This is a genomic window from Streptomyces sp. BK239 (assembly GCF_004217285.1).
Lineage (GTDB): Bacteria > Actinomycetota > Actinomycetes > Streptomycetales > Streptomycetaceae > Streptomyces.
The window spans coordinates 625,035-682,705 of the sequence record NZ_SHKS01000002.1; the positions used below are offsets into that span (position 1 = coordinate 625,035).

The 57,671-nt window shown below is 71.7% G+C and carries 44 protein-coding genes (2 of these 44 cut by a window edge); 22 read left to right on the top strand and 22 right to left on the bottom strand.

Features of this window, described 5'->3' with window-relative positions; translation table 11 throughout:
• From EV567_RS08665 to EV567_RS08680, 4 genes are all read left to right on the top strand, one after another.
• Positions 1 to 212, top strand: partial view of a DUF692 domain-containing protein gene (locus EV567_RS08665; protein ID WP_130438066.1) — the final stretch only. 1,102 nt of this gene lie to the left of the window's left edge; only the last 212 of its 1,314 coding nucleotides appear in the window; its start codon lies off the left edge, out of view; it ends in the stop codon at positions 210 to 212.
• Between the two features lie 580 nt (positions 213 to 792).
• On the top strand, positions 793 to 1,605 hold the full coding sequence (locus EV567_RS08670; RefSeq protein ID WP_130438067.1) for a DUF4142 domain-containing protein: 813 nt from the start codon (positions 793 to 795) through the stop codon (positions 1,603 to 1,605).
• Between the two features lie 114 nt (positions 1,606 to 1,719).
• A complete protein-coding gene (locus tag EV567_RS08675) occupies positions 1,720 to 2,511 on the top strand; it encodes a TIGR04222 domain-containing membrane protein (RefSeq protein ID WP_130438068.1) in 792 nt (263 codons plus the stop codon).
• A 149-nt stretch (positions 2,512 to 2,660) separates the two neighbouring features.
• A complete protein-coding gene (locus tag EV567_RS08680) occupies positions 2,661 to 4,253 on the top strand; it encodes an alpha/beta hydrolase (RefSeq protein WP_130438069.1) in 1,593 nt (530 codons plus the stop codon).
• A 74-nt stretch (positions 4,254 to 4,327) separates the two neighbouring features.
• Here EV567_RS08680 and hemQ read toward each other — a convergent pair whose 3' ends face one another.
• Together hemQ and hemG are read right to left on the bottom strand one after the other, a co-directional pair.
• Complete coding sequence (gene hemQ / locus EV567_RS08685) at positions 4,328 to 5,059, bottom strand: hydrogen peroxide-dependent heme synthase (RefSeq protein ID WP_130438070.1); 732 nt, start codon at positions 5,057 to 5,059, stop codon at positions 4,328 to 4,330.
• A 5-nt stretch (positions 5,060 to 5,064) separates the two neighbouring features.
• On the bottom strand, positions 5,065 to 6,555 hold the full coding sequence (gene hemG, locus EV567_RS08690) for a protoporphyrinogen oxidase (RefSeq protein WP_130438071.1): 1,491 nt from the start codon (positions 6,553 to 6,555) through the stop codon (positions 5,065 to 5,067).
• Between the two features lie 159 nt (positions 6,556 to 6,714).
• On the opposite strand from hemG, the gene EV567_RS08695 reads away from it, so the two are divergent.
• Positions 6,715 to 7,653, top strand: a complete 939-nt coding sequence (locus EV567_RS08695; protein ID WP_130438072.1) for a DUF4349 domain-containing protein — start codon at positions 6,715 to 6,717, stop codon at positions 7,651 to 7,653.
• Between the two features lie 98 nt (positions 7,654 to 7,751).
• Positions 7,752 to 9,158 carry an FAD-dependent oxidoreductase gene (locus EV567_RS08700; protein ID WP_130438073.1) on the top strand — a complete coding sequence of 469 codons (1,407 nt, stop codon included), beginning with the start codon at positions 7,752 to 7,754 and terminating at the stop codon, positions 9,156 to 9,158.
• A gap of 196 nt (positions 9,159 to 9,354) precedes the next feature.
• Here the strand turns inward: EV567_RS08700 and EV567_RS08705 are convergent, their stop codons facing one another.
• The gene (locus tag EV567_RS08705; protein WP_130438074.1) at positions 9,355 to 9,630 is read right to left on the bottom strand and encodes a hypothetical protein; all 276 of its coding nucleotides are present in this window, start codon (positions 9,628 to 9,630) and stop codon (positions 9,355 to 9,357) included.
• 124 nt (positions 9,631 to 9,754) lie between these two features.
• Here EV567_RS08705 and EV567_RS08710 point away from each other — a divergent pair, with 124 nt between their 5' ends.
• Positions 9,755 to 10,567, top strand: coding sequence for a rhomboid family intramembrane serine protease (locus EV567_RS08710; RefSeq protein ID WP_130438075.1), 813 nt, complete (start codon positions 9,755 to 9,757; stop codon positions 10,565 to 10,567).
• A 16-nt stretch (positions 10,568 to 10,583) separates the two neighbouring features.
• Here EV567_RS08710 and hemE read toward each other — a convergent pair whose 3' ends face one another.
• Positions 10,584 to 11,651, bottom strand: coding sequence for a uroporphyrinogen decarboxylase (gene hemE / locus EV567_RS08715; protein ID WP_130438076.1), 1,068 nt, complete (start codon positions 11,649 to 11,651; stop codon positions 10,584 to 10,586).
• A 176-nt stretch (positions 11,652 to 11,827) separates the two neighbouring features.
• On the opposite strand from hemE, the gene EV567_RS08720 reads away from it, so the two are divergent.
• The 5 genes from EV567_RS08720 to EV567_RS08740 all read left to right on the top strand — a co-directional run bounded on the left by EV567_RS08720 (position 11,828) and on the right by EV567_RS08740 (position 18,559).
• Positions 11,828 to 12,496 (top strand): DUF3000 domain-containing protein, encoded by a 669-nt coding sequence (locus EV567_RS08720; RefSeq protein ID WP_130438077.1) that lies wholly within the window; start codon positions 11,828 to 11,830, stop codon positions 12,494 to 12,496.
• Positions 12,497 to 12,864: 368 nt separating this feature from the next.
• On the top strand, positions 12,865 to 13,527 hold the full coding sequence (locus EV567_RS08725) for a response regulator transcription factor (protein ID WP_003972894.1): 663 nt from the start codon (positions 12,865 to 12,867) through the stop codon (positions 13,525 to 13,527).
• A gap of 211 nt (positions 13,528 to 13,738) precedes the next feature.
• Positions 13,739 to 15,028 carry a ribonuclease D gene (locus EV567_RS08730; protein WP_130438078.1) on the top strand — a complete coding sequence of 430 codons (1,290 nt, stop codon included), beginning with the start codon at positions 13,739 to 13,741 and terminating at the stop codon, positions 15,026 to 15,028.
• Positions 15,029 to 15,215: 187 nt separating this feature from the next.
• The gene (locus EV567_RS08735; RefSeq protein WP_130438079.1) at positions 15,216 to 16,433 is read left to right on the top strand and encodes an acetyl-CoA C-acyltransferase; all 1,218 of its coding nucleotides are present in this window, start codon (positions 15,216 to 15,218) and stop codon (positions 16,431 to 16,433) included.
• Complete coding sequence (locus tag EV567_RS08740) at positions 16,430 to 18,559, top strand: 3-hydroxyacyl-CoA dehydrogenase NAD-binding domain-containing protein (RefSeq protein WP_130438080.1); 2,130 nt, start codon at positions 16,430 to 16,432, stop codon at positions 18,557 to 18,559. Before EV567_RS08735 ends, EV567_RS08740 begins: the two co-directional genes overlap by 4 nt.
• Before the next feature lie 84 nt (positions 18,560 to 18,643).
• Here EV567_RS08740 and EV567_RS08745 read toward each other — a convergent pair whose 3' ends face one another.
• Positions 18,644 to 19,678, bottom strand: a complete 1,035-nt coding sequence (locus EV567_RS08745) for a hypothetical protein (RefSeq protein WP_130438081.1) — start codon at positions 19,676 to 19,678, stop codon at positions 18,644 to 18,646.
• 59 nt (positions 19,679 to 19,737) lie between these two features.
• On the opposite strand from EV567_RS08745, the gene EV567_RS08750 reads away from it, so the two are divergent.
• Positions 19,738 to 20,112, top strand: coding sequence for an NTP pyrophosphohydrolase (locus EV567_RS08750; protein WP_130438082.1), 375 nt, complete (start codon positions 19,738 to 19,740; stop codon positions 20,110 to 20,112).
• 91 nt (positions 20,113 to 20,203) lie between these two features.
• On the opposite strand, the gene EV567_RS08755 is transcribed toward EV567_RS08750, so the two are convergent.
• From EV567_RS08755 to EV567_RS08780, 6 genes are all read right to left on the bottom strand, one after another.
• Positions 20,204 to 21,724, bottom strand: a complete 1,521-nt coding sequence (locus EV567_RS08755) for an amino acid permease (protein ID WP_130438083.1) — start codon at positions 21,722 to 21,724, stop codon at positions 20,204 to 20,206.
• A gap of 147 nt (positions 21,725 to 21,871) precedes the next feature.
• Positions 21,872 to 23,800, bottom strand: a complete 1,929-nt coding sequence (gene dxs / locus EV567_RS08760; protein ID WP_130438084.1) for a 1-deoxy-D-xylulose-5-phosphate synthase — start codon at positions 23,798 to 23,800, stop codon at positions 21,872 to 21,874.
• A gap of 230 nt (positions 23,801 to 24,030) precedes the next feature.
• Positions 24,031 to 25,374 carry a sugar ABC transporter permease gene (locus EV567_RS08765; protein ID WP_130438085.1) on the bottom strand — a complete coding sequence of 448 codons (1,344 nt, stop codon included), beginning with the start codon at positions 25,372 to 25,374 and terminating at the stop codon, positions 24,031 to 24,033.
• Entirely contained in the window at positions 25,371 to 26,162 is a 792-nt protein-coding gene (locus EV567_RS08770; RefSeq protein ID WP_130438086.1) for an ATP-binding cassette domain-containing protein, read from the bottom strand. The genes EV567_RS08765 and EV567_RS08770 overlap by 4 nt, the downstream gene beginning before the upstream one ends.
• 363 nt (positions 26,163 to 26,525) lie before the next feature.
• Positions 26,526 to 27,620 (bottom strand): sugar ABC transporter substrate-binding protein, encoded by a 1,095-nt coding sequence (locus tag EV567_RS08775; RefSeq protein ID WP_407071570.1) that lies wholly within the window; start codon positions 27,618 to 27,620, stop codon positions 26,526 to 26,528.
• A gap of 123 nt (positions 27,621 to 27,743) precedes the next feature.
• The gene (locus tag EV567_RS08780) at positions 27,744 to 28,943 is read right to left on the bottom strand and encodes an ROK family transcriptional regulator (protein WP_130438330.1); all 1,200 of its coding nucleotides are present in this window, start codon (positions 28,941 to 28,943) and stop codon (positions 27,744 to 27,746) included.
• A 500-nt stretch (positions 28,944 to 29,443) separates the two neighbouring features.
• On the opposite strand from EV567_RS08780, the gene EV567_RS08785 reads away from it, so the two are divergent.
• Entirely contained in the window at positions 29,444 to 31,414 is a 1,971-nt protein-coding gene (locus tag EV567_RS08785) for an alpha-glucuronidase (RefSeq protein ID WP_130438087.1), read from the top strand.
• Positions 31,415 to 31,430: 16 nt separating this feature from the next.
• Here EV567_RS08785 and EV567_RS08790 read toward each other — a convergent pair whose 3' ends face one another.
• From EV567_RS08790 to EV567_RS08815, 6 genes are read right to left on the bottom strand one after another with little or no spacing between them, the layout of a single operon-like run.
• Entirely contained in the window at positions 31,431 to 33,476 is a 2,046-nt protein-coding gene (locus EV567_RS08790; protein ID WP_130438088.1) for a beta-galactosidase, read from the bottom strand.
• On the bottom strand, positions 33,473 to 34,153 hold the full coding sequence (locus EV567_RS08795; RefSeq protein WP_130438089.1) for a hypothetical protein: 681 nt from the start codon (positions 34,151 to 34,153) through the stop codon (positions 33,473 to 33,475). Before EV567_RS08795 ends, EV567_RS08790 begins: the two co-directional genes overlap by 4 nt.
• Positions 34,150 to 35,658, bottom strand: a complete 1,509-nt coding sequence (locus EV567_RS08800) for a GH39 family glycosyl hydrolase (protein ID WP_130438090.1) — start codon at positions 35,656 to 35,658, stop codon at positions 34,150 to 34,152. Before EV567_RS08800 ends, EV567_RS08795 begins: the two co-directional genes overlap by 4 nt.
• Positions 35,655 to 37,307 carry an extracellular solute-binding protein gene (locus EV567_RS08805; RefSeq protein WP_130438091.1) on the bottom strand — a complete coding sequence of 551 codons (1,653 nt, stop codon included), beginning with the start codon at positions 37,305 to 37,307 and terminating at the stop codon, positions 35,655 to 35,657. The genes EV567_RS08800 and EV567_RS08805 overlap by 4 nt, the downstream gene beginning before the upstream one ends.
• Positions 37,308 to 37,352: 45 nt before the next feature.
• Complete coding sequence (locus tag EV567_RS08810; protein ID WP_130438092.1) at positions 37,353 to 38,234, bottom strand: carbohydrate ABC transporter permease; 882 nt, start codon at positions 38,232 to 38,234, stop codon at positions 37,353 to 37,355.
• Positions 38,228 to 39,217, bottom strand: coding sequence for a sugar ABC transporter permease (locus EV567_RS08815; RefSeq protein ID WP_130438093.1), 990 nt, complete (start codon positions 39,215 to 39,217; stop codon positions 38,228 to 38,230). Before EV567_RS08815 ends, EV567_RS08810 begins: the two co-directional genes overlap by 7 nt.
• Before the next feature lie 281 nt (positions 39,218 to 39,498).
• Here EV567_RS08815 and EV567_RS08820 point away from each other — a divergent pair, with 281 nt between their 5' ends.
• Entirely contained in the window at positions 39,499 to 40,503 is a 1,005-nt protein-coding gene (locus EV567_RS08820; protein ID WP_130438094.1) for an acetylxylan esterase, read from the top strand.
• Positions 40,504 to 40,640: 137 nt separating this feature from the next.
• Here EV567_RS08820 and EV567_RS08825 read toward each other — a convergent pair whose 3' ends face one another.
• From EV567_RS08825 to EV567_RS08835, 3 genes are all read right to left on the bottom strand, one after another.
• Positions 40,641 to 41,717, bottom strand: coding sequence for a lytic polysaccharide monooxygenase (locus EV567_RS08825; protein WP_242620721.1), 1,077 nt, complete (start codon positions 41,715 to 41,717; stop codon positions 40,641 to 40,643).
• A 243-nt stretch (positions 41,718 to 41,960) separates the two neighbouring features.
• The gene (locus tag EV567_RS08830; protein ID WP_242620722.1) at positions 41,961 to 44,234 is read right to left on the bottom strand and encodes an FtsX-like permease family protein; all 2,274 of its coding nucleotides are present in this window, start codon (positions 44,232 to 44,234) and stop codon (positions 41,961 to 41,963) included.
• Between the two features lie 29 nt (positions 44,235 to 44,263).
• Positions 44,264 to 44,974 (bottom strand): ABC transporter ATP-binding protein, encoded by a 711-nt coding sequence (locus EV567_RS08835; protein WP_130438096.1) that lies wholly within the window; start codon positions 44,972 to 44,974, stop codon positions 44,264 to 44,266.
• 139 nt (positions 44,975 to 45,113) lie between these two features.
• Between EV567_RS08835 and EV567_RS08840 the strand changes: the two genes are divergently transcribed.
• Positions 45,114 to 45,950 carry a sensor histidine kinase gene (locus EV567_RS08840; RefSeq protein WP_242620723.1) on the top strand — a complete coding sequence of 279 codons (837 nt, stop codon included), beginning with the start codon at positions 45,114 to 45,116 and terminating at the stop codon, positions 45,948 to 45,950.
• 29 nt (positions 45,951 to 45,979) lie between these two features.
• Entirely contained in the window at positions 45,980 to 46,726 is a 747-nt protein-coding gene (locus tag EV567_RS08845) for a response regulator transcription factor (protein WP_278044742.1), read from the top strand.
• Between the two features lie 51 nt (positions 46,727 to 46,777).
• On the opposite strand, the gene EV567_RS08850 is transcribed toward EV567_RS08845, so the two are convergent.
• Entirely contained in the window at positions 46,778 to 49,591 is a 2,814-nt protein-coding gene (locus EV567_RS08850) for an aconitate hydratase (RefSeq protein ID WP_207228712.1), read from the bottom strand.
• 437 nt (positions 49,592 to 50,028) lie between these two features.
• On the opposite strand from EV567_RS08850, the gene EV567_RS08855 reads away from it, so the two are divergent.
• The 5 genes from EV567_RS08855 to EV567_RS08875 all read left to right on the top strand — a co-directional run bounded on the left by EV567_RS08855 (position 50,029) and on the right by EV567_RS08875 (position 57,546).
• On the top strand, positions 50,029 to 51,006 hold the full coding sequence (locus tag EV567_RS08855; protein WP_130438333.1) for a GNAT family N-acetyltransferase: 978 nt from the start codon (positions 50,029 to 50,031) through the stop codon (positions 51,004 to 51,006).
• A gap of 68 nt (positions 51,007 to 51,074) precedes the next feature.
• A complete protein-coding gene (locus tag EV567_RS08860) occupies positions 51,075 to 51,275 on the top strand; it encodes a DUF4236 domain-containing protein (RefSeq protein WP_130438099.1) in 201 nt (66 codons plus the stop codon).
• Positions 51,276 to 51,340: 65 nt separating this feature from the next.
• A complete protein-coding gene (locus EV567_RS08865; protein ID WP_130438100.1) occupies positions 51,341 to 52,870 on the top strand; it encodes a UDP-N-acetylglucosamine 1-carboxyvinyltransferase in 1,530 nt (509 codons plus the stop codon).
• Between the two features lie 380 nt (positions 52,871 to 53,250).
• Positions 53,251 to 53,634: an effector-associated constant component EACC1 gene (locus EV567_RS08870; protein WP_130438101.1), complete on the top strand. Its 384-nt coding sequence runs from the start codon at positions 53,251 to 53,253 to the stop codon at positions 53,632 to 53,634.
• A gap of 6 nt (positions 53,635 to 53,640) precedes the next feature.
• Positions 53,641 to 57,546 carry a caspase, EACC1-associated type gene (locus tag EV567_RS08875; protein ID WP_130438102.1) on the top strand — a complete coding sequence of 1,302 codons (3,906 nt, stop codon included), beginning with the start codon at positions 53,641 to 53,643 and terminating at the stop codon, positions 57,544 to 57,546.
• Between the two features lie 48 nt (positions 57,547 to 57,594).
• Here the strand turns inward: EV567_RS08875 and EV567_RS08880 are convergent, their stop codons facing one another.
• Positions 57,595 to 57,671: the 3' end of a beta family protein gene (locus EV567_RS08880; protein ID WP_130438103.1), read on the bottom strand. It continues 979 nt past the right edge of the window; only the last 77 of its 1,056 coding nucleotides appear in the window; its start codon lies off the right edge, out of view; the stop codon is at positions 57,595 to 57,597.

Here is a 57,671-nt window from a genome sequence, read left to right on the forward strand (position 1 = left end):
TCGGTTACGCCCAGCGCCACCCGATGCGCGGCGGTTACCGCCAGGACGCCCTGGACTTCGCGGAGTCGCTGCTGCTGGGCGAGAAGCTGACGGAGGGCCGCGCCCGGCGGGAGCTGCGCCGGTGGTGGCTGGACCGGTCGGGGCCCGCCCCGCGGCCGCTGTCGCGACTGGCCCGGGTGGGGCAGGTCGGCCGGTCGTTGATCGGACGCTGAGGCGGCGCCGGGACCGGCCCTGGCCCACGGCCCGACGCCTGGTCCGGCGACCGACCCGACACCTGCCCGCGGCCCGGCCCGACACCCGGTCCGATGGCCGGCCCAGCGCCCGGCCCGACACCCGGTCCGGTGGCCGACCCGACGCCTGGTCCGATGGCCAGCCCGACAGCCGGTCCGGTGGCCGACCCGGCGCCTGACCCGGTGGCCGGCCCAGCGCCCGGTCCGATGGCCGAGCCGACACCCAGTCCGGCGGCCGACCCGACGCCTGACCCGGTGGCCGGCCCGACACCTGCCCGCGGCCCGGCCCGACACCCGGTCCGGCGGCCGGCCCAGCGCCCGGCCCGACACCCGGCCCGGCGGCCGACCCGACGCCTGCCCCGGCGGCCGGCCCAGCGCCCGGTCCGATGGCCGAGCCGACACCCAGTCCGGTGGCCGGCCCAGCGCCCGGTCCGACACCCGGTCCGGTGGCCGACCCGGCGCCTGGCCCGGTGGCGGCCCGGCGCCCGGTCCGGGGCAGTAATATGCCTTTCCCGCACGCACCCGAAGCGCACTGGCGTGCGGTGCGTGTGCAGGAGGCTCCATGCGACCGCGACCCCCGATCAGGGGCAGAGGCATGTTCACCGGCACCGGGCTCATCATCACGGGCCTGGTGGCGACGCTGGCGGCGTTGATCCTCCCGCTCTGGTCCTACGAGGGCCGGCCCTCTCCGGGGACGAGCGTCGACACGCTGAACGCCGACACCGTGCCGACCCTGTACGGGCCGCTGACCGCTCTCGACCGGGACTTCCTCGTCAAGGTCCGGCTGGCCGGGCTCTGGGAGCTGCCGGCGGGGCGGCAGGCACAGCAGAAGGGCGTCGGCGAGGCCGTACGGACGGCGGGGCGGCATCTCGTCGAGGGGCACACCCTCCTCGACGAGCGGGTGCGCACCGTCGCGGCACAGCTGAACATCGCGCTGCCCGACCAGCCGAACGACCAGCAGAAGGCCTGGCTGTCCCAGCTGGACTCGGCTCAAGGCACGGACTACGACCGTGAGTTCGCCAACATCCTGCGGCTGGCGCACGGCCGGGTCTTCCCGCTCGTCGCCCAGGTGCGGGCGAGCACCCAGAACGCGCTGGTGCGCGGCCTCGCCGACGACGCCAACACCACCGTCCTCGACCACATCACGGTCCTGGAGGCGACCGGTTACGTCGACTTCGCGGCTCTGGCCCGCGAGTTGGCGGCCACCGGCGCATCGCCGACCGCCCCCGCCACGACGCCCGGCGCCCCCTCCGCACCCGCCGACCCCACCATCCCCGTCGATCCCGCCGCCCCCGCCGTGTCCGCCCCTGCCGCCCGGTCCGTGCCGGTGGATCCCGGCACCGGGCCCGGGCAGGTCGTCCCGGTCGCGCCGTGACGCCGTGACGCCGTGACGCCGACATAAACGGAACATCACGTGCCAGCAACGCTCTGGGTCCGAACAGTGAACGAGGCATGGTGTTCCCGTGTGCGTCCGGCATAGAAACACGGCATGTTCTGGCTTCTTCTCCTGCTCCTGGCCTGGGCCGGCGCCGGTGTGGCGTGCACCCGGCTGTGCCTGGCCGCCGTCCGGGCGGCGGCTGTCGACCCGGACGCCGGAGGAAAACATGAGCTGACCCTGTACGAGGCCGCGTTCCTGTCCGGCGGACCCACCCGGGTCGCCGACCTCACGCTGGTGGCCATGGCCCGGCAGCGGCGGCTCCTGCTCGCCCACACCGGCTGGGCGACCGTCGTCGACCCGGATGGGCGGGACGAGATGGAGCGGTCGGTCATCGGAGCCATCGGACCGGCCGGGCAGTCCCGCACAGCCCCGGTGCGCGCCGCCGCGGCCGCCGCCGACGCCGTGCGCGGACTGGCGGACCGGCTGGTCGACGCGGGCCTGGCCGTACCCGACGGCGCCCGGACGACGGTCGCCGCCGGAGTGCGGCAGGTGCGGGCGGCCGCCGTGGCCGTCGTCGCGCTGGGCGCCGTCGCGCTGCTGCTGCCGGTCGCCCCGGACGTGCCGCGCGCCCATGTGGCCCTGTGGTTCGCGCTGCCCCTGGCGCTCACCCTGAGCTGCCTTGCGATCGCCCGGTTCGAGGCGCACCCGTACACCCGCTGGGCTTCCCCGGCCGGTATGCGCCTGGTGAACGCACTGACCGTGCCCTCGGCCGGCGAGGGCGGCGAGGGCGGCGAGGGCGGCGAGGGCGGCGAGGGCGCCTACCTGGCCTCGATCGCCGTCCACGGCGTCCACGCCGTCGGCGAGCCCGGGCTGCGCGCCGCGCTGGCCCACCGTCACCACTGAGCGGAGCGCTCTGATCCCTCGGGGGCGCGCCGACATCGAAGGGGGCGCACCGGGGGCATCGGGTGCGACACCCGGGCGCGGTGCTTGCCTTCGCCCCACGGCCGAACCAACCATCCCTTCTGTCGCCGCCGTGCACCGAAGGGACACCGATGAGAGCCGCCGCCCTCTACCCGGCCGCCGGAGCCCTGCTCCTGTCGACCCTGACCGCCGCGCCGGCCGGCGGCGCCCCGCACACCGCAGGCGTCTCCGGCGTCGCGCTCGCCGCCGCCCGGGCCGCCGCCACGGGCGTCGCGTTCGGCAAGTGCTCCGACGCGCAGGACCTGCCGGGCGACCTGCAGTGCGGCAAGGTCTCCGTCCCGCTGGACTACGCCCGGCCTGACGGCAGGCAGATCGAGCTGACGGTCAGCCGGGTGCGGGCCACCCATCGCGACCCGCACAACAGCAAGCGCCGGGTGCCCCGGCAGGGCGCGCTCGTCTTCAACCCGGGCGGGCCCGGCGCCTCCGGGCTGTACTTCCCGCTGGTCGGGCTGATGCCCGAGTGGAAGCGCATCGGGGCCGCCTACGACCTCGTCGGCTACGACCCGCGCGGCGTCGGCCGCTCCGCGCCGCTGTCCTGCCAGAAGCCCGAGGACTTCTTCAAGGGCCCCTCGCCCGCCCCGGCCCACCCCTCGGAGGCGTACAAGCGGGAACGCGTCGCGCGGGCCAAGAAGCTGGCGCGCGGCTGCGCCGAGCGGACGGGCAGTGCCCTGCGGCACTACAACTCGCTCAACAACGCCCGCGACCTGGACGTGCTGCGCGCCGCGCTCGGCGAGGAGCGGCTGACGTTCATGGGGGCGTCGTACGGCACCTACTTCGGCGCGCTGTACGCGACGATGTTCCCCTCGCACGTGCGGCGGATGGTGTTCGACGCGGCCGTGAACCCCGACCCGGCGAAGGTCTGGTACCGCAACAATCTCGACCAGTCGGTGGCGTTCGAGAGCCGCTGGACCGACCTGCGCGAGTGGATCGCCGCCAACGACGAGGTGTACGGGCTGGGCGGGACCGCCGAGGCGGTGCGGCTGAGCTACGAGCGGGCGCTGGCCCGGCTGGCCGAGAAGCCGGCCGGCGGCGCCGTGGGCCCCGGCCAGTTGCAGGGCGCGTTCCTCCAGGCCGGCTACTACGACGACCTCTGGCCGTCGCGGGCCGAGGCGCTGTCGGCGTATCTGAAGGGCGATCCGGAGCCGCTGGTCGCGCTGGCCTCGCCGGTCCGGGAGGCCGCCGCCGAGGCGGAGAACGCGAGCGCCGTCTACACGGCCGTGGAGTGCAACGACGCGCCCTGGCCGACCGACTTCCGGGTGTGGGACCGCGACAACACGCGGCTCGCGCGGGTGGCGCCGTTCGAGACCTGGGACAACGTGTGGGCGAACCTGCCGTGCGCGTACTGGACCGCGCCCCGGCAGCGGCCGCTGGATGTGCGGACGGGGCCGGGCGAGCTGCCGCCGACGCTGATCCTGGCCGCCGAGCGGGACGCCGCCGCGCCGTACGACGGGGCGCTGGAGTTGCACCGGCGGCTGTCGGACTCGGTGCTGGTGACCGAGCGGGACGCCGGCACGCACGGCATCGCGGGCGGGCCCAACCGGTGCGTCAACGGCCACCTCGACGCCTACCTGCTGGAGGGCCGGCTGCCCTCGCGGCGGGCCGCCTGCGTGGGACACGCGGCGCCTGCGGCCACGGCCCCGGGGGCGAAAGCGGCGGCGAAGTGAGAGCGTGAGCGGCCTCCGGCGCGCTCACGCGCGCGGAGCCGCACCGTGATGCGGCTCCGCGCGTGCGGGGCGTTCTAGGCGAGGCCCGCGATCAGGTCGGCGACCGACTTGCGGCGGCCCGTGTAGAACGGGACCTCCTCGCGGACGTGCATACGGGCCTCGGAGGCGCGCAGGTGGCGCATGAGGTCGACGATGCGGTACAGCTCGTCGGCCTCGAAGGCCAGGATCCACTCGTAGTCGCCCAGCGAGAACGAGGCGACCGTGTTGGCGCGCACGTCCGGGTAGCCGCGGGCCATCTTGCCGTGGTCGGCGAGCATGCGGCGGCGGTCCTCGTCGGGCAGCAGGTACCAGTCGTAGGAGCGCACGAAGGGGTAGACGCTGACGTAGTCGCGGGGCGTCTCGTCGGCGAGGAACGCCGGGATGTGCGAGCGGTTGAACTCGGCGGGGCGGTGCAGCGCCATGTTCGACCACACCGGCTCCAGCGCGCGGCCGAGCTTCGTGCGGCGGAAGAGGTTGTACGCCTCCTGGAGCTGGTCGGCGGTCTCGGCGTGCCACCAGATCATGACGTCGGCGTCGGCGCGCAGCCCGGAGACGTCGTACGTGCCGCGGATCGTGACGTCCTTGGCGGCGAGCTGGTCGAACAGCTCCTGGACCTCGTCGGCGTAGCCGGTGCGGTCCTCGGGCAGCACGTCCTTCAGCCGGAAGACGGACCACAGGGTGTAGCGGATGACCTCGTTGAGGTCCTTGGCCAGCTTGCCCTTGTTGGGGATCCTGCCGGGCTCGGTGGTGGAGGCGTCGTCACTCATGCTCCTCATTCTCCCGCTCCGCCGTGCAGGCTCTGCACCGGGTGGGCGGTGAGCTCCTGCACAGCGCGCAGGTCTCCGTGGATCTGGTCGACCGCCGCATGGGCGCTCGCGACGCAGGCGGGGATGCCGACGCCGTCGTACTGCGCGCCGCACACGGCGAGGCCGGGCAGCTTGGCGACGTGGTCGCGGACGCGGGCCACGCGCGCGCGGTGGCCGACCGGGTACTGGGGAAGGCCGTCCGTCCAGCGGGTGACGCGGGTCTCCACCGGGGCGGCGGCGAGACCGGTGGCGGCCTCCAGGTCGCCGCGGGAGACGGCCACCAGGTCGGCGTCGGAGCGGTCCAGGACCGCCGTCTCGCCGTGGCGCCCCACGGAGGTGCGCAGCACGACGACGTCCGGGTCCTGGTCGGCGATCCAGCCCCACTTCTGCGAGGCGAACGTCGACGCCTTGATGGTGCGTCCGTCGACGGGCGGCACGAGGAAGCCGCTGCCGTCGGGCAGCGCGGCGGCCTCGGAGCGGCGGTAGGCGAGGGTGATCAGGGCCATCGAGGCGTACTCGACGGCGCGCAGTTCGGCGGCGGCCCCGGGCGACTCGGCGGCCAGCAGCGCGGCGGCGGCGGGCGCGGGGACGGCGACGATCACGGCGTCGGCGTGCAGCACCCGGTCGCCGGCGACGACCCGCCAGCGCGCCGCGCACGCGTCGCCGTCCGCGCCCCCGATCGGCGCGGACGTCCTGCGCAGCTCGGTGACCGGCGCGCCGGTGACGATCTCGCCGCCCCGCGCGCGGACCGACTCGGCGACCGCGAGCGGCAAGGAGCCGACACCGCCCTCGATGCCCATGAACACGGGCCCGGTCTGCCGAGCGGCGGCGGCCTTGGCCTGGATCTCGCGGACGGCCTCGGTGAGCGAGGTGTGCGTGCGCGCCGCCTCGAACAGCTGGGGGACGGCCGAGCGCATCGAGAGGCGGTAGGCGTCACCGGCGTAGACGCCGCCCAGCAGCGGCTCCACGAGACGGTCGACGACCTCACGGCCGAGGCGGGCCGCCACGTACTCCCCGACCGCCACGTCCTCGCCGACCTCCGTGCGGGGCAGGTCGGCGTCGCACTCGACACGCGCGAGGCCCTCGTCGGAGAGGACGCCGGCGAGGGCGGAGGCGGTGCCGGGGACGCCCATGACGTGCCCCTTGGGCATGGGGCGCAGCGCGCCGCGGGTCCACAGGGACGCGGTGGCGGTGGCCGGCGGCCGGAGCCGGTCGGCGAGGCCCGCCTCGCGCGCGAGGGCGACCGCCTCGGGCCGGCGCGCCAACATCGACTCCGCGCCGAGGTCGACGCGGACGCCCGCGATCTCGCCGGGCAGCAGCTTGCCGCCGACCCGGTCCGACGCCTCCAGCACGGTCACGCGCGCGCCGCGCTCCAGCAGCCGGTGGGCCGCGGCCAGGCCCGCGACACCGGCTCCCACGACGACGACATGCCCGCTGCTCGTGCCCGTTGCGCTCATGCCCCCACTCTCTCAGAACCCACTGACACTCCCGCCGCGCCCGGTGTCCCGGCCGCGTCCCGACCGTGACCTGTTCGGAACCGTCGGCCGCCAACGTTCCGGTCCGCCCCGGCGTCGAAGGATCGTCAGCCGTTCCACGACTCCCGGGGGTACGCCCGCATGCGCACACGACGATCCGTACGAACCGTACGACCGGCCCGGGCCCTGGCCGGACTCCTGCTCGCCGCCGCCGTCGCGCTCACCGGCTGCGGCGCCGGGGGCGACTCGGGCGACGCGCCTTCCCAGATGAAGGACGCGGCCGCCGCGCCGGGCGAGGCCGACGGCGCGACAGCGGACGCCAAGGAGGGCGCGGGCCCGGCGGCGAGCGGGGCGCGGCCCGGCGCAGCGTCGAGCGCCGGGCCGAAGCTCCCGGTGGACCACGTCATCCGCACCGCCACCCTGACCGTGCAGGTCAAGGAGGTCTCCAAGGCCCTCGGCACGGCCCGCACGGCCACCGAGAACGCCGGCGGCTACATCGGCGACGAGACCACCACCCGCGATGTGGACAGCGCCGAGCAGACGCGGGTCGTGCTGCGGGTGCCGGTCGAGAAGTACGACGACGTCCTCACCGCCCTTCAGGGCACGGGCACGCTCCTGGAGCGCACGGCGAAGGCCCAGGACGTCGGCGACCAGGTCGTCGACGTGGACAGCCGCGTCGCCTCGCAGCGGGCCAGTGTCGCCCGGGTCCGGGCGCTGATGGACCGGGCCGCCAAGCTGACCGACGTGGTCGCCCTGGAGGGCGAGCTGAGCCGCCGCGAGGCGGACCTGGAGGCGCTGCTCGCCCGGCAGGCGTCCCTGAAGGACCGCACGAGCATGGCCACCGTGACGCTGACGCTGACGGAGACGCCGGTGAAGGAGGCCGCCGAGGACGAGGACCCCGGTTTCCTGGACGCACTGGCCGGCGGCTGGCACGCACTGCTGACGACACTGCGCTGGATCGCCGTCGCGGTCGGCGCGGTCCTGCCGTTCGCCGTCCCGGCCCTGGCGATCCTCCTGGCATGGCGGCGCCTGCGCCGAGCCCGGCGCGAGACCCGGCCGGGTGAGCCCGCCGAGGACTGACCCACCCCCACCCCTCGGGCCGGCGCCACCCCCGGCGGAGCCGGCCCGAACGCGGGCCCGGGCGGGAGTGGAACCGCGGGCGGCCGTAGCGTGTCGGCATGAGCTTGAGTGAGAGCGTGCGGGGTGGGGGCAGCGGGCGGGAGCGTCTGGTCGTGGTCGGTGGGGACGCCGCGGGGATGTCCGCGGCGTCCCGGGCCCGTCGGCTGAAGGGGCCCGGGGAGCTGGAGATCGTGGCCTTCGAGCGCGGGCACTTCACGTCCTACTCGGCGTGCGGCATCCCGTACTGGGTGGGCGGTGACGTGCCCGACCGGGATGACCTCGTCGCCCGCACGCCCGAGGAGCACCGCGCCCGCGGGATCGACCTGCGGCTGCGCACGGAGGTCACCGAGATCGACGTGCCCGGACAGCGGGTACGCGCGCGTGACGTCGACTCCGGCGCCGAGTCCTGGACGTCGTACGACAAGCTCGTCATCGCGACCGGGGCCCGCCCGATCCGGCCGGACATGCCGGGCGCGGACGCCGACGGGGTGCACGGCGTGCAGACCCTGGACGACGGCCAGGAGCTGATCGACACGCTCACGCGTGCGCGTGGCCGGCGCGCGGTGGTGGTCGGCGCGGGCTACATCGGCGTGGAGATGGCCGAGGCGCTCATCAACCGCGGGTATGAGGTGACGGTCGTCAACCGGGGCAGCGAGCCGATGTCCACGCTGGACGCGGACATGGGCCGGCTGGTGCACGAGGCCATGGAGGGCCTCGGCATCACCATGGTGAACGACGCCGAGGTCACCAAGCTGCTCACCGGCGACGACGGCCGGGTGCGGGCCGTCGTCACGGACGACGCCGAGTACCCGGCGGACGTGGTGGTCCTCGGTCTCGGCGTCCGTCCGGAGACGAGCCTGGCGGAGGCCGCCGGCCTGCCCCTGGGCGCCCACCGCGGTCTGCTCACCGACCTGGCGATGCGGGTGCGCGGCCACGAGAACATCTGGGCCGGCGGCGACTGCGTGGAGGTCCTGGACCTGGTGTCGGGCCGGGAGCGCCACATCGCCCTGGGCACGCACGCCAACAAGCACGGCCAGGTCATCGGCACCAACGTCGGCGGCGGTTACGCCACCTTCCCCGGCGTCGTCGGCACCGCCGTCAGCAAGGTGTGCGACCTGGAGATCGCCCGCACGGGCCTGCGGGAGAAGGACGCGCGCCGGGCCGGACTCCGGTTCGAGACGGTCACCGTGGAGTCCACCAGCCGCGCCGGCTACTACCCCGGCGCCTCCCCCATGACGGTCAAGATGCTCGCCGAGCGGCGGACGGGCCGCCTGCTCGGCGTGCAGATCGTCGGCAGGGAGGGCGCGGCCAAGCGCGTCGACATCGCCGCGGTGGCCCTGACGGCCGGTATGACGGTGGAGCAGATGACCGCCCTGGACCTGGGCTACGCCCCGCCGTTCAGCCCGGTGTGGGACCCCGTGCTGGTGGCGGCCCGCAAGGCGGCGGCGAAGGTACGGGGCGACTAGGTGTGCTGTCCCGGCACGCCTAGGGCGTGTTTCGAAAGTAGCGTCGTCCGCCCGAAGGGCGTGCCCGGCGGCGTATGGTGCGTGCGATCGCAAGGCGGAGGGTCACCCCGATACTGGATGTATCAGGGTGATCCCGACAACGCGGCGAGCGTGCGTGCCAGACGCCGCCGGGCAGGCGGGACTTTCGAAACGCGCCCTAGGCCGTCCCGGACAGCCTCGGCAGCGTGGAGACCGGTGAGCCGGACGTGGGCGGCTGCTCCGCCGGCTTGGCGTGCGCGGCGGCCGCGGGCCGGGAGCGCAGCCGGTGGCTCACCGCCTCGTCCAGCGTGACCGGCCGCTGCGACTGGGAGGCGAGTCGCGCCGCCTCCTGGCCGAGCCTGGCCACGTCCTCCCAGGGGAGTCTGATCACGAGCGCGATCTCCGCCTCGCCGTCGGGCAGGGCGTGCATCGGGGGAGTAACCCGGTCGTTCATCGCCTGTTCCTCACGTCGTCCCCGCGGCCCGCATCCCCGTGCCGCGGACGGTTGACGCTTCATACGCGGTCACGGGAGGGCGCGTTCACCGATTCACCGAACGGATCGGGGGCAGTACTTCCTTGTGGTCATCCCCGTCCATGACGTGAACCCCGTGCGCCGTACTCCGGTGGTGACGTACGCGCTGATCGGCGTGAACGTCTTCGTGTTCTTCTTCATGCCCGGCCTGTCGGGCTCCGTGGCCGGCGACAGCACCCTGGTGCAGACGTGCAACCTGCACGCGTTCCTGGAGCAGTACGCGGCCGTGCCGACCGAGTTGATCCACCATCAGCTGCCGCAGCTCGTCCCCACGGGCGACGCGCGCGACGGCGGCTGCGTGCTGGGCCCGCCCGGCTACGACAAGTCCCCGGCGCTGAGCGTCCTCACCGCGATGTTCCTGCACGGCGGATGGCTGCATCTGCTGGGCAACATGCTGTTCCTGCTGATCTTCGGCAACAACATCGAGGACCGCATGGGCCACCTGCGCTTCGCGCTGTTCTACGTGGCCTGCGGTTACGCGGCGTCGTACGGCTTCGCGCTGCTGAACGCCGACTCCACCGATCCGCTGATCGGCGCGTCGGGGGCGATCGCGGGAGTGCTGGGCGCCTATCTGGTGCTGTATCCGAAGGCCAGGGTGTGGGTGCTGGTGCCCTTCCTGATCTTCCTGCCGCTGCGGCTGCCGGCCTGGCTGGTGCTCGGCTTCTGGTTCGTGCTGCAGGCGGTGTACTCCTCCGGCGAGGGCGTCTCCGAGGCGGGCACCGTGGCGTACGCGGCGCACATCGTCGGCTTCCTCGCCGGCATGCTGCTCGCCTGGCCCCTCAAGCCGGGCACGCCCCCGCCGCCGGAGCCGGGCGGCCTGCTCTTCGGCAGGCGGGCCCGGCCCCGGCCGACGTGGTGAGCGACTCGCCCGCCGGCTAGCCGGCGGTCCGGGTGTGAACGTAGTCCACGAGGCGGGTGAGGGCGTCCGGGTCGGTGGACGGCATGACGCCGTGGCCGAGGTTGAAGATGTGACCCTCCAGACCGGCGGCCGCGTCGAGGACCTCGCGGGTCTTGGTCTCGACGGCCTCACGGGTGGCGAAGAGGACGGTCGGGTCCAGGTTGCCCTGGAGCGCCTTGCCCGGGCCGACGCGCCGGGCGGCCTCGTCCAGCGGGACACGCCAGTCGACGCCGACGACGTCCGCGCCGGCCTCGCCCATGAGCGTCAGCAGCTCGCCGGTGCCGACGCCGAAGTGGATGCGCGGGACGCCGTACCCGGCGACGGCGTCGAAGACCTTCGCGGAGGCCGGCAGCACCGACCGGCGGTAGTCGGACGGGGCGAGGGCGCCGGCCCAGGAGTCGAACAGCTGGACGGCGGAGGCGCCCGCCTCGATCTGCACCTTCAGGAACGTGGCCGTGATGCCGGCGAGGCGGTCGAGCAGGTCGGCCCAGAGCTCGGGGTCGCCGTACATCATCGCCTTGGCGTTCTCGTAGGTGCGCGAGGGGCCTCCCTCGACGAGGTAGCTCGCGAGGGTGAAGGGCGCGCCGGCGAAGCCGATGAGGGGGGTGGCGCCGAGCTCCCGGGTGAGCAGGCCGATCGCCTCGGTGACGTAGGAGACGTCCTCGGGGGTGAGTTCGCGCAGCCGGGCGAGGTCGGCGCGGGTGCGGACCGGCTGTTCGACGACCGGGCCGACGCCGGGCTTGATGTCGAGGTCGATGCCGATGGCCTTGAGCGGGACGACGATGTCGCTGAAGTAGATCGCCGCGTCCACGTTGTGCCGGCGGACCGGCTGGAGGGTGATCTCGGTGACCAGTTCGGGCCGCATGCAGGACTCGAGCATCGGGATGCCCTCGCGGACCTTGCGGTACTCCGGCAGGGAACGCCCGGCCTGCCGCATGAACCACACGGGCGTGTGCGGCACGGGTTCACGCCTGCACGCCTTCAGGAAGGGGCTGTCGTACGTCGCTGTCGGCTGCCGGCCCGCGGGGCCCTCGTTCACGCTCACGACGGCAAGTCTCGCACGGCGCCGGAACCGGTGCGGCCGCCCTCTTCCGGGCCCCTCCCCCGCGCTCCCCGGGGCCCATCGCCCGCGCGCGTGTTCGCCCAGCGCGCATCCGCCCGCGGCCCGCGCGCGGGTGTCTTGCCCTGCGCGAAGGCCCCGTTCCCTTTAATCTTCCCCGCATGGCTGCGGCTCAGGGACGACTGTCGGACGGCACGGACGGAATGGACGACGGGAACGAGGAGGACCGGAATGGGACCAGTTCGGCTCCGCCGCCCTTCCGGGCCGCCGTCGACGCGCTGCGGGCCGCCCGGCTGCGGCCACAGATCGAGGTCGAGCCGACGCCCGCCCCGCAGCGGCTCGCGCCGCACGCGTACGCGTTGGAGGCGACCGTCGTGGACGGCGACCTGGACCTGGCCGACGGCCGGCTGGTGCTGCTGCACGACCCCGCCGGGCATGAAGCGTGGCGCGGCACGTTCCGGCTGGTGACGCTGATCCGGGCCGAGCTGGAGCAGGAGATGGCCGTCGATCCGCTGCTGCCGGAGGTGTGCTGGTCCTGGCTGACGGGCGCGCTCCAGGCCCGCGGGCTGACCTACGGCGAGCCGAGCGGGACCGTGACGCGCGCGAGTTCGCATTACTTCGGCGGGCTGTCGGAGCGTCCGGCGGCATCGCAGATCGAGATCCGGGCCTCGTGGACGCCCCGGGAGGGGCTCGGCGGAGTGCCGGACACGGGGGCGCATCTTGCGTCCTGGTGCGATCTGCTGGCCCAGGTGGCGGGGCTGCCGCCGGCCGGGCCCGGGGACGCCTCGGTGGTGACGCTCCCCCAGCGGCGGGACCCCCAGGCCCGCTGACCCCCGGCGGGACCCCCGGGGGCGCCCCCCGACGAGACCTCAGGCGCGCTGCCTCGCGGCAGCGCGCCTTCGTCGTTCCGTACCCCAGTCCGGGGAACCCCTGTGCTGCCGGAAACCTCGTGCCGCCCTCATTGACCCTCTCTTTGTCGATACGACCACTTTCGATCTCGTACGACACGCACTCAAACCGACTCGATCTTCGGATGATCGATCGCGTGTCCGAATTGCACAGATTGTTACTCACTAGATCGTGATCATCCCCTAAAGGACACCGGGCCCGGTGCCGAAGACGACTGTGACCTTGAAAGCACGGTTCGCCCCGGCTCCACTCCCCACGAGCCGGCCCGTCCCGCAACCCAGGAGGCCTGGTGTCCGTTCTCCTCGAGCAGCCCGCAAGCCTGGTCGCCTACCGCCCGAACAAGCCCACCGCCATGGTGGTCGTGGCCGACCCGCGCGTCCGCTCCACCGTCACCCGCCATCTGTGGGCGCTCGGTGTGCGCGATGTCATCGAGGCCTCGTCCGTCGCGGAGGCTCGTCCCCGCATCGGCAACCCCCGCGACATCTGCGTCGCCGACGTCCACCTTCCCGACGGCTCCGGCCTGACCCTGCTGTCGGAGACCCGTGCCGCCGGCTGGCCCAACGGGCTCGCCCTGTCCGCCGCCGACGACATCGGAGCCGTGCGCAACGCCCTCGCGGGCGGCGTCAAGGGCTACGTCGTCACCGGCACCCGTACCAACGTCGGGCTCCCCACCCGGCCCGGCGCCGCCCCCATCGGCGCGGCCGCCGCCCGCCTCCACCGCCGCCCCCCGGGCGCCCCGAGCCACCCGGGCGGCTACCGCGAGCTGTCAGGCCGTGAGGTGGAGGTGCTCAGACTGGTCGCCGAAGGCCAGTCCAACAAGGCCATCGGCGTCTCCATGGGCCTGTCCGCGCTGACCGTCAAGAGCCACCTCGCCCGCATCGCCCGCAAGCTCGGCACGGGCGACCGCGCCGGCATGGTCGCGGTCGCCCTGCGGACCGGCATCATCCACTGACCCCCACCCCCCACCCTGACCTCACCCCTCACCCCTCGCCTCTCACCGACCGCTCGGCCTTGCGACCATTGCCCTGAACCGACCGACCGCCGTCCCGACCCTTACGGGACCGCCCGATCGATCACCGATCTGACCGGTTTACGACCCCGCGAAGCCCGCCGACGGAACGTTCCGTCGGCGGGCGACGCCCCCACACGGATACCCTTGACAGGTGACCGACGCCCAAGAAACCGCAGCAGCCAGCTCACTGCGAACCACCGGAGGCGCCCCTCCGGACGACGGCGGATCGACTGCTTCCGGGGCGCCGACACCTCTCCTCGAACCGCGCGAGGGCATCCCCGAGGTGATCGCCGACGAGGCCTCGCTCGCCGAGGTGATCGCCGCGTTCGCCGCCGGCTCCGGCCCCGTCGCCGTCGACGCCGAGCGCGCCTCCGGCTACCGCTACGGACAGCGCGCCTATCTGGTGCAGCTGCGCCGCCAGGGCGCCGGCACCGCGCTGATCGACCCCGTCGCCTGCCCCGACCTCTCCGCGCTGGGCGAGGCGCTCTCCGGCGTCGAGTGGGTGCTGCACGCCGCCACCCAGGACCTGCCCTGCCTGCGCGAGATAGGCATGGTGCCGACGCGGCTGTTCGACACCGAGCTGGCCGGACGGCTGGCCGGGTTCCCGCGGGTCGGCCTCGGCGCGATGGTCGAGGGTGTCCTCGGCTTCGTACTGGAGAAGGGGCATTCCGCCGTCGACTGGTCGACCCGCCCGTTGCCCGAGCCGTGGCTGCGCTACGCCGCTCTGGACGTCGAGCTGCTCGTCGACCTGCGCGACGCGCTGGAGAAGGAGCTCGACCGGCAGGGCAAGCTGGAATGGGCCCGCCAGGAGTTCGACGCGATCGCCTCCGCGCCCCCGCCCGAGCCCCGCAAGGACCCATGGCGCCGTACGTCCGGCATGCACAAGGTGCGCCGCCGCCGGCAGCTCGGCGTGGTGCGGGAGCTGTGGCAGACCCGCGACCGGATCGCGCAGCGGCGCGACGTCTCGCCGGGCAAGGTGCTGTCGGACGCGGCCATCGTGGAGGCGGCGCTCGCCCTTCCCACCACCGTGCAGGCGCTCGCGGCGCTGAACGGCTTCGGGCACCGGATGGGGCGGCGCCAGCTGGAGCAGTGGCAGGCCGCCGTCGACCGGGTGAGGTCGCTGACGGAGGCGCAGCTGCCCCTGCCGGGGCAGTCGGTCGCCGGGCCGCCCCCGCCCCGGGCGTGGGCCGACAAGGATCCGGCGGCCGCCGCGCGGCTGTCCGCCGCGCGGGCCGCGGTGTCGGCGCTCGCCGAGGAGCTGAACATGCCCCAGGAGAACCTGATCGCGCCGGACAGTGTGCGCCGGGTCTGCTGGGAGCCGCCCGCACAGGCCGACGAGAGCGCGGTCGCGGCCGCCCTCGCGGGCCTCGGCGCGCGTCCATGGCAGGTGGAGCAGGTGACACCCGCCCTGACCGCCGCCCTGACCGCCAAGCCGGCCTAGTGCCGTGAGCGAACGGGCGGCGGGCGGTAGCGGAACAGGGACGGCGAGATCACGCCAAGATCTGCGGCGGTCGCACCAGCCGGTGTGACCTTCGCCGCTCGCCACGCGAGGACTGGGCAGCTACGTTACTCAGAAGTAGCATGGTCTGAGCAAGCGCTCAGCGTCCCGCACCTGGAGGAGAGCCATCGTGCCTCGTACCGTCAGGGACGTCGTCTTCGTCGACGGCGTCCGTACCCCGTTCGGCAAGGCGGGCCCGAAGGGCATCTACCACGAGACCCGCGCCGACGACCTCGTCGTGAAGGCGATCCGGGAGCTGCTGCGCCGCAACCCCGGGCTCGACCCCGCGAAGATCGACGAGGTCGCCATCGCCGCGACCACGCAGATCGGCGACCAGGGCCTCACCATCGGCCGCACCGCCGGGATCCTGGCCGGTCTCCCCCAGTCGGTCCCCGGCTACTCCATCGACCGCATGTGCGCCGGCGCCCTGACCGCCGTCACCTCGGTCGCCGGCTCCGTCGCCTTCGGCGCGTACGACATCGCCGTCGCCGGCGGTGTCGAGCACATGGGCCGCCACCCGATGGGTGAGGGCGTCGACCCCAACCCGCGCTTCGTCAGCGAGAAGCTGGTCGACGAGTCCGCGCTGTTCATGGGCATGACCGCGGAGAACCTGCACGACCGCTACCCGCAGATCACCAAGCAGCGCGCCGACGAGTACGCCGTGCGCTCCCAGGAGAAGGCCGCCAAGGCGTACGCCAACGGCAAGATCCAGGCCGACCTGGTACCGATCTCGGTGCGCCGCACCAACCCGGAGGCCGGTGAGACGGGCTGGGGCCTGGTCACCGCCGACGAGCCGATGCGCCCGGGCACGACTCTGGAGAACCTCCAGGGCCTGAAGACCCCGTTCCGCGTCCACGGCCGGGTCACCGCCGGCAACGCGGCCGGCCTGAACGACGGCGCCACCGCGTCGCTCATCGCGTCCGAGGACTTCGCCCGCGCCAACGACCTGCCGGTCAAGATGCGCCTGGTGTCCTACTCCTTCGCCGGCGTCGAGCCCGAGGTCATGGGCTACGGCCCGATCCCGGCCACGGAGAAGGCGCTGGCCCAGGCGGGCCTGTCCATCTCCGACATCGGCCTGTTCGAGATCAACGAGGCCTTCGCCGTCCAGGTCCTGGCCTTCCTGGACCACTACGGCATCGCCGACGACGACGAGCGCGTCAACCAGTACGGCGGCGCCATCGCCTTCGGCCACCCGCTCGCCTCCTCCGGCGTCCGTCTGATGACGCAGCTGGCCCGCCAGTTCGAGGAGCAGCCGCAGGTCCGTTACGGCCTGACCACCATGTGCGTCGGCTTCGGCATGGGCGCGACGGTCATCTGGGAGAACCCGCACTTCGAGGGGGACAAGTGAGCACCACCGCTGAGCTGTTGAAGGGTGCGGCCGAGCTGTTCCCGGACGAGGTCGTCACCCAGGCGCACGTACGCCACCTGGACCTGCCGTTCGGCGCCGGGCGCTTCGCCCTGATCACGCTGGACAACGGTTTCGACCACACCAAGCCGACCACCTTCGGCCCCGCGTCGCTGGCGAACCTGAACCTCGCCATCGACCAGGTCGAGAAGGAGGCCGCGGCCGGCGACATCGTCGGTGTCGGCATCACGGGCAAGCCGTTCATCTTCGCCGTCGGCGCGGACCTCAAGGGCGTCGAGCTCCTGAAGGAGCACAAGGACGCGCTCGCCATCGGCAAGGGCGGCCACGAGGTCTTCAAGCGCCTCGCGGGCCTCGGCGTGCCGACCTTCGCGTACTACAACGGCGCGGCCATGGGCGGCGGCGTCGAGGTCGGCCTGCACTGCACCTACCGCACGGTGTCCGCGGCGCTGCCCGCGTTCTCGCTCCCCGAGGTCTTCCTCGGCCTGGTCCCCGGCTGGGGCGGCTGCACGCTGCTGCCGAACCTGATCGGCGCCGACAAGGCCGTCTCGGTGATCATCGAGAACTCGCTCAACCAGAACAAGCAGCTCAAGGGCGCCCAGGTCTACGAACTGGGCATCGCCGACGCGCTGTTCGAGGGCGCGGACTTCCTGGAGCAGTCGCTGCTGTGGACGGCGTCCGTCCTCAAGGGCGAGATCGTCGTCGACCGCCCGGTGATCGACCGCGGCGAGGCCTGGGACCAGGCCGTCGCCAAGGGCCGCTTCATCGCGGACTCCAAGGTGCACGGCGCGGCCCCGGCCGCCTACCGCGCCCTCGACATCATCGCCGCCGCCAAGAACGGTGACCTGCAGCAGGGCTACGACGCCGAGGACAAGGCGCTCGCCGACCTGATCATGGGCGGTGAACTGCGCGCCGGCATCTACGCGTTCAACCTGGTGCAGAAGCGCGGCAAGCGTCCCGCGGGCGCCCCGGACAAGAACCTCGCCCGTCCGGTCACCAAGGTCGGCGTCGTGGGCGCGGGCCTCATGGCCTCCCAGCTCGCGCTGCTGTTCCTGCGCCGCCTCGAGGTGCCGGTCGTGCTGACCGACATCGACCAGGAGCGCGTCGACAAGGGTGTGGGCTACGTCCACGCCGAGATCGAGAAGCTGCTCGGCAAGGGCCGTATCAACCAGGACAAGGCCAACCGCCTCAAGGCGCTGGTGTCCGGCGTCCTGGACAAGGCCGAGGGCTTCTCCGACGCGGACTTCGTGATCGAGGCCGTGTTCGAGGAGATCGGCGTCAAGCAGCAGGTGTTCGCGGAGGTCGAGGCGGTCGCCCCGGCGCACGCGATCTTCGCCACCAACACCTCCTCGCTGTCGGTCTCCGAGATGGCGTCGAAGCTGAAGCACCCCGAGCGGGTCGTCGGCTTCCACTTCTTCAACCCGGTCGCCGTCCTGCCGCTGCTCGAGATCGTCCGCGGCGAGCAGACCGACGACGCCTCGCTGGCCACGGCGTTCGCCGTCGCCAAGAAGCTGAAGAAGACCGCGGTGCTGACGAAGGACGCCCCGGCGTTCGTCGTGAACCGCATCCTGACCCGCTTCATGGGCGAGATCCAGAACGTCATCGACGAGGGCACGCCGGTCGAGGTCGCCGAGAAGGCGGTCGAGCCGCTGGGCCTGCCGATGTCGCCGCTGGTGCTGCTGGAGCTCGTCGGCCCGGCCATCGGTCTGCACGTCTCGGAGACCCTCAACCGCGCCTTCCCGGAGCGTTTCACGGTGTCCCCGAACCTGGCCGCCGTCGTCAAGGCGGGCAAGCGCGGCTTCTACGTCTACGACTCCGGCAAGCCGGAGCTGGACCCCGAGGTCGCCGCGCTCCTCAAGCAGGGCGATGTCGTCCTCACCGAGGAGCAGGTCCGTGACCGCGTTCTGGACGCCGTCGCCCAGGAGATCGGGCTCATGCTCGACGAGGGCGTCGTCGCCGAGGCCCAGGACATCGACCTGTGCCTGATCACCGGCGCGGGCTGGCCCTTCCACCTGGGCGGCATCACGCCGTACCTGGACCGTGAGGGCGTGTCGGAGCGGGTGAACGGCAAGCGTTTCCTGGCTCCGGGCGTGGCGTCCGTCCCGGCGTAAGCGCCGTACGGCACACGGGAGTACGACCGTGAAGAGGGCCTCCGCCGGTTCGGCGGGGGCCCTCCGCCGTACTCGTCCGCCCCCTCAGACCTCCTGCCAGGCCGCCGACGCGGGGGCCGACTCGCCGGCGTGGAGACGGGCGACGAGGAGGCGGCCGGTCGACGGGGACAGGGCCGCCGCGACCACCCGGCCCTCGTCGTCCTTCGCGAGGGCCACCTCGGTGTCGTCGGGCAGTGCCGGCCCGGACTCGGTCCAGCCGTCGGCCGCTTCGCCCCCGGCGCGGTACGAGGTGAAGGCGACGCGGCCCTCCGTCGAGCGCTGGGCGAGCAACGTGACGTCCCGGCCGTCGAGTTCGCACCGCGCGGCGGCCACCGGGCCCGGGCCCGCCACCGGCGCCACCGTGACCGGCTCGCTGCCCGGACGCCAGGCGCGCAGGTCGCCGGAGTCGTCGGCGTAGAAGAGCGTCGTCTCCTCGGAGGAGGTGGCGAGGGCCCGGAGGGTGCCGGGCCGGACCGGCGTGCGAAGGAACTCGGCCGCCGCCACCCGCTTGGCCGGCGCGTCCTGCCGTCGGCGCAGGATCCCACCGCCGACCACGGTGTACACCTCCACGCACCCCGACTCCCCGACCATGGCGGCCGGCGGCCCCTGTGTCTGGGCCCCCTCCGTCTCCGGCAGGTCCTCCAGCACGCGCCAGGGCCCCCAGCCGCCCTTCTCCTTCTGGGCGATCATGCGCAGCCCGCCGTCGCCGCAGCGCACGAAGACGTGCGCCCGTCCCTGGTGGTCCACGGCCACCGCGGGCGGGCCCGTGCGGTCGCCCTTGGTGTCCGGGTGGCCGAGAGGGGTCCAGTCCATCGGGGAGAGCAGCGGACGGAAGTGGGTCGAGTGCACCACGCCCGCCTCGCCCTTCCCCAGGGGCCGCCAGGAGACCAGGTGCGCGTAGCCGTCGACGCCTCGGCCGACGGCGAGGACCGGGTGCACCTTCTGGTCGCCGCCGACTTTGCGGGGTGCCTGCCACGAGCCGCCCGGGGCCTGCTCGGCCCGGCACAGGACGCCGTCGTCCGACGTGAGGTAGACACAGAGCCGCCCGTCACGGCCACGTATGAGCCAATCGCCGTTCATCGGCTCACTCTAAGCCGCGGGCATCCGTCGCCGTGCGCCGCCCGTGCGACCCTGGGCGCATGGACGACGACAATGACCCTGCGCTGGTGATCGTGGACGCCGCGAACGTGGTCGGGTCGGTGCCCGACGGCTGGTGGCGGGACCGGCGCGGCGCGGCCGAACGGCTGCGGGACCGGCTGGCGGCGGACGGGCTGCCGGGCCACCCTGGGCCCGTGGAGATCGTCCTCGTCGTGGAGGGCGCGGCCCGCGGGGTCTCGACCGTGCCCGGCGTACGGGTGGAATCCGCCCCAGGCAGCGGCGACGACCACATCGTCGCCCTGGTGTCCGATGCGACCGACCGCCGACGCCTGGTGGTGACGGCCGACCGCGAACTGCGCCGCCGCGTGACGGAACTGGGCGCAGAGGTGACGGGCCCACGCACGGTACGCGGCTGAACCCCCGCACGGGAGCCCACCGGCCCCGCATCCGCCCCGGAGGGCGCAGCCCACTCGACGAGCCTCCGGGTGCCCCTGGGGCGCGGAGCCGTCAGTGGGCTTGCGGGTTCGCCGGGGGCGTCCCCTGGGTCGTTGTGGTCTCGCCGCGGCCCAGGCGGCTGTGGGAGCGGCCGTACAGGAAGTAGACGGCGATGCCGATGACCATCCAGAAGGCGAAGCGGAGCCAGGTCTCGGCGGGCAGGTTGAGCATGAGCCACAGGGAGGCGGCCACCGACAGGATCGGGATGACCGGCACCCACGGGGTGCGGAAGGCCCGGTGCAGGTCGGGGCGGGTCCGGCGGAGGATGATCACGCCGATGGCGACGACGACGAAGGCGAACAGGGTGCCGATGTTGACCAGTTCGGCCAGCTCGCTCAGCGGCGTGAAGCCGGCCAGGACCGCGATGAGCACACCGAGCAGGATGGTCGGCCGGTGCGGGGTCTTGAAGCGCGGGTGGACCTGGGAGAAGAAGCGGGGCAGCAGTCCGTCGCGGCTCATCGCGAAGAAGACCCGGGTCTGTCCGAGCAGCAGGATCATGCAGACCGTGGTGAGGCCGACGGCGGCGCCGAAGCTGATGAACCCGGCGAACCAGGGGTGCCCGGTGGCCTTGAAGGCGTCGGCGAGCGGCGCGGTGATGGACAGCCGGCTGTAGTGCTGCATGCCGGTCACGACGATCGACACCAGCACGTACAGCGTGGTGCAGATGACGAGCGAGCCGAGGATGCCGCGGGGCATGTCCCGCTGCGGGTTCCTCGTCTCCTCGGCGGCCGTGGCGACGACGTCGAAGCCGATGAAGGCGAAGAAGACGACCGAGGCGGCCGTGAAAATGCCCAGCACGCCGAAGTTGGAGGGCGCCCAGCCGAACATCAGCTGGATCAGCGGGGACTGGAGGCTGTCGCCCGGCGGCACCGGCTGCGACTTCGGGATGAACGGCTTGTAGTTGTCACCGTTGATCAGGAAGGCCCCCGCGACGATCACGGTGAGCACGACGGTCACCTTGATGGCGACGACGACGGAGGTCACGCGCGCGGAGAGCTTGGTGCCGACCACCAGGATGGCGGTGAGCACCAGCACCAGCAACGCGGCGAGGAGGTCGAAGCCGAAGCCCGTGGCGCCGTCCCGCACGCCGAGCGCGGCCGGCAGGTGCACGCCCACGTTGTCCAGCAGCGAGTGGATGTACCCGGACCAGCCGACGGCGACCACCGCCGTGCCGAGCGCGAACTCCAGGACGAGGTCCCAGCCGATGATCCAGGCGGGCAGTTCCCCCAGGGAGGCGTACGAGAACGTGTACGCGGAGCCCGCCACCGGGACGGTGGAGGCGAACTCGGCGTAGCAGAGCGCGGCGAGCGCGCAGACGACGCCGGACACCACGAAGGCCAGGGCGACGGCGGGACCGGCGTTGTTCTTGGCCACGGTGCCGGTGAGGACGAAGATGCCGGTGCCGATGATGACGCCGACGCCGAAGACGGTCAGGTCCAGCGCGGACAAAGACTTCTTGAGCGCGTGCTCTGGCTCCTCGGTATCGAGGATGGACTGCTCGACCTTCTTCGTCCGGAAGAGGGTGCTGCTCACGGGGTACCTCCCACGCTGTGTCGTCCTCGACATGATCGAGAGGGGGCGTATTGCGTATGCCCCGGCGCGGGCGCGTTAACGCGAATGGGCCGGTGCGACCACTCCTTACAGTGGTCGCACCGGCCCATCCGGGCGTGTCGGGTGGCGTCAGTCGCGCGCGGACTCCACCGCGTCGGCAGCCGCCGTCGTCCCGCCGTACCGGCCGTCGAGCCGGGAGACCAGGCCGGTGACCTGGCGGGCGATGTCGGGGGCGGTCAGGCCGATCTCGGCCATGACCTCGGCGCGGGAGGCGTGGTCGAGGAAGCGCGGCGGGATGCCGAAGTCGCGCAGCGGGACGTCGACGCCGGCGTCGCGCAGGGCCTGGGAGATCGCGGAGCCGACGCCGCCGACGCGGGAGTTGTCCTCGACGGTGACGACGACGCGGTGGCGGTCGGCGAGCGGGGCCATCGCCTCGTCGACGGGCTTGACCCAGCGGGGGTCCACGACGGTGGTGGTGATGCCCTGCCGGTCGAGCAGCGCGGCGATCTCCAGGCACATCGGGGCGAGGGCGCCCACGGAGACGAGCAGCACGTCGGGCCGGTCGGTGCCGGGCTCGCGCAGCACGTCCATGCCGCCCACGCGGCCCACGGCGGGCACGGCGGGGCCGACGGCGCCCTTGGAGAAGCGGACGACGGTCGGGGCGTCGTCGACGGCGACGGCCTCGCGCAGCTGGGCGCGCACCTGGTCGGCGTCACGCGGCGCGGCCAGCCGCAGGCCGGGGACGACCTGGAGGATCGACATGTCCCACATGCCGTTGTGGGAGGCGCCGTCGGTGCCGGTGACGCCGGCCCGGTCCAGGACGAAGGTGACGCCGCACTTGTGCAGGGCGACGTCCATCAGCACCTGGTCGAAGGCGCGGTTGAGGAAGGTGGCGTAGACGGCGAAGACGGGGTGCACGCCCGCGTGCGCGAGGCCCGCGGCGGAGACGGCGCCGTGCTGCTCGGCGATGCCGACGTCGTAGACGCGCTCGGGGAAGGCCTTGGCGAACTTGTCGAGGCCGACGGGCTGGAGCATCGCGGCGGTGATGGCGACGATGTCGTCGCGCTCCTTGCCGAGCTCGACCATCTCGTCGCCGAAGACGGAGGTCCAGTCGGCGCCGGAGGTGGAGATCGGCAGGCCGGTGTCCGGGTGGATCTTGCCGACGGCGTGGAAGCGGTCGGCCTCGTCCTGGAGGGCGGGCTGGTAGCCGCGGCCCTTCTCGGTGAGGCAGTGCACGATGACGGGGCCGCCGAACCGCTTGGCGCGGGCCAGCGCCGACTCCAGGGCCTCGAGGTCGTGGCCGTCGATGGGGCCGACGTACTTCAGGCCGAGGTCCTCGAACATGCCCTGGGGGGCGACCAGGTCCTTCAGGCCCTTCTTGGCGCCGTGCAGGGTCTCGTAAAGGGGCCGTCCGACGACCGGCGTGCGGTCGAGGATCTCCTTGGTGCGGGTGAGGAAGCGCTCGTAGCCGTCGGTCGTGCGCAGCGTGGCGAGGTGGTTGGCGAGGCCGCCGATGGTGGGCGCGTAGGAGCGCTCGTTGTCGTTGACGACGATGACGAGCGGGCGGTCCTTGGCCTCGGCGATGTTGTTGAGCGCCTCCCAGGCCATGCCGCCGGTCAGGGCGCCGTCGCCGATGACGGCCACGACGTGGCTGTCCCGTTCCAGCAGCTGGTTGGCCTTGGCGATGCCGTCGGCCCAGCCGAGCACCGTGGAGGCGTGGCTGTTCTCGATGACGTCGTGCTCGGACTCGGCCTGCGAGGGGTAGCCGGACAGGCCGCCCTTCATCTTCAGCCGGGAGAAGTCCTGCCGCCCGGTGAGCAGCTTGTGCACGTAGGACTGGTGGCCGGTGTCCCAGAGCACCTTGTCCTTGGGGGACTCGAAGACGCGGTGCAGGGCGATGGTGAGCTCGACCACGCCGAGGTTGGGGCCGAGGTGGCCGCCGGTCTTGGAGACGGCGTCGACGAGGAAGCTCCGGATCTCCCCGGCCAGCAGGGTCAGCTCCTCCGGGCTGAGCCGGTCCAGATCGCGCGGTCCCCTGATGCGGGTCAGCAGCGGCACCCGTGCCTCCTTGCAGTAGAGCTGATCGAGCTGTTTCCGGGCGCATCGAGTCTAATGTTCCGCCCGGGCGGACGACGCCCACCCCGTGCGTAGTACGTCACGCCGGGTCAGTACCCGTGACGGCGGGGCCCGTCACACGGGTCGTGCCCGGGCCGCCCGCACACGACCGTGCCCGGCACCGAGGACGGTGCCGGGCAGGGGTGCGGGGCTTCGTCGTGCCTCGTGAACCGCTATCCGCGGCCCGCGGCCTTCTGGCTGCGGCGGGAGACGGAGTCGATGACGACCGCGCCGAGCAGGACACCACCGGTGATCATGTACTGGATCGAGGTGTTCATGTTCAGCAGGTTCAGGCCGGTCGTGATCGACTGGATGACGAGCATGCCCAGCAGCGCGGACCACACGGAGCCACGGCCGCCGAAGAGGCTCGTGCCGCCGATGACCGCCGCGGCGATGGCCAGCATCAGGGTGTTGCCGCCGCCCGCGTTCAGCGTCGCGGACGCGGTCTGGCCGGCGAAGAACATGCCGCCGATCGCGGCGAAGCCGCCGGAGATGGCGAACACCGTGATGCGGATCATCGGCACGTTGATGCCGGCGCGGCGTGCGGCCTCGATGCCGCCGCCGACCGCGAACACCTTGCGGCCGTACGTGGTGCGGCGCAGCACGAAGTCCACGATCACCAGCGCCGCGAGGAAGACCACCAGCGCGTTGGAGACACCCTGGGCGTTGTTCAGCACGGCGGCGGCGACGAAGGAGGCGACGGCCAGCAGGCCGACCCGGACGAGGATCTCGCCGGTGGGCCGGAAGGGCACGCCGGCGGCCTTGCGGCGGCGCTGCTCGCCGAAGTTGCCGACGAGGGAGAGCACGACGCCGAGGCCCGCCAGCAGGTAGGCGCCGACGATGGCCTGGTCCATGAAGAAGGAGCTCTGGCCGAGGATGTGGACGGGGCCGTCGTCGGAGGGGATGTTGATGGTGCCGGTCGAGCCGAGCAGCCACAGCATCAGGCCGTTCCAGCCGAGGAAGCCGGCGAGGGTCACCACGAACGCCGGTACGCCGATCTTGGCGAAGAACCAGCCGTGCAGCGCGCCGATGCCGAGGCCCGTGACGATGGCGAGGATCAGCGCCAGCCAGCCGTTCATGCCGTGCTCCACGACGAACACGGCGAAGAGCGTGGAGGCCAGACCGCTGACGGAGCCGACGGACAGGTCGATCTCGCCGAGCAGCAGGACGAACACCAGGCCGATGGCGAGCATGCCGGTGGCCGACATGAAGTAGCTGACGTCGGAGAGGTTGTCGGCGCTCAGGAAGCGGTCGTTCTTCGACTGGAAGATGACCCAGATGATGATCAGGCCGAGGACGACCGGGAGCGAGCCGAGCTCGCCGCCCTTGATCTTGCGCTTGAACTCGGTGACGTATCCCTTGAGGCCCTCTTCGCGGACCAGCAGGCGCGGGTCGACGACGGCGACCGGGGCGGCCGTCGGGTCGTCGGCGGGCGCGACCGTGGTCTGGTCCTCCACGACGCCGTCGGTCTTGACGTCCCCGGCGGCGCTCTTGACGGTCTTGGACGTGTCGCTCACTTGGCCGCCTCCGTGGTGCGACGTCCGGCACGACGGGTGACGGCGTTGTCCGTGGCACCCGTGATGGCGGCGATGATCTCTTCGTGGCTGGTGTCCTTCACGGGGAAGGAACCGTTGTTCTTGCCCAGGCGCAGGACGGCGACGGTGTCCGCGACCGCCTTCACGTCGGCCATGTTGTGGCTGATGAGGATGACGCCGAGGTCGCGCTCGCGCAGCCGCTCGACCAGGTCGAGGACCTGCGCGGTCTGCTCGACGCCGAGGGCGGCGGTGGGCTCGTCCAGGATGACGACCTTGGGGTCGCCGATCAGGGCGCGGGCGATGGCGACGACCTGGCGCTGGCCTCCGGAGAGGCTGGCGATCGGGATGCGCACGCTCGGGATGCGGATGGAGAGCGTGGACAGCAGCTCGCGGGCGTTCTTCTCCATCATCACCTCGTCGATGACGCCGCGGTGCAGCAGCTCGCGCCCGAGGTAGAGGTTGCCGACCACGTCGAGGTTGTCGCACAGGGCGAGGTCCTGGTAGACCGTCGCGACGCCGAGTCCCTGGGCGTCGTGCGGCTTGTTGATGCTGACCGGCTTGCCCTCCCACTCGATGACGCCCTCATCGATGGGGTGGACACCCGCGATCGTCTTGACCAGGGTGGACTTTCCTGCGCCGTTGTCGCCGACGAGCGCGACGACCTCTCCGGCGTGGACCTCCAGTTCGACGTCGGTGAGGGCCTGGACCGCACCGAATCGCTTGGAGACTCCGCGCAACGCCAGCACGGGCGTAGCGGACACGTGAACCATCTCCTTCGCCGCCTGACCGGCGGGGATGCCGCGCTGTAGGACAGGCGCGGAGGGATGTGCGGGGCGGTCGCGGGTGGGCGGCGCCGGCGCACGAGGTTTACAGAGTGAACATGCGCGAGACCGTCTGCGTTGGCAACGGTTCCGTTCGGTCGTCGTCGGCGACGGTTTTCGCGTCGTCGTCGGCGGCGGTTCCGTCCGACGCCCGCCCCGCAGCGGGGTGTTGGGCGGGGCGAGCGCCGGCGGGGTCTCGCGGGGCCGTGCGGCGTGAGGCCGTCGGCGTGGGCCGTGCGGCGTGGGGCCGCGCGGCGGCCGGGGGCCCGGGTCCCCGCTGAGGGGCCCGGGCCGCCGGCACGGTGCGGGCGCCTACTGCAGGCCGGCGGCCTTGCAGGCGGCGGCGTACTCGGCGGTGCAGATCTCGCCGACGGTGTACACCTTGTCCTTGAGGACGGTGTCCTTGATGTTGGCCTTGGTGACCGACACCGGGGTCAGCAGCTGGGAGGGCACCTTGTCGCCGGAGCCGCTGGTCAGCTCCTGCGAGGCGAGGGACTTGATGTCCTTGCCCTGGAGCAGGTTGACGGCCATCTGCGCGGCGGCGTCGGCCTCCGGCTTGAAGGCCTTGTAGACCGTGGCGGACTGGGTACCGGCCACGATCCGCTGGATGGCGGCGAGTTCGGCGTCCTGACCGGTCAGCGGGATGGTGCCGATGCCGGCGCCCTTGAGGGTGTTGGCGATACCACCGGCCATGCCGTCGTTGGCGGCGTAGACGCCGGCTATGTTCTTCGCGCCGATCTGGGTGATCGCGGCGGACATCTTCTCGGCGGCGACCGTGTCCTTCCACAGACCGGACTGCTCGTAGGCGATGGCCACCTTGCCGTCGAGGGCCTTGTGGGCGCCTTCCTTGAACTGCGCGGCGTTCGGGTCCTGGTCGTCACCGTTGATCATGACGACCTTGGCGGCCGGGGTGGCCTTGGCGCCCAGGGCGTCGAGCAGGGCCTGGCCCTGGAGCTCGCCGACCTTGACGTTGTCGAAGGAGACGTAGGCGGAGACGGGGCCCTGCGCGAGGCGGTCGTACGCGACGACCTTGACGCCCTTGGCCACCGCGGCCTTGATGGAGGACTTGATCGCGGCGGAGTCCTGGGCGGAGATCACGATGACCTTGACGCCCTTGGTCACCATGCTGCTGACCTGCTGGGCCTGCTTGGCGGTGTCGGCGGCGGCGTTGGCGTACTCGACGTCGCAGTCGGAGCAGAGTTCCTTGACCTTGGCCGTGAACAGCGGCTTGTCGAACTTCTCGTAGCGCGCGGTGACGCTGTCGGGGAGCAGCAGGCCGATCGACTTGCTGTCGGAGTTGCTGCTGCCGGAGTCCTTGTCGTCGCCCGCCTTGCCACACGCGGCAATCGACAGGGCCATGGAGACGGCGGTGGCGCCGATCACGACTCTACGCATCGTTGCGTTCATTTGGGGTGTGCCTCCCTGACAGGGCCGCAACGCTGCGGCCGAGGTGGCTCGAAGTCAACTCGGCCGCAAGTTCGACGTCAAGAAGTAAATACTTAACGAGATGGCAACGGCGTCATGCGTTCTCTAAGTGAAGGCGGGTGCCGCGACGGCGAGGGTGCCGTCCAAAAGGGTCGAATCACCCATCTCACTGAGGGCCAGCGCGAGCGCCCCGAGCACCTCCGCACGGCCCCCAAGTGCCCCGGGGAGCACGGAGAGCTGCCGCGCCGCACTGGGGATCGCGTAGCGGCCCACGGACTCCCTTATCGGCCCGAGCACCAGCTCGCCGGCCTCGGCGAGATCGCCGCCGAGGACGACCCGACTCGGGTTCAACAGGTTGCAGAGGTTGGCGACTCCGCTGCCGACATGACGGCCGACGTCGGCGATCACCCGGCGGCAGCCCGGGTCCCCGTCCCTGGCCAGCCGCACGACGCCCTCCATGGTGAGGTCGGTGCCGTGGCTCCCCTGGAGCAGTGGCAGGACGTACCGCGCGGCCGCGAAGGTCTCCAGGCAGCCGCGGTTGCCGCAGCGGCAGACGGGGCCGGACTCGTCGAGGGTGATGTGCCCGATCTCGCCGGCGGTTCCGCCGGGACCGCGGTAGATCTTGCCGTCTATGACCAGACCCGCGCCGACGCCGCTGGCGACCTTGATGTAGGCAAGATCACGTACGCCCCGGCCGCTGCCCCAGACCATCTCGCCGAGCGCGCCGAGGTTGGCGTCGTTGTCCACGTGCACGGGCACGCCGAGGCGGCCTCTCAGTTCCTCGGCGGGACGGGTTCCGATCCAGCCGGGCAGGATGGCGGAGGAGCCGAGCGTGCCGGACTCCAGCTCGATCGGGCCGGGGACGCCGAGGCCCACTCCGGCGATCTTCGACCGGTCCACGCCGGTGGCCTCGATCAAGCGGCTGACCAGCTGTTCCGCCCGGTCGAAGCCCTGTTGTGCGGAGGCGTCCACGTCCAGCGGCTCGGACTCCTCGGCAAGGACCTGGTGGGCCAGGTTGCCCACCGCGACCCGCAGATGGGTGTGACCGAAATCGACTCCGATGACGATGCCGGCGTCCCCGCTCAGCGACACGCTGCGAGCCCTTCGGCCGCCCGCGGAGGTGGGCGTGACCTCGACGGTTCCGCCGTCCTTCAGCTCCCGCACGATGTTGGACACGGTCGCCGCCGACAGCCCGGTCGTCCGGGCGATCTCCGCCTGGGTGAGTGACCCGGCCAGACGCACGGCCCGTACGACTCGCTCCAGGTTTGCTCGGTGCAGCGACGACTGCGACCCCGGAGTCTCCACGACGACCTCCTGCGCGCGGGGCCGCTTCGATGAGACCCCGTCCATGTCCAACTAGTGAACTCTAAGCTGAGCTGTTCGGGTCGCCTCCCGTCAAGAGGTTGAACGGTTTCCGCGTGGTCGAACACTTGGGCGCGGAGCGACCCGATCGGTGGTCGCGGGGTGTACGGGGGCAGGTGCGCGGTGTCGCCGGAAGGACCCTGCGCGGGGAGTTCATACCGGGACGGATACGGGCACAGGCGGACGATATGCGGCGCGTGCGCGACCCTGGGAGCGAGGGGTGCGCGTACGCCGCCTGAAGGCACGGGGTGCGTTTCCGCGCTCCCGCCGTCGACCTCCACGAAAGAGCCGGGGAAAGCGCGCCGGAAAAGCACAAGCCAGTGGCGTGAGAGGCGTTCTTGACACCCTCCGTCGCCGGGCCGCTACTGAAGTCTGCGTGTCCTGCGGGACAACGTTGTCCGGCACCGTGAGCGTGCGCGGTTTCCCGAAGGGGAGTTGTCGTCTTGAGTCGACCGGATGCGGCGGGCGTCGACCCCGCCTGGCTGCCGCCCGAGGCGTTTCGCGCCCTGGGGTTGCGGCGGACTCTGATCCGTGGGGCGGGGCCGCTGGTGGACACCGTGCGCGGCGAGGTGGCGAACGCGTGCGGACGGTTCGGCGGGCGGCTGGTCGAGGACGGCGGTTCGCCCGACCTGCTGCTCGAAGTGGCCGACTCGCAACGCGGGACGGGATCCGAGGGCTTCGTGTTCGCACGGGACGGCGGCACGACGACGGTCACGGCCTCCGACGCACGCGGGCTGCTGTACGGCCTCTTCCACGTCGTACGGCTCGGCGAGGCGGCGTTCGACGGCGAGTCCCCGCGCGAGACGCACCGGCCTGCGACGGCGCTGCGGATGCTGGACCACTGGGACAACGTCGACGTGCACCCCGTCATGGGCCAGGTCGAACGCGGCTACGCGGGCGGCTCCCTGTTCTGGCGGGACGGACGGGCGCGGGGCGAGCGGGAGCGGATACGGGCGTACGCGCGGCTCCTCGCGGCCTGCGGGATCAACGCCGTCTGCGTCAACAACGTCAACGTGCACGACGCGGAGGCGCGTCTGCTGACCGACCGGATCGGCGAAGTCGCCGAGATCGCCGAGGAGTTGCGGTCGTACGGGATCCGGACGCATCTGTCGGTCACCTTCGCCGCGCCGATCGTGCTCGGCGGGCTGCCCACGGCCGACCCCGTGGACGCGGCCGTGCGCGCCTGGTGGGAGCGGGCCGTGCGCGAGGTGTACGCGGCGATCGGGGACTTCGGCGGTTTCGTGGTGAAGGCGGACTCGGAGGGCCGCCCCGGGCCGTTCGCCTACGGCCGCTCACACGCGGACGGCGCGAACATGCTCGCCGCCGCGCTCGCCCCGTACGGGGGCACCGTGCACTGGCGGGCGTTCGTCTACGACCACCGCCAGGACTGGCGGGACCGCACCACGGACCGGGCGAGGGCGGCGTACGACCACTTCGCACCGCTGGACGGGGAGTTCGCCGGCAACGCGGTGCTCCAGGTGAAGCACGGGCCGATGGACTTCCAGGTGCGCGAGCCCGTCTCACCGGTGCTGGGCGCGATGCCGCGGACCAGGCTGGCGCTGGAGGTGCAGGCCACGCAGGAGTACACCGGCCAGCAGCGGCACGTGTGCTGGCTGGGCCCGATGTGGAGCGAGGTGCTGCGGTTCCGGCTTCAGGAGGAGGCCTGTGTCGGGGAGACGGTCCGGGGCGGGATCGTGGCGGTGTCCAACGTGGGCGACGACCCGTTCTGGACCGGGCATCCGCTGGCGCAGGCGAACCTCTACACCTTCGGGCGGCTCGCCTGGCGGCCGGACGCGGACCCGCTCCGGATCCTGGACGAGTGGATCGCGCTGACCTTCCCGGCCGCCCCCGAACGCCTGGCGGCCGGCCTGCACCGGGTGCTGGGCGGCTCCTGGGCGACGTACGAGAAGTACACGGCGCCGCTGGGCGTCGGCTTCATGGTGCAGCCGGGGCACCACTACGGGCCGAGCGTCGACGGCTACGAGTACAGCCCCTGGGGCACCTACCACTTCGCCGACCGCGACGGCGTGGGCGTGGACCGCAGCGCCGCCACCGGGACCGGTTTCGCCGCCCAGTACGCCAAGCCGTGGTCCGAGATCTACGAGACGCCCGGCACGTGCCCGGACGAGCTGCTGCTGTTCTTCCACCACGTCCCCTACGGGCATGTGCTGCACAGCGGGAAGACGGTGATCCAGCACATCTACGACACCCACTTCGAGGGCGTCGAGGAGGTCGCGGAGGCCCTGTGGGTGTGGGAGGGCCTCGCGGACCTGGTGGCGCCGGCCCGGCACGCGCGCGTGGCCGAGCGGTTCGAGGAGCAGTTGCGCTGTGCGCGGGAGTGGCGGGACCAGGTGAACAGCTACTTCCTGCGCAAGTCGGGGATCGGGGACGAGCGGGGCCGGGCCGTCTACTGAGGTCTGAGGGAACCGTCTACCGAGGTCTGAGGACCGCCACGCCCAGCGGGTCGAGGGCGAGGGGTTCGCCGCGCGCGTACCGCTTGCCGGTGAGCAGGTCGGTGGCGGCGGTGCGGGCGGTCAGGTGCGCCGGTGCGGGGGCGTGGTTGAGGAGGAAGAGGAGGTGCTCACCGGCGGGGGTGACACGGCCGGCGGTCTCGACGGCGGGCAGGTGGGCGTAGGGGCCGACGAGGCCGTGGCGGTCCAGGACGCGCCGGACGACGTCGTCGACGCCGCTCGGGTCCAGGGCGGTGGCCACGTACCAGGCCTCACCGTCGCCGAACCGGTTGCGGGTCACGGCGGGCGTGCCGGCGTAGAAGTCCGCACCGTACGTGGCGACCGGTTCGGCGCCGCGCGGTTGCACGATCTCGAAGACGAGACGGGCGTCGTGGCGCGCCTCCCCCATGCGCACGGGCTGTACGACGTCCTGCGGGCGGGCGTCCCACTCGTCCACGCGAATGCCCAGGAGGCCGGCGAGCGGGCCGGGCACGTCGGTGGGGAACGCCCGGTCGTGCTCGTCACAGCGCGCGGTGAGGAAGGTCGCGAGGAAGGTGCCGCCGCGCCGGGTCAGCTCCTCCAGGCGGGTGGGCAGGTCGCCCCGCATCAGATGCAGGACGGGGGCGAGGACCACGTCGTAGCGGGTCAGGTCGGCGGTCACGGGGACGACGTCCACGTCGGCGCCGGCTTCCCGGGCGGCCCGGTAGTAGGTGTGGACGACGTCCGGGTAGCGGACCAGTCGGGAGGGGCCGTCGGAGATCTCCAGGGCCCACCAGCTGTCCCAGTCGAAGAGGAGCGCGGTGCGGGCCGGGGTGCGGGCCCCCAGGGTGAGGTCCCCGAGCTGTGCCAGCTCCTCGCCGAGGGCGGCGACCTCGCGGAACACCCGGGTGTCGGCGCGGCCGGCGTGTCCGATGACCGCGCCGTGGTACTTCTCGCAGGCGCCGAGCGAGGCCCGCAGCTGGAAGTAGAGGGCGGCGTCGGCGCCGTGGGCGACGGCCTGCCAGGTGGCGAGGCGGAGTTCGCCGGGACGTCTGAGGGGGTTCACGTCGCGGCAGGCTGTCGTGGACGGGGTCTGCTCCATCAGCCAGAAGGGCGCGCCGTCCTTCAGGCCGCGGATCAGGTCGTGGGCGAGGGCCGGCCGGGTGGGCGGCGCGTCGAGGGGCGGGTAGTTGTCCCAGGAGGCGAAGTCCAGGTGGGGCGCCCAGCGGTGGTAGTCGAGCGGACGGTAGGCGCCCATGAGGTTGGTGGTGACGGGGGTGTCCCGGTCGTGGACGCGGATCGCCTCCTTCTCGGCCGTGAAGCAGCCGAGCAGGGCGTCGGTCATGAAACGCTGGTAGTCGAGGGTGGCGCCCTGGAAGGCGGTGTGGTCGGGGCCGCGCCAGTGCTCGGTGAGCGCGCTCGGGGGCTCGATCTGGTCCCAGTCGGTGTAGCGGTGCGACCAGAAGGCGGTCCACCAGGCGTCGTTGAGCGCGTCGAGCGTGCCGTACCGCTCGCGCAGCCAGCCGCGGAAGGCCTCGGCGCACAGGTCGCAGTGACAGGCGCCGCCGTACTCGTTGTTGATGTGCCAGGCGAGCAACGCCTCGTGTCCGGCGTAGCGTTCGGCGAGCCGGCCGGCCATCGCGGTGGCGAGCCGGCGGTAGGCCGGCGCGGTGGGGCAGAAGTTGTGGCGCTGGCCGTAGCGGTGCCGGCGGCCCTCGAAGTCGGTGCGGTTGACCTCGGGGTACCGCTTGGCGAGCCAGGGCGGGACGGCGGCGGTGCCGGTGGCCAGGACGATGTGCCGGCCGGCCCGCGCGACGCGGGCGAGGACGCGGTCCAGGAGGCCGAAGTCGTAGGAGTCTTCAGCGGGTTGGGTGAGAGACCAGGAGAAGACGCCGACGGTGAGGGTGTCGACGCCGGCCCGGGAGAACAGGCGGTGGTCGTCGTCCCAGACGCGCTCCGGCCACTGTTCGGGGTTGTAGTCGCCGCCGTAGGGGATCTTTCCGGTGCGCGGGAGGCGGCCGTCGTTTCCGGTGCCGGGGGCGGTCATACGGTGAAGTCCTCCTGGGTCTCGGCGATCACCGTGCGGCTCGTGTGCAGCAGGGAGAGCAGCAGCGGCGCGGCGAGCAGGGCGGGCAGGGCCTCGGTGAGCAGGGCGGTGAGCGCGCCGGTCAGCACGAGCAGGGAGGCGGCGGCGAGCGTGGCGCGGCCGTGCCGGAGCAGGAAGTACGCGGCGAGGCGGGCGGTGTCTCGGGCGCGGAACGCGAACAGCGAGGTGAGGACGAGGGCGTGGGCGCCCCACAGCAGCAGCGTCACGCCGGTCGCGCCGAGAAGCGCCGCCCACCAGCCGGGCAGTCCGGTGGCGGCGAATTGGGTGAGGGTGAAGGCGATCACGGTCAGCCAGGCCAGCAGGGGCGTGAAGAGCTTCAGCGCGGGCAGGGCGTTGAGGCGCAGGCCGCGCAGGTAGGCGCGGGCCGGGTGGAGGTCGGTGAGGTCGCGGCCGCGGTGGTGCAGGGCGTAGACGGCGGCGGACAGGGCGGGGCCGAGGGGCAGCAGGCAGAGCGCGGCGAGCGGCATACCGCCCGGGTCGGTGCCGAGGGACAGCAGGGCGGCGAAGCCGGGTGCGGCGGTCAGGAGCAGCAGCGCCTCGACGGTGAGCAGGGTGTGGACGAGGGCGGCGGCGCGGGAGAGGGGGCCGGCGCCGAAGGCGATCGGCGGGGTGCTCATCGCGGGTCCCTTCCGAGCAGCCGGCGCTCGTCCGACCATGGCGGCGCTTCCTCCTCGACGGGGCTGATCTCGACGAGGGTGATCTCGTGGCGGGTGAGCGTGAGGTCGAGGGCGGTCCGGCCGTCCTCGACGGGCAGCCGGAGATGGCCGCGTGCGGGCTCGGCCGCCTCGTGCAGGACGTCGAGCTGGTGCGGGCGGGGTGAGCGTGGGCTGCCCATCCGCTGCCATGCGGTACGGGCGTTGCCGTGCTCCTCGTCCACGGTGGACCGGCGGACGAACGCCTCCGGCCCGCGCAGGGGGACGGACAGCCGCAGGGTGTGCCGCTCCGGGCCGGGTGTCGTGCCGCTCGGGTCGACGGGTGCCCAGGCCAGGACGGTGACCCGGCCGTCCGGGTGCCGTGTCACCAGGTGGTCCGGGCCACGCGTCAGCAGTTCCTCGCCCATCCGCGCCATGAACGCGTACAGGTGGTACGTCGGCTTCCTCACCTGCCGGTGGGTGAGGAGCCCGAAGCCGCCGTGGAAGAGCGCGGTGGGGACGCCGGCCTCCTCGAACATGTCGCTGAACGTCCAGTAGGAGAAGGAGTCGGCGTGCTCATGGCCTTCCGCGAGGACGGGGGCCAGGTACGCGGCGTTGAAAGCGGTGTCGTGGACGGGGTTGTCGGGGCAGTACGAGGAGTTGAACTCGGTTATGTGGACCGGGAGTTCCGCCAGGCGGGAGCCCTTGAGCAGCTCACGGGGCGTGGCGAACTGGTCCAGGAGGCTCCGCGCGGGCGCCAGCGTCTGGTACGAACCGAACGGAACGTGCTGTGCCGGCCCCGAGGTGTAGGCGTGCTTGGACACGAAGTCCACGGGCACGTCCCGGCGTTCGGCGAACTCGGCGAAGCGGAGCAGCCAGTCGTCGGCGCCCGGCGAGATCGCGGGACCGCCGACCTGGAGGCTCGCGTCCACCTCCTTCACGGCGTGCGCGGTCACCTCGTAGAGCCGGTGGTAGGCGGCCTCGTCGGCGCCCTGCCAGAAGTCGGACAGGTTGGGCTCGTTCCACACCTCGATCGGCCAGGTGCGGACCTCGTCCAGGCCGTAACGGTCGACGAGATGGGCGAGGGTGGCGCGGACGAGGGCGGCCCACTCACGGTCGGAGCGGGGTGGGGTGACGTTGCCCTTCCACCAGAAGACCGTCTGCTCGCCGGAGGCCAGCCCCGTCGGCATGAAGCCGAGTTCGAGGAAGGGCCGGATGCCGAGGCCGAGGTAGGCGTCGACGACCTGGTCGACATAGGTGAAGGAGTGGTGGACGTGCCGGGCGCCCTCGTGGTCGTAGGGGCGGTGTACGCCCATGCCGTCACTGAGCAGGCCGTGGCCGCGGATGTACCGGAACCCGATGTCACGCTGGAGCAGGGCGAGGGAGTCCTGGTAGTCGCGGCGCAGGGCGAGTTCGATCCGGCCGGTGCCGACGCAGGTCCGCCAGGCCTCGGGGAGCCGGCCGGCCGCCTCGACGGGGACGCGGATCACTTGCTCTCCTTGGTGAAGCGCTCATGGGCCTTGTTGTGCAGGTCGACGAGTCGGTCCATGTTCTTGGCCTTCAACTCCCGCACGTAGGCGTCCCATTCGGACAGGGGGCGCTTGCCGAGGACGAACTTCAGCGTGTTCTGGGTGACGTGGTCCCTGAGCGGCGTGTCCCACAGGGTGGCCTGTTCCTGCTCGACGGACTGCAGCGGGTGCGCGGGCGCGATCGGCAGTTGCCGCCGCCCGGACATGACGTCCTGGAACTTCTTCTCGTCCGGGCTGAAGGAGGAGGAGACGAGGGCCCAGCTGCCGCCGTAGGTGAAGACGCCGTTGAAGAAGCCGTAGTCCTTCTGGAGGTCCTTCGGGGCGTCGGCGTCGGAGCCCATGAGGGAGATGCCGTCCTTGAGCCGGTACCGGCCGCCGGCGTCGGTGTAGGTGAGGCCCTCCACCCCCCACTTGGCGAACCGCTGCCCCTCGTCGGAGTACCAGAGCCAGTCGACGAACTGCATCATGGCGACGAAGGTGTCGCTCTCGAGGGCCCTGCTGGAGATCATGACGCCGTTCTCCAGCCGGGCGCCGCCCAGCACGACGGGCCCGGCGGGTCCGAGCGGTACCGGGATCATCTCGATCCGCGCGCCCTTGACCTGCCTCTCCAGGTTGTAGCGGTACTTCTGCACCAGCTCCTGGGGGTTGGCGCTGATCACGAAGGACTTCTCGGACAGCAGCTTCGTCACCGCGTCGTCGTCGGTCTGGGTGAAGCTCTCCGGGTCCATGAGCTTCTCGGCGACCAGTCTGCGCACGTAGTCGATCATCTGGCGGAAGGCGTCGGTGGCGCCGGTGAAGACGAACTTCTCGGTGCCGTCGTCCCAGCTGATGTTGTCGTAGGTCCAGCCCGCCCGAACCCCGTACGCCTGGCCGAGGTAGCTGAAGAAGGCGCCCGCGGGGAAGGGGGTGTTGGTGCTCCAGCGGTCGGTGAAGGGGTAGCGGTCGGGATACCGGTCCTTGATCGCCTTGAGGACGGTGTACACCTGGTCCCAGGTCGTGGGCGCGGTCAGGCCGAGCCGGTCGAGGACGTCCGTGCGCAGCGACAGCGAGTAGCCGGACTTGACCTTCTCGTGCAGGCCGGGCAGCAGGTAGTACTTGCCGTCGGACTGGCGGATGGAGTCCAGTTCCGGTTCCAGCCGCCACTTCCTCACCTTGTCCTGGAAGTTGGGCATCAGATGGACGTACTCGCTGACCGGGAGGATCGCGCCCGACGACACGAACGCGACCTCGGAGGGGTGGTACGTCTTGGGGATCAGGAACGGGGCGTCGCCGGCGCCGATGAGGAGGCTGCGTTTCTTCTCGTAGTCGCTCAGCGGGACCGACACCGGTTTCAGGGTGATCCCGGTGCGTTTGGTGAGCTCCTGCCAGAACGGCCAGCCGCTCTTCATCGGGTAGGCCGGGTTGTCGTTGTGCAGCACCGAGAAGGACAGCGGCCGGGCCGCCTTGAACTGCTGGCCGACGCGGTACTCCTTCATCGCGCCGTTCTGCTTCTTCGACAGGTCCTTGCCGTCGCCGTCTCCGCCGCTGCCGCAGCCGGTGAGGGCGGCGAGGCCGCCGAAGCCGGCGGCCGCGAGGATCTGACGCCGCGACAGGTTTCCTTGGTTCTTCACGGACGCTCCTTTGTTCGTCGAGCCGTTGCGAGCCTTCGGTGGCGCTCAGCCCTTCACCGCGCCGAGCATCACGCCCGAGACGAAGTAGCGCTGGACGAAGGGGTACACGCTGAGGATGGGCAGGGAGGTCAGCACGATGGTGACCGCCTGGATGTTCGCCGCGACCTGGCTGCCCTGTTCGGTGGTGGCGCCGGCGTTGGTGGCGCCGGTGGCGCCCGCGATGAGGTTGCGCAGATAGACGGTGACCGGCATCAGGTCGGTGCGGTCCATGTAGAGGAAGGCCGAGAACCAGGAGTTCCAGAAGGACACGGAGTAGAACAGCACCATCGTCGCGATGACCGCCTTGGACAGCGGCAGCACGATCCTGAGCAGGATGCCGTAGGTGCTCAGCCCGTCGATCTCTGCGGCCTCCTCCAGCTCGGCCGGCAGGCTCTCGAAGAAGGCCTTCATCACCAGCAGGTTGAAGACGCTGATCGCGTTCGGCAGCGCGATCGCCCACACGGAGTTCTTCAGGCCGAGGCTGGTGATCAGCACGTAGTTCGGGATGAGACCGCCGGAGAAGAACATGGTGAACACCGCGACCCCGACGAGGAATCCGCGCCCTCGCAGCTGCTTCTTCGACAGCACGTAGGCGTAACAGGTCGTCAGGACCATGGCCACCACGGTGGAAAGCACCGTGTACAGCACGGTGTTGCCGTAGTTGCGCCAGAACACCCCGTCCCGGATGACGATCTCGTACGTAGTGAGGTTGAACCCCTTGGGCCACAGGGTCACTTCACCGGCCCGGATCTGGCGTTCGCCGCTGAGGGAGCGGGCCACGATGTTGACGAACGGGTAGAGGGTCACCACCACGACCAGGGTGAGGATGACGCCGTTCACACCCTGGAAGGCGCGCTGGCCGCGCGTCGGCCGGCCGGCGCTCACCACAGGCTCGTTCCCACCGTGCGGCGCGACAGCTGGTTCGCCGAGGTGATCAGCACCAGCCCGATGACCGCCTCGAACAGGCCGATCGCGGCGGCGTAGCTGAAGCTGTTGGACTCGACGCCGGCGCGGTACAGGTAGGTGGAGACCACGTCCGCCGTCGGGTAGGTCAGCGGGTTGTAGAGCAGCAGGATCTTCTCGAACCCGACCGCCATGAACGTGCCGATGTTGAGGATCAGCAGCGTGATCATGGTGGGCCGGATGCCGGGCAGGGTGACGTGCCAGATCTGCCGCAGGCGGCCGGCTCCGTCGATACGGGCGGCTTCGTAGAGGTCGTCGTCGATCGTGGTGAGCGCGGCGAGGTAGAGGATGGTGCCCCAGCCGGCGGTCTGCCAGATCTCGGAGCCGACGTAGATCGTGCGGAACCACTCCGGTTCCTGCACGAAGCGGATCGGGTCGTGCCCGAACCAGCCGAGCGCGTGGTTGACCGGACCGTCCGTGGCCAGCATCTGCATGGTGATGCCGGCGACGATCACGATCGACAGGAAGTGCGGCAGGTACGACACCGTCTGCACGAACCGTTTGAGCGCCGTGCGGCGCACCTCGTTGAGCAGCAGCGCCAGCACGACCGGGACCGGGAAGCAGAAGACCAGGGTGAGCGTGCCGAGCCACAGGGTGTTGCGGAACACCTGCCAGAAGGTCGGGTCGGTCAGGAACATCTCCACATAGCGCAGCCCGACCCAGCGCTCCCCCAGGATGGAACCGCCCGGCTCGAAGCGGCGGAAGGCGATCACGTTGCCGATCATCGGCAGGTAGCGGAAGACCAGGAAGAACAGCAGCGGCAGCACGGCCAGCGAGTACAACTGCCAGTCCCGGCGCAGGGAACGCCGCCAGCCGCGCCGGGCGTTCGGGGCCGCCGGTCCGTGCCGGGTCTTCGCCGGCTGCGGCCGGGTGCCCGGCGGTGGGGCCGATGTGGTGGAGGTGCTCATGCTCGGGCCTCCCGGGGCGTCATCAGAAACGCTCGATCTCCGGACGCCCCGACATGGCGCGCCTCGAAACTTTCGTGCCCTTACCGGTAACTGTGCGGAAACGTAAGGGCACCCGGAAAGCCCTGTCAATGGGTGCTGCACGGCGGGCGGTTGAGGCGGAGCGGGCGTTGGAAACCCCGCCGGGCGGGGTAGGACCGGTGAGTCGAGTGGTACTGTCCTGGCGCAAATTTCTGGACGACGCACGCAACGATCGATCGCTCACGACCTGCGAGGTGCCGCCCGTGCCCGCGTTCGACCTGCCCCTGCCCGATCTTGAGCGCCACCGTCCCGACATCGACGAGCCCGCCGACTTCGACGCGTTCTGGCACGACACGCTGAAGGACGCCGGGCGGCACGAACCGCTGCTCTCGGTCCGGCCCGTGGAGACCGGCCTGCGACTGACCCGGACCTGGGACGTGACGTTCCGGGGCTTCGCGGGCGACCCGGTGCGCGCCTGGTACAGCCGGCCCGCGCGGCCTCGTGACGAGGAGCCGGCCGAGCCCCTGCCGGCGGTCGTCGAGTACGTCGGCTACGGCCGCGGCCGGGGTCTGCCCCATGAGCGGCTGACCTGGGTCAACGCGGGCTGTGCGCACCTTCTGATGGACAACCGCGGCCAGGGCGACCAGTACGGCAACGGCGGCGGCACCCCTGATCCGCACGCCACCGCCCCGGGCGGCCCCGGCCCGGCCGTGCGCGGGATCCTCTCCCCGCACGACTACCACTACCGCCGTCTGATCACGGACGCCGTGCGCGCAGTGACGGCGGTGCGGGCGCTGCCGGGGGTGGACGGGACACGGGTCGTCGCCGCCGGCAACAGCCAGGGCGGCGGCCTCGCCCTGGCCGTGGCGGGCCTGGTGCCCGACCTGGCCGCGACCCTGGTCACCGCGCCGCTGCTGTGCTGCGTGCGCCGCGCGCTGGATCTCACCGACGCCGGACCCTACGGCGAGATCGCCGCGTACCTGGGCGTTCACCGGGGGGCCGAGCGGGCCGCGTACCGCACCCTCTCCTACGTCGAGGGGGTCTCCTTCGCCCGCCGCGCCCATGCCCCGGCGCACTTCGGCACGGGGCTGCGGGACACGGTGTGCCCGCCGAGCGGGGCGTACGGGGCGTTCAACCGGTACGGGGAGCTGACGGGCGGTGCCGTCCGCAAGGAGATGCACGCGTACCCGTACAACGGGCACGAGGGAGGCGAGGCCGAGCAGATGCGGCGTCAACTGCTCTGGCTGAGCGAGGTCTTGGAGAAGTGACCGTCCTCACCGGTCGCCGGTGACGGCGGCCCGCCGGCAGGCCTCGGGCTCAACGTGCGGATCCGGTGGGCGGTCAGTCACGTCCGCCCACCGGATCCGTGTTCCGTCGTCCGCCGGGGCGGACCGAGCGGAACGGCTCAACCCACGCGGCAGGGGAGACCGGTGGCGCCGTCGCCGCCGGTTCCGGAGACCACGTATCCGAACGTCGCGCTCTGACCCGGACTCAACGAGCCGTTCCAGCCCGCGTTGTGGACCATCACCGCCTGGCCGTTGTAGGTGGCGGCGCCGTTCCACAGGCTGTCGACCTTCTGGCCGGAGGGCAGGGTCCAGTCGACCATCCAGCCGAGCATCGGCACGTCACCGGAGTCGGTGACGGTCACCTCGGACTGGTAGCCGCCGCTCCAGGTGCCGGTCGTCCTGCGGGTGGCGGTGCAGGCGCCGGGGACGGGCTCGGTCGGGTTGCCGGGCTCGTGGATGCCGGTGACCTCGCCGTTGCCGCCGTCGAAGACGACGTCGGAGCAGGAGTAGAAGGTCTCCTGGCTGTCGGAGCGCTGCCAGACCATGTAAATGATGTGGCGTCCCGACTTTCCGGCCGGAAGCCGGCCGTTCCAGCTGTAGTTGGCCTCGACCGTGCCGGGACTGCCCTTGAGCGGCGGGTGGTCGACGGAGAGGAAGGGGCGGTCCTCGATGTCGTTCCAGGTGAGGGTCCTGGTCGGGTCGAAGCCGTCCTTGGTGACGTAGACGTAGAACCAACCCGGGTGGGCGGCCCAGGCGTTGTAGGAGAAGTCGACGGACGCGCCGGCGGTCAGGTGGGTCAGCGGCCAGTCGCTGCGTGCGGCGTTGAAGCCGGTGAAGTTGGTGTTGCCGCCGCTGCACAGCTGCCCGTCGGGCACGAAGCCGCGGGTGCGGCCGGCACCGTCGGAGCGCAGCACCGAGAACCAGTTGTAGAACGGCGTGGTGCCGCTGACCTGTTGGGCGTTCTTGCAGGCCGGGTTGACGGGCTTGATCTCGCCGGTGTCGGTCAGTCCGTCCTGCCAGCACAGGAAGGTGCGGCTGCCGGGTTTCATGGGGGTGCCGTGGGCCTCGGCCCTGCCGCCGGTGCTGAGGATCAGGCCGATGGCGGGGACGGCGGCGAGGAGGGAGACGAGGACGAGGAGGAGGGCTCTGGCGCGTAAGCCCGGTCCCCTTTTTGCCATGATCATGACGCTTCGCATGACGGAGTCCGTCCTTCCGTGTACGGACCGTGCGGGTGGGGGGCGGTGCGGTGGAACGACGCGGCCCGAGGGCCGACGCGGGGGTGCGTGTGGGGGTGCGGAAGAGAGGTGAAGCGGGAGCGAACCCGGGCGGGTTCCGGTCCACCGGATGGGAGCGCTCCCACCTCACCTGAGCCGGAAGATAACCGCAGAGCGCCCGTTTGTAAACGCCTGCCGCGGCCCTGTCGACGGCATCGGAGGGGGCTACTCGTTGTGCAGCACCTCGGCGATGGTCAGCCGCGCCGCTGACCGCGCCGGTACCAGCGCGCCCAGTACGGCGATGGTGACGCCCGACAGGATCAGCGCGGCCAGCTGCGGCATGTGCCAGACCTGCTTCATGGACTCCGGGAAGGAGACCACTCCCACGTGGTCCACCACCAGCCGGTGCGCGACGATCCCCACGGGGATCCCCAGGAGAGCGCCGACCACTCCCAGAGCCGCGACCGACGACACCGTCATCACCACGACCTGGCGCGGGGTCATCCCGATCGACTTGAGCATGCCCAGGTCGCGGCGCCGCTCACGGATGTTGAGCAGGACGGTGTTGAACACCCCGAGCGCAGCCACGGAGGTCAGCAGCACGGTGAACACCGACGAGAAGCCGACAACGGTCGTGGTGGCGGCGTTGTCCGAGCGCAGCACCGTGGGGCGCAGGGCCGGATCGGCCGCCCCGATCGCTTCGACGCAGCGCTGGGGGTCGGCGCCGGGAGCGAGCCGGATCGTGTACTCGGCAGCCCGTGGCGTCGGGTCCAGCCCCGCCAGGGTCCGCCAGTCGAAGTCCAGTGCCTGGGCGTTGCCTTCCATGAGCTCGCCCACGATGGTGACGGGTGCCTGCCTGCCGTTCAGCCGGACGGTGACCCGGTCGCCCACCGACAAGCCGTGCTGGCGGAGGAACGCCGGACCGGCTGCGGCCTCCCCGGCACCGGCCGGCCAGTGTCCCTCGACGATCGCGGAGGCGAGATCCTGCGTGTCCCCGCGGTAGAAGTTGGCGAACACGGTCTGGGCGGCCCCGGAGAGACTCACCTTGGTGAGCGCGCGGGCGGTCACGCGCTCGGCCCCGGGCAGGGAGCGCAGTCGTTGTTCGGTCTGCCGGTCGCTCGCTTCCGGAGCGGTCCCACCGCGGGCGGGCCTATCGGCCTGCACGTGAATCCGGGCGGCCCCGTCGCTCTTGCCGGCCTTCTCGTAGGCGACCATGGTGCTGGTCAGACCGGTCGTCAGGGTCACGGTGGCGACCCCCAGGACAATGGCCGCCATGGTCAGCAGGGACCGGCCCGGCCGGGCGAACGGCTGGCCCAACCCCAGGCTCACGGCCCTCGGCAGCCGGGTTCCGCCGAGTCGGCGCTGGACCCGCAGTCCCCGTCCGGTCCGCGGTGCGGTGCCTGCCGTGATCGCCTGGGCCGCGGACAGGCGGTGAGCGCGTACGGCGGGGATCAGGGCGGCGACGACGACGAGGGCGGGCATGCTCAGCAGGCAGACGGCTGACGGCCACCAGCTGACGCCGATCGAGGCGCTGCCCGTCTCGATGCCGGAGAAGGCCGCCCGCAGGACGGGGCCGGCCACCGCGTTCCCGACCGCGACGCCGAGCGCACAGCCGACGATCGCCGGGACGCAGACCATCGTCAGGTAGACCGCCACCACTTGTCCCGGGGTGAAGCCCAGCGACTTGAGCACGCCGATGTGCCGGTGCCCGGAGACGACCGCTCCGCTGACGACGTTCCCGACGATCAGTGCGGAGAGCACAAGGCCGAGGACGCCGAAGAGAGTCATGAACGGCAGGTACGCGTCGGCCTGTGCGGCGAAGGCGCGCTTGAGGGCGAGGTACGACTGCGCGGTGGTCAGCGAATCGGCGGGGACTTCGGCGGTGGCTGCGGTGAGGCCGGCACGCAGCTGCTGCTCGGTCGCGGCGTCGGTGAAGCGGTAGAGCATCTGGGCGGTGGTGGGGCGCAGTCGGTCCATCTGCTCGGGTGAGACCCAGGCGCCGGCCGACTTGCTCATGCTGGTGGCGAACCCGACGACGGTGAGTGTCGGGGCGCCGCGAGCCTTCAACTCGGTGCCGAGCAGGCCGGGGCCGGGTGTCCCGCCGACGGGCCAGTTGACGACGATCTCACCGGGAGCGCCGACCCAGCGGCCTTCGAGGAGACGGATGCGGTCCACCGGGCCGTCCGGATCGGCCCGGCCCACGACCGACAGAGAACCGGGCGCCATCCACAGCCAGTTGTCGGGCATGTCCAGGACGGCTTGCCCGAAGGGTCCGGCGGCGGCCTCGACGCCGGGGCGGCGGGCCGTCCGCGCGAGCTGCGCACGCGATGCGTCTCCCAGGTCGAACACCGCGACCGTGTGGGCCCCGCGCTGCTGGTCGAAGGCTTTGTCGAAGGGAGCTGAAGCCGCGGTGAGCAGCCCCAGCCCGAGCAGGACGGTCGTGGTCGCGCACAGGACCACCAACCCGATGACGAACGTCTGGAGCCTGCGGTGTCTCACCGCCGCCCTCGAGGCCCTCCACACGGCGTTCACCTGGTCGGCTCCAGCGTGCTCTCGCGGGCCACCCGGCCGTCGGCGACCTCGACGAGGCGGCTGGCGCAGCGGTCGGCCAGGCGCGGGTCGTGCGTGACGATCAACAGGGTCTGCCCGATCTGGTTGAGGTCGATCAGCAGGTCCATGACCTGCTCTCCCGAGCGGCTGTCGAGCGCGCCCGTCGGCTCGTCGGCCAAGAGCAGGGCCGGGCGGTTCATCAGGGCCCGGGCCACGGCCACTCGTTGACGCTCGCCTCCGCTCAACGCGGCGGGGTAGGCGTCCTTGCGGTCGGCGATGTCCAGTTCGTCGAGCAGTTCCAGTGCACGGCGGCGTGCCTGCCGGGCGGACGTGCCGGTCAGCTGGGCGGCCAGCGCTACGTTGTCGAGGGCGGGGAGATCGTCGATCAGGTTGAAGAACTGGAAGATCATGCCGATGTGCCGCCGCCGGAACAGCGCCAGCCCCGTCTCGTTCAGCGTCCCCAGATCCTGACCGTGGACCTGCACCGTTCCCGACGTGGGACGGTCCAGACCGGCGACCATGTTGAGCAAGGTGGACTTGCCGCACCCGGAGGGCCCCATCACCGCTACCGCCTCCCCGGCACGGATGTCCAGGCAGACGCCGTTCAGGGCCTTCGCGTCGCCGTACTCCTTGTGGACGTCGTCCAACCGGACGACGGTCTGTCCGGAGCTGTCAGGATCAGTTGTCATGGGATGAACCTAGAAGTGCCCGGACCGGTGCGGCGTCCTCCACCGGATGTAACCGGCCCCGCAGCTCATCCTGGGGATGTACGGAACTGGGTCCGGAGCATGACGCGGACGGGTGTGCCGGGCTGCGATGCTCGCTGCGATGGGGAGTTCAGGGTTGGTCTGGCTGGTCATGGCACTGGCGGCGGCGTGCACCGCCGTGGTCGTCCTGGGAGTGGCACTCGCCCGGGCACGTCGGCGGCACCGGGCAGCTGTCGAAGAGCGGGGGTGGCTGCTGGAGCGGGAGCGGGAGGCAGCGGCACGGACCGCGGTCGACGCCGAGCGGGCCAGGATCGCAGCCGAACTCCACGACATCGTCAGTCACAACGTGAGCCTCATGGTGGTCCAGGCCGGGGCAGCCCGCGAGGTGCTGAGCACGTTGCCCGACGAGGCGGAGGCCGCGCTGAGCGCCGTGGAGAACGCGGGACGGACCGCGATGACCGAGCTGCGGCACCTGCTCGGCCTGCTCGCCCCCGCGCAGAGCGGCGAGGACGAACCTTACGGCCAGGACCTGGCGCCGCAGCCCAGCCTGAGCCGGCTCAGCTCGCTGGTCGACCGGATCGCCTTCGCCGGCCTGCCCGTGGAGGTACGTGTCTCCGGAGAGCCCCGCCCGCTGCCGAGCGGGATCGATGTCACCGCCTACCGGATCATCCAGGAGGCGCTGACGAACGCCCTCAAGCACAGCGACGGAACCCAAGCCGAGGTGACGGTGCGGTACGCGGAGCACTGCCTGCGCGTCGAAGTCCTGAACAGCGGACCGAGCGTCCTGGCCGGCGACGCCGTCCGGGCCGGCAGCCGCCCGGGCCGGGCGGACGGCGCGGGACGGGGACTGGTCGGTCTCCGGGAGCGGATCGCCGTCTACGGCGGCGACCTGGACGCCCGGCGTCGCCTGGGCGGCGGCTACCGGGTCCGCGCCCGGATCCCGCTGGACCGGCCGTGACCCCGCCCGCCGATCCTGGCCCCCGCGTCGTGATAGCCGACGACCAGGAGCTGGTCCGTACCGGCTTCCGCCTGATCCTGACCGCACGCGGCATCGACGTGGTCGGCGAGGCCGCGGACGGAGCCGAGGCCGTCAGAGCCGTCCGCCGCCTGCGCCCCGACGTCGTGCTCCTGGACATCCGCATGCCGGCCATGGACGGTCTGGAAGCCGCCCGCCGGATCCTCGCCCAGGCGCCGGACTGCCGGGTGATCATGCTGACCACCTTCGACCTCGACTCCTACGTCTACGCGGCCCTCGCCGCCGGCGCCAGCGGCTTCCTGCTCAAGGACGTCACACCCGCACACCTCGCAGCCGCCGTGCGCCTGGTCGACACCGGCGACGCGCTGCTCGCCCCCTCGATCACCCGCCGTCTGGTGGAACGCCACGCCTCCGGCGCCGCACGGACCGCTCCCGGCTCGGCTTCCCTCGCCGTCCACCGCGACCTCGCCGCGCTGACACCGCGCGAGCGGGAGGTGCTGACGCTCATGGGCAGGGGCTTGTCCAACGCCGAACTCGCCCGGGTGCTGACACTGAGCGAAGCGACGGTGAAAACCCATGTGGCCCGGATCTTCGCCAAGCTGACGCTGCGGGACCGGGCCCAGGCCGTCGTCCTTGCCTACGAGACGGGACTGGTCTCACCGGGCGGATCCGCGCACTGCGCCGACCCGGACCGCTGGAGCACGTCCGAGCCGCATCACCGTGGCCGTCCGGGAACGGCGCAGGGCCGCACCCCTTGAGCGGGGTGCGGCCCTGTGGCGGCTCGGGGCCGCCGTGGCGGGTGTCGCCGCTTACTTGCGGATCAGGCTGCGCAGCACGTACTGCATGATGCCGCCGTTGCGGTAGTAGTCGGCCTCGCCGGGGGTGTCGATGCGGACGACCGCGTCGAACTCGACGCCCGTGTCGGTGGTGACCTTCACCGTGCGCGGGGTGGTGCCGTTGTTGAGCTCCTCGACGCCGGTGAAGGAGAAGGTCTCCTCGCCGGTCAGGCCGAGGGTCTCGGCGGACTGGCCCTCCGGGAACTGGAGCGGCAGCACGCCCATGCCGATCAGGTTCGAGCGGTGGATGCGCTCGTAGGACTCGGCGATGACGGCCTTCACGCCGAGCAGCGCGGTGCCCTTGGCGGCCCAGTCGCGGGACGAGCCGGAGCCGTACTCCTTGCCGGCCAGGATGACCAGCGGGATGCCCTGCTCGATGTAGTTGCGCGAGGCGTCGTAGATGAACGCCACCGGCGCGTCGGCCTGGGTGAAGTCGCGGGTGTAGCCGCCCTCGGTGCCCGGCGCGATCTGGTTGCGCAGGCGGATGTTGGCGAACGTGCCGCGGATCATGACCTCGTGGTTGCCTCGGCGGGAGCCGTAGGAGTTGAAGTCACGACGCTCCACACCGTGCTCGGTGAGGTACTTGCCGGCCGGGGTGTCGGCCTTGATGGCGCCGGCCGGGGAGATGTGGTCGGTGGTGACCGAGTCGCCCAGCTTGGCGAGCACGCGCGCGCCGGTGATGTCGGTGACCGGGGACGGCTCGTGCGCCATGCCCTCGAAGTACGGGGGCTTGCGGACGTAGGTCGACTCGGCGTCCCACTCGAAGGTGTTGCCGGTCGGGATCGGCAGCGCCTGCCACTGGGCGTCGCCCGCGAAGACGTCCTGGTAGGACTTGGCGAACATGTCCTCGCCGATGGCGTTGGCGACGACGTCGTTGACCTCGGCCTCGGAGGGCCAGATGTCCTTGAGGAAGACCGGGTTGCCGTCCTGGTCGGCGCCCAGGGCGTCGCGCGTGATGTCGACCTTCATGGAGCCGGCGAGGGCGTAGGCGACGACCAGCGGCGGGGACGCCAGGTAGTTCATCTTGACGTCGGGGTTGATACGGCCCTCGAAGTTCCGGTTGCCGGAGAGGACCGAGGTGACCGCGAGGTCGTGGTCGTTGACGGCCTTGGAGACCTCCTCCGGCAGCGGGCCGGAGTTGCCGATGCAGGTGGTGCAGCCGTAGCCGACGAGGTTGAAGCCGACCTTGTCGAGGTACGGGGTGAGGCCCGCCTTGTCGAAGTAGTCGGTGACGACCTTCGAGCCGGGCGCGAGGGTGGTCTTGACCCACGGCTTGCGGGTCAGGCCCTTCTCCACGGCCTTCTTCGCGACGAGCGCGGCGGCGACCATGACGTACGGGTTCGAGGTGTTGGTGCAGGAGGTGATCGCCGCGACCGTCACAGCACCGTGGTCGATCTCGTAGGTCGAGCCGTCGGGGGCGGTCACGGTGACCGGGTTGGACGGTACGGCGGCACCGGTGCCGTCGGCGTGCTGCGGCGCGCCGGCGCCGTTCTCCTGGCTGCCGTAGGCGGGGGCGTCGGAGGCCGGGAAGGACTCGGCGCTGGCCTCGTCGACCGGGGAGGCCGCGGCGGCGGGCGTCTGCGCGACGGGCGCCTCGACGTAGTTGAGGACGTCCTTGGCGAACTGCTCGGCGGCGTCGGCGAGGACGATGCGGTCCTGCGGGCGCTTCGGGCCGGCGATGGAGGGGACGACCGTCGACAGGTCCAGCTCGAGCTTCTCGGAGAAGTCCGGCTCGGCCTTCGGGTCCAGCCAGAGGCCCTGCTCCTTGGCGTACGCCTCGACGAGCGCGACCTGCTGCTGGGAACGGCCGGTCAGCTTCAGGTAGTTCAGGGTCTCGTCGTCGATCGGGAAGATCGCGGCGGTGGAGCCGAACTCCGGGGACATGTTGCCGATGGTGGCGCGGTTCGCCAGGGAGGTGGCGGAGACGCCCTCGCCGTAGAACTCGACGAACTTGCCGACGACGCCGTGCTTGCGCAGCATCTCGGTGATGGTGAGCACGAGGTCGGTGGCGGTGGTGCCGGGCTGGAGCTCACCGGTCAGCTTGAAGCCGACTACGCGCGGGATGAGCATGGAGACCGGCTGGCCGAGCATCGCGGCCTCGGCCTCGATGCCGCCGACGCCCCAGCCGAGGACGCCGAGACCGTTGACCATGGTGGTGTGCGAGTCGGTGCCGACGAGGGTGTCGGGGTACGCCTGGCCGTTCCGGACCATGACCGTGCGCGCCAGGTGCTCGATGTTCACCTGGTGAACGATGCCGGTGCCGGGCGGGACGACCTTGAACTCGTCGAAGGCGGTCTGGCCCCAGCGCAGGAACTGGTAGCGCTCCTTGTTGCGGCCGTACTCCAGCTCCACGTTCTGCGCGAAGGCGTCGTGGCTGCCGAACTTGTCGGCGATGACGGAGTGGTCGATGACCAGCTCGGCCGGGGCCAGCGGGTTGATCTTCGCCGGGTCGCCGCCGAGCTCCTTGACGGCCTCACGCATGGTGGCGAGGTCGACGACACAAGGGACGCCGGTGAAGTCCTGCATGATCACGCGGGCCGGCGTGAACTGGATCTCCTGGGAGGGCTGGGCCTGCGAGTCCCAGTTGCCGAGGGCGCGGATGTGGTCGGCGGTGATGTTCGCGCCGTCCTCCGTGCGGAGCAGGTTCTCCAGCAGGACCTTGAGGCTGTACGGCAGGCGGGCCGAGCCCTCCACCTTGTCCAGCCGGAAGATCTCGTACGACTCGTCGCCCACCTGCAGCGTGCTGCGGGCGTCGAAGCTGTTCGCCGACACGACAGTCTCCTTCATTGATGTGCGCGTACCACCGCATCCTGCCGCCACGCGAGCTTGTCCGATCCGCTGAGGTCAGGCTAAGTTAGGCAACCCTTACTGCCAGACCGGGATGCGTGCGACTGCGGTGCGCCTCGGCAGATATCTCGATGTCGAGATAACTCTAGTACATGAGGGCTGATTGGTCATGCCCGGGCCCGGCGTCCTGCCCCGGTGCCCCCGGGGAGCCCCGGCCTTTTCCAAAGGGATTGCGCACCGGGGAAGGGGTCGGATAGACGTTGCGACCGAGCCTCTGCCGCAAGGGCGGCGGGCAACGGCTGTGAGAGGAGGGACAAGCCGATGAACCGCATGATCACCGCGCTTGCGTCCTTCCGGGGCGCGGATCGCGTCTGACCCCGGAGCGGACGGGCGCCTTCACCGGAGTGTGCCTGAACGTGGAACACGACAGCGTCACCATGCGTCCCATCAAGGGACGCGAAGAACTCGACCTCTTCTCCCGGCTGCCCTACGTCCTCAACGAGGAACTGGCGGATGACCTGGCCGCCGGCCGCCGACGCCCGGAATGGATGTGGGTGGCCCTGCGCGGCGACCGACTGCTGGCCAGAGCCGCCTGGTGGGGCCGGGCGGGCAGCGACACACCCCTCATCCTGGACGTCCTCGACATCGACGACCACGGCGCGCGTTCCGATCACGCGGACATCGCGGTGCGACTCCTGCACACCGCGATGACCGCCGTCCGTACGAACGGATCGCGTCCCCCGGAATACAGCCGCTTCGTCCCGCCGGACTGGCGCGAGAACACGGCGACCAGACAGGCCGTCGAGCACCGCATGGCGGTACTGGAGAGGGCCGGCGCCCGGCTCTTCGTCGAACGGCTGCGGTTGGAGTGGCGTCCGGAATCGCCGGTGCCCATACCCACCGAGCGCCTCGCGTTCCGGCCGATCCCTGACACCGGGGAGCTCGTCGCCTTGATGACCTCGGCCCTGGACGGCACCCTCGACGCACACGGCTGTGCCGATCTGACCCGGATGTCCGCCCAGGACGCGGCCCTCAAGCACTACGAGGACGAACTCGCGCGCTACACCAGTCCGCGAGACTGGTGGCGGATCGCAACGCTGCCCGACGGAGAGCCAGTGGGGTTCGTCCTCCCCGCCCACAACGGTTACCACGCGATCATCGCCTACATCGCGGTTCTTCCCGCGCACCGCGGCAACGGCTACGTCGACGACCTTCTCGCCGAGGGCACCCGCATCCTCGCCGAGCAGGACGTCCCTCGCGTCCGCGCGTCCACCGACCTCGGCAACATCCCGATGGCGAACGCCTTCCGACGCGCCGGATACGTCGCCTTCGGGGGTGAGATCAATATGACCTGGCGCCGACCGGGCACCGGGCGGGCGCCTCGAACGCCCGCGCCTGAGGCCGCGTGGCCATGACAGCGCGGAGCGGGGGTAGACGACGGCGGAGAACGCTTTCCGCTGCACGACCCGTCGAAGGAGGCCCGATGCCCCTCACGTTCCGCAAGAGTTTCCGGATCCTGCCCGGTGTGCGCCTGAACATCAACCGGCACTCCTGGTCCATCACCACCGGCGGCGGCTCGCACGGCCCCCGGCACACCCACAGCAGCACCGGCCGCCGTACGACCTCCATGGACCTGCCCGGCCCCTTCGGCTGGCGTCGCACCCGTAGCGCCAAGCGACGCTGACGGGTCCTCACCCGAACGGCCCCCTCCGTGAGGCGCAATCTCATATCTGAGATAACCTCAGCCTCATGGCAGACGACTACCTCGTACGCATCGGCAAGCTCATCCGTGACGCCCGTCAGCACCGGGGCTGGACACAGGCACAGCTGGCCGATGCGCTGGGAACCAGCCAGAGCGCCGTGAACCGTATCGAGCGCGGAAACCAGAACATCAGCCTTGAGATGATCGCTCGAATCGGCGAGGCGCTGGACAGCGAAATCGTCTCTCTGGGCTATGCGGGACCGATGCATCTGCGCGTCGTCGGGCGCCGGCGGCTGTCCGGCGCCATCGACGTGAAGACCAGCAAGAACGCCTGCGTCGCCCTGCTCTGCGCCTCCCTGCTCAACCGGGGACGCACGGTGCTGCGGCGGGTGGCCCGCATCGAGGAGGTCTACCGCCTCTTGGAGGTGCTCAACTCCATCGGCGTGCGCACGCGGTGGATCAACGACGGCGTGGACCTGGAGATCGTCCCGCCGGCCCGGCTGGACATGGACGCGATCGACGCCGAGGCCGCCGTGCGCACCCGGTCGATCATCATGTTCTTCGGCCCGCTGCTGCACCGTATGGACCACTTCAAGCTGCCGTACGCCGGCGGCTGCGACCTCGGGACGCGGACCATCGAGCCGCACATGATCGCGCTGCGCCGGTTCGGGCTGGACATCGCCGCGACGGAGGGGCAGTACCACGCCCAGGTCGACCGGACGGCCCGCCCGGACCGGCCGATCGTGCTGACCGAGCGCGGCGACACCGTGACGGAGAACGCGCTGCTGGCCGCCGCCCGGCACGACGGCGTGACCGTCATCCGCAACGCCTCCTCCAACTACATGGTCCAGGACCTGTGCTTCTTCCTGGAGGCGCTCGGCGTCAAGGTCGAGGGCATCGGCACGACCACGCTCACCGTGCACGGCGTTCCGGACATCGACGTCGACGTCGACTACTCCCCCTCCGAGGACCCGGTCGAGGCGATGAGCCTGCTGGCCGCCGCCGTCGTCACCGAGTCGGAGCTGACGGTGCGCCGGGTGCCGATCGAGTTCCTGGAGATCGAGCTGGCCGTCCTGGAGGAGATGGGGCTCGACCACGACCGCACCCCGGAGTACCCGGCCGACAACGGCCGCACCCGCCTGGTGGACCTCACCGTGCGGCCCTCCAAGCTGGAGGCGCCGATCGACAAGATCCACCCGATGCCGTTCCCCGGCCTGAACATCGACAACGTCCCCTTCTTCGCGGCCATCGCGGCCGTCGCCCAGGGCAAGACCCTCATCCACGACTGGGTCTACGACAACCGCGCGATCTACCTCACCGACCTCAACCGCCTGGGCGGACGGCTCCAGTTGCTGGACCCGCACCGCGTCCTGGTCGAGGGCCCCACCCGCTGGCGCGCCGCCGAGATGATGTGCCCGCCCGCGCTGCGCCCCGCGGTGGTCGTCCTGCTGGCGATGATGGCGGCCGAGGGCACGTCCGTCCTGCGCAACGTGTACGTCATCAACCGCGGCTACGAGGACCTGGCGGAGCGGCTGAACACGATCGGCGCACAGATCGAGACGTTCCGGGACATCTGAGAGCCTTCAGAAACAACGCCCCGCTAACCCCTCCTGACCTGCGTGTATGTAGGCCAGGAGGGGTTCTGCTTCGCCTGTGGGACCTCTCCGGGACGCCCGCAGCGCCCCGCACCCGCGCCGAGCGGCCTCTTGGACGCGACCGCCGAACTGACCGCCAACGCCGTGCAGCACAACCCCGTCCCCGCGCGAGGGTGCGCCGGGCAAGACGGTCTGGGCGGAACCCGACCCTCGCGTGAGACACGCGGAACTCGGCCATCGGCCACCGGGTTCACGCCAACGGCCTGGCGGACCGGGCTCATTGGACCGTCACTGTCAGTGGCGGCCGCTAGTGTCGTTCGCCCGGCGAAGAGCCGGTGAGCCCAGGGGGAGCACGAACCGCCATGCCCGAGAACCACACCGGATACCGGATCTCCGTAGTCGACGAGGACCCGCTGCGCGCCCGCAAGGACGCGCGCGAACTGCTCGCCGCGCTCGCCGAGGCGGACTCCACCGCCAGGCTGGACATGCCCGAACCCGGCAGCCTGACGGGATCCTTCGACAAGGGCGGCCCGTCCGTCGAGACCGTCGGGCTGCTGCTGAGTGCCGGTTCGTTCGTCGCCGCCCTCGTGCAGGTGTGGCTGGCGCGGATCCCGCAGCGCACCATCATGGTCAAGCGGCCCGACGGGGCGGTCCTGCACGTCACCGGCAAGGAGGCCCGCGAGGACGAGACCCTGATCGAGCGGTTCCTCGCGGAGGACGGCGGCAACGGCACGGCGACGGGCTGAGCGGCGATGACCGACAACGACCGCCACGCGTTACTCGTCGGTGTCTCCACGTACGACAGCGCGACGTACCAGAACCTCCCGGCTGTACTGGCCGACCTGCATTACATGCGGGCGGTGCTGGAGAACACCGAGATCGGGATGTACAACGAGTGCGCGGTGGCCGCCGAGCCGACGCGCGCTGAGATGCTGCACGCCGTCGCGACGTTCCTGGAGGCCCGGCAGGCCAGCGAGACCGCACTGCTCTACTTCAGCGGGCACGGCGAGTACTGCGAGCAGGACGGCCAGTTGTACTTCCTGACCCGGGACACCGACCCCGCCGACCTGCCGGGCACGGCCGTACCGGCGCAGTTTCTGGAGCGGATGCTTCAATCCTGCCGGGCCGCCTCCAAACTGGTCCTGCTGGACTGCTGCTCCAGCGGTTCCGTCGTCCAGGGCTGGACCGCCAAGGGACCGGCTGGACAGCCGGACCGGCCCACGCCGAGCACCCTGTTGAAGCCGACCGGTGTGTACTTCATCACCGCGTCCGACGCCCTCCAGGCGGCCTCCGCGATGGCGCCGCAGGGGTCGGACCTCGGCACCTCCCGGTTCACCGGGGAGATCGTCGAGGGCCTGCGCAACGGGCGGATCAAGGACGGCGGCTGGATCACCCCGGACGACCTCTTCGACTACCTGACCGCCCAGATGACCCGCGAGGGTGTGCCCCAGGAGCAGCGGCCCACCAAGTCCACCATCAGGGCCACCCGGAGCCTGCCCTTCGCCCGGTCGGTGGCAAGGCCGGTGCGGCTTCCCGTGCTGCCTCACGATGCCACCGGGGCCGCCCAGCGCTCCCCTGCTCTGCTGAAGGCGCGGGAGGCGGCCGAGGCGGACGAACGGGACGGTGTCGACGCGCAACGGTTGCTGCGGTACTACGCGGACTGCCTCACCGCGCAGGCGGCGGCTGGGATGCGACCGGACCGGGACGCCGGCCGGAACACCAAGTACTTCCTGCTGGCCCAAGGCGAGGAGACCATCCAGTCGGGCCGGGGACCGCACATCGTCGCGCCCGGCTCGCTGCCCCGGCCTCAGGACGGGCGGACCGGATCGGGCGGCGAGTCAGGGTCACGGCAGGAGTACTGGTACGGCTACCCGGCGATCACCCTGCCCGCGCGGGACGGTGGTCGGGGGCGGCGCGCGACAGTGGAGCTGGCGCCGCTGCTCGTCCAGCAGATGGAACTGGCGCCGGACAAGGACGGCCGGGACGTGCTCCGGCCCAGCGGCGTGCCGTCCCTGCACAGCGGCGTCGTCGCGGACCTCCTCGACGCGGGCGACGCCGCCGACCTGGTCGCCCGCTGGCAGCCGGCCTGGCAGGAGGGCAACGACGCCCAGATGCTGCGCGCCGTGCGGGAGCTACTGGAGGAGTTGGGCCTGCCGGAACTTGAACCGCTGGACCCATCTGCGCTCAGCGACCGCACGGTCATGCAGGCGCTGCGGCCCGGCGCGCACAACGCGGCCGTGCTGCTGGTGCCCTCGGGCGCGGAGGCCATGGCCACCCAGGCTCTGGTGGACAATCTGCTGGAGATCTCCACACGGACCGCTCAGATCCCGGGCACTGCCCTTGGCGCGCTGCTGGATGGCGGGGCCCGGGAGGCGCGGGACACGACCTCGGCACCGGCCGACGCGGTGACACCCGTTGCCCCGGGACCGTGCAACGAGAGCCAGGAGCAGGTGATCTCCTCGGCGATGACCCAGCCGCTGACGGTGGCGACCGGGCCGCCCGGTACGGGCAAGAGCGAGGTCGTCACGGCGGTCGTCACCACCTGCGTCGCCGCGGGGCAGTCGGTGCTGGTCGCCTCCACGAACAACGAGGCCGTGAACGTCGTCGCCCAGCGCTGCGACGACATCGCGCCCGGTCTGCTGATGCGGACAGGCAACGCGGAGGCGCTGGAACGGGAGGCGGCCAAACTGGAACGGCTGCTCGCCGCACCGGCCGGAGCGCAACGACGCGGATCGGCCACCGTGAGCGGCGCACTGCGCAACACCCGGGGAGCGGCCGACCGGCTGCGAGTGGAAGCGGCTCGGCGCGTCGGTGAGGAGACGCGGCTGCTGCAACTGCTCCGCGACCGGGAGGAGCGCACCGCCGCCCTGGAGCTGCCCCTGTCCCTCCTCGAAGGGGCCTGGGCGACGGACCCGGACGACTCCACCCCGCTGGACCGATGGGTGGGCCGGGCGCGGAAGACGGCCGCGGCCCGTTGGTGGCAGCTCGGGGCGTGGCGGCGCGGGCGGACGCTCGCCGCGCTGGTCACCGCAGGAGCCGGGCAGTCCGAGGGGTCAGGCCCGGCATGGCCGGCCTGGGCCACGGAACGACCGGTGCCGCCCGGACTGCTGGAGTCTCTGGCCGAGGTCGTGTCCGTGGAGCGGGAGGTGCGGAAACTCGTCCGCGAGCACTGGGATTGGGACGAGGACGGGCTCAAGACGTCCCGGCTGGCGACGGCTCAGGCGCTGACTGGCCTGTCGGCGGAACTCTCCCGCGCCCTGTCCGCCGAGGCCCTCGGCCGGGCGACCGGACTCATGAACCAGCGGCTCCAGGCACTGCGCCGCCGGTCCGGCTACCAGCGCAGCCAGAAGAACCTGATGACGCATGTCAAGGGGTGGGCCGTCAGCACCCACTCAGTGCGGCAACTGGAGCTCACGCCGGAGCTGTTCGACCTCGTCGTCATCGACGAGGCCAGCCAGTGCTCCATTCCATCGGTGCTGCCGCTGCTCTTTCGGGCCCGCCGGGCACTGGTCATCGGTGACCCCATGCAGCTCGGGCACATCCCCGGCGTGTCCCCACAGCAGGAGCGGCAGGCACGGACACGGGCTGGGCTGAGTGCTGCCCAACTGGAGCACCACCGCCTCACCTACCACGTGCACTCCTCGTACCACGCGGCCGAACAGCACGGCGAGGGCGCGCTGCTCCTCGACGAGCACTACCGCTGCCACCCGCAGATCGCGGACGTCGTCAACGGCCACTGCTACGGCGGCCGGCTGCGGGTACTGACCGACGTGCGGCGGCAGGTACCGGCGCACGACCCGGTGGGAGCGGCCGACCCGGCACCGGTGCTCGGCTGGGTCGACGTACCGTCCGGGAGCTCGGCACGCGGCGGCGACGGGCGGTCCTGGCGCAACGCGGCGGAGGCGGAGGCCGTGCGGCATGTGGTCGACGGACTGCTGGCGAGACTCGAACCAGAGGCGACGGTGGGAGTGGTCACGCCGTTCCGCGCGCAGAAGGAGGCACTGGCCCGGATGTGGCGGGACGACGATCGGGTCCGGGTCGGCACCGTCCACACCTTCCAGGGCGGACAGCGCGACGTAATGGTGCTAAGCCCGGTGGCGGCGTCCAACACCCCGCCCCGGACCACGCATTGGGTCGCCAGCCAGGTCAACCTGTGGAACGTGGCGGTCACCCGTGCCAAGTCGCAGCTGGTCACCGTCGGCGGTCTCGCGTTCTGGCAGGAGCAGAGCGGCCTGCCGGCCCTCCTCGCCGCGCGCTCGACGCCGCTGGGAGCGAGCGACGACGGCGCTCCGGCCGACGCCGGCGGGCCCGGCCCGGCGGCCGAGGTCGCCGAGGACCTCGCCGACCGCCTGCAGCGGTACCTGACCGGACGGGGGATCACCGATCTGGAGCGGGCCGTGCTGGTGGGCGGACACCCGGTGGACCTACTGTTCACCGACGCCGGCGAGAACACGGCGGTGCTCATTGACCCCGGGCCGACGGAGCCCGGCGCTGATCCCGCGCGGCACCTCCGGCTCGTCCACGCGCGAGGCGACCTGCTCACCGGCCTGCCCTCCGGGGGCCACGGCGCCAAACCCTGCCCGGTGAGCCGGACGGTTCGGGTCCCGGCCTGGCGGATCCTGTCGGGCGATCCCGCGTTGGCACCGCTCTTCGACTGAGCCACGCACAGGATGGCCGGGTTCCTCGGAGCCTGTCCCGGGGCCCGCTCAGCCGCCGGACAGGCTTCGTACGACGTACGTCATGTGTTGGAGGTCTCCCACCCGCAGCCACTCCGTGGGCCCGC

Bases quoted from the DNA above. Each gene is read 5' to 3' on its own strand.
- EV567_RS08670 (WP_130438067.1), top strand. From the start codon at position 793: ATGCGACCGCGACCCCCGATCAGGGGCAGAGGCATGTTCACCGGCACC.
- EV567_RS08675 (WP_130438068.1), top strand. From the start codon at position 1,720: ATGTTCTGGCTTCTTCTCCTGCTCCTGGCCTGGGCCGGCGCCGGTGTG.
- EV567_RS08680 (WP_130438069.1), top strand. From the start codon at position 2,661: ATGAGAGCCGCCGCCCTCTACCCGGCCGCCGGAGCCCTGCTCCTGTCG.
- hemQ (WP_130438070.1), bottom strand. From the start codon at position 5,059: ATGAGTGACGACGCCTCCACCACCGAGCCCGGCAGGATCCCCAACAAG.
- hemG (WP_130438071.1), bottom strand. From the start codon at position 6,555: ATGAGCGCAACGGGCACGAGCAGCGGGCATGTCGTCGTCGTGGGAGCC.
- EV567_RS08695 (WP_130438072.1), top strand. From the start codon at position 6,715: ATGCGCACACGACGATCCGTACGAACCGTACGACCGGCCCGGGCCCTG.
- EV567_RS08700 (WP_130438073.1), top strand. From the start codon at position 7,752: ATGAGCTTGAGTGAGAGCGTGCGGGGTGGGGGCAGCGGGCGGGAGCGT.
- EV567_RS08705 (WP_130438074.1), bottom strand. From the start codon at position 9,630: ATGAACGACCGGGTTACTCCCCCGATGCACGCCCTGCCCGACGGCGAG.
- EV567_RS08720 (WP_130438077.1), top strand. From the start codon at position 11,828: ATGGCTGCGGCTCAGGGACGACTGTCGGACGGCACGGACGGAATGGAC.
- EV567_RS08745 (WP_130438081.1), bottom strand. From the start codon at position 19,678: ATGAACGGCGATTGGCTCATACGTGGCCGTGACGGGCGGCTCTGTGTC.
- EV567_RS08750 (WP_130438082.1), top strand. From the start codon at position 19,738: ATGGACGACGACAATGACCCTGCGCTGGTGATCGTGGACGCCGCGAAC.
- EV567_RS08770 (WP_130438086.1), bottom strand. From the start codon at position 26,162: ATGGTTCACGTGTCCGCTACGCCCGTGCTGGCGTTGCGCGGAGTCTCC.
- EV567_RS08775 (WP_407071570.1), bottom strand. From the start codon at position 27,620: ATGAACGCAACGATGCGTAGAGTCGTGATCGGCGCCACCGCCGTCTCC.
- EV567_RS08790 (WP_130438088.1), bottom strand. From the start codon at position 33,476: ATGACCGCCCCCGGCACCGGAAACGACGGCCGCCTCCCGCGCACCGGA.
- EV567_RS08795 (WP_130438089.1), bottom strand. From the start codon at position 34,153: ATGAGCACCCCGCCGATCGCCTTCGGCGCCGGCCCCCTCTCCCGCGCC.
- EV567_RS08815 (WP_130438093.1), bottom strand. From the start codon at position 39,217: ATGAGCACCTCCACCACATCGGCCCCACCGCCGGGCACCCGGCCGCAG.
- EV567_RS08825 (WP_242620721.1), bottom strand. From the start codon at position 41,717: ATGCGAAGCGTCATGATCATGGCAAAAAGGGGACCGGGCTTACGCGCC.
- EV567_RS08835 (WP_130438096.1), bottom strand. From the start codon at position 44,974: ATGACAACTGATCCTGACAGCTCCGGACAGACCGTCGTCCGGTTGGAC.
- EV567_RS08840 (WP_242620723.1), top strand. From the start codon at position 45,114: ATGGGGAGTTCAGGGTTGGTCTGGCTGGTCATGGCACTGGCGGCGGCG.
- EV567_RS08850 (WP_207228712.1), bottom strand. From the start codon at position 49,591: ATGAAGGAGACTGTCGTGTCGGCGAACAGCTTCGACGCCCGCAGCACG.
- EV567_RS08855 (WP_130438333.1), top strand. From the start codon at position 50,029: ATGCGTCCCATCAAGGGACGCGAAGAACTCGACCTCTTCTCCCGGCTG.
- EV567_RS08860 (WP_130438099.1), top strand. From the start codon at position 51,075: ATGCCCCTCACGTTCCGCAAGAGTTTCCGGATCCTGCCCGGTGTGCGC.
- EV567_RS08865 (WP_130438100.1), top strand. From the start codon at position 51,341: ATGGCAGACGACTACCTCGTACGCATCGGCAAGCTCATCCGTGACGCC.
- EV567_RS08870 (WP_130438101.1), top strand. From the start codon at position 53,251: ATGCCCGAGAACCACACCGGATACCGGATCTCCGTAGTCGACGAGGAC.
- EV567_RS08875 (WP_130438102.1), top strand. From the start codon at position 53,641: ATGACCGACAACGACCGCCACGCGTTACTCGTCGGTGTCTCCACGTAC.